This window comes from Exiguobacterium sp. s91 (assembly GCF_018618915.1).
Classification (GTDB): domain Bacteria; phylum Bacillota; class Bacilli; order Exiguobacteriales; family Exiguobacteriaceae; genus Exiguobacterium_A; species Exiguobacterium_A abrahamii.
This window is the reverse complement of sequence record NZ_JACSMZ010000004.1, coordinates 57,672-115,342: the sequence shown is the minus strand read 5'-3', so window position 1 is coordinate 115,342 and position 57,671 is coordinate 57,672. Positions and strand designations below refer to the sequence as shown.

Annotated in this window: 59 protein-coding genes, 1 tRNA gene and 1 other annotated feature (2 of these 61 cut by a window edge); of the genes, 40 read left to right on the top strand and 20 right to left on the bottom strand. The window is 46.2% G+C overall.

Features of this window, described 5'->3' with window-relative positions:
• Positions 1–469, top strand: partial view of a hypothetical protein gene (locus KNQ06_RS15045; protein ID WP_149426838.1) — the 3' portion only. 134 nt of this gene lie to the left of the window's left edge; the window shows 469 of its 603 coding nt (coding positions 135–603); the start codon falls outside the window, past its left edge; it ends in the stop codon at positions 467–469.
• 183 nt (positions 470–652) lie between these two features.
• Positions 653–1,489 (top strand): formate/nitrite transporter family protein, encoded by an 837-nt coding sequence (locus KNQ06_RS15040; RefSeq protein WP_023467197.1) that lies wholly within the window; start codon positions 653–655, stop codon positions 1,487–1,489.
• A 36-nt stretch (positions 1,490–1,525) separates the two neighbouring features.
• Here the strand turns inward: KNQ06_RS15040 and KNQ06_RS15035 are convergent, their stop codons facing one another.
• On the bottom strand, positions 1,526–1,945 hold the full coding sequence (locus KNQ06_RS15035) for a YkvA family protein (RefSeq protein WP_023467198.1): 420 nt from the start codon (positions 1,943–1,945) through the stop codon (positions 1,526–1,528).
• A 98-nt stretch (positions 1,946–2,043) separates the two neighbouring features.
• On the opposite strand from KNQ06_RS15035, the gene KNQ06_RS15030 reads away from it, so the two are divergent.
• Positions 2,044–3,267, top strand: a complete 1,224-nt coding sequence (locus KNQ06_RS15030; RefSeq protein WP_035398837.1) for an aminopeptidase — start codon at positions 2,044–2,046, stop codon at positions 3,265–3,267.
• Positions 3,268–3,322: 55 nt separating this feature from the next.
• Here KNQ06_RS15030 and murB read toward each other — a convergent pair whose 3' ends face one another.
• A complete protein-coding gene (gene murB / locus KNQ06_RS15025) occupies positions 3,323–4,234 on the bottom strand; it encodes a UDP-N-acetylmuramate dehydrogenase (RefSeq protein WP_035398835.1) in 912 nt (303 codons plus the stop codon).
• Between the two features lie 248 nt (positions 4,235–4,482).
• Here murB and KNQ06_RS15020 point away from each other — a divergent pair, with 248 nt between their 5' ends.
• The 4 genes from KNQ06_RS15020 (at position 4,483) to KNQ06_RS15005 (ending at position 6,935) form a co-directional block, all read left to right on the top strand.
• A complete protein-coding gene (locus KNQ06_RS15020) occupies positions 4,483–4,998 on the top strand; it encodes a GNAT family N-acetyltransferase (protein ID WP_058703640.1) in 516 nt (171 codons plus the stop codon).
• 14 nt (positions 4,999–5,012) lie between these two features.
• On the top strand, positions 5,013–5,498 hold the full coding sequence (locus tag KNQ06_RS15015; RefSeq protein WP_214725314.1) for a GNAT family N-acetyltransferase: 486 nt from the start codon (positions 5,013–5,015) through the stop codon (positions 5,496–5,498).
• Positions 5,499–5,527: 29 nt separating this feature from the next.
• Positions 5,528–5,887, top strand: a complete 360-nt coding sequence (locus KNQ06_RS15010) for a hypothetical protein (RefSeq protein ID WP_064300833.1) — start codon at positions 5,528–5,530, stop codon at positions 5,885–5,887.
• Positions 5,888–5,999: 112 nt separating this feature from the next.
• Positions 6,000–6,935: a hypothetical protein gene (locus KNQ06_RS15005; protein WP_214725312.1), complete on the top strand. Its 936-nt coding sequence runs from the start codon at positions 6,000–6,002 to the stop codon at positions 6,933–6,935.
• On the opposite strand, the gene KNQ06_RS15000 is transcribed toward KNQ06_RS15005, so the two are convergent.
• Positions 6,924–7,754, bottom strand: a complete 831-nt coding sequence (locus KNQ06_RS15000) for a GNAT family N-acetyltransferase (protein WP_350468363.1) — start codon at positions 7,752–7,754, stop codon at positions 6,924–6,926. The genes KNQ06_RS15005 and KNQ06_RS15000 overlap by 12 nt on opposite strands.
• Positions 7,755–7,903: 149 nt before the next feature.
• Here KNQ06_RS15000 and KNQ06_RS14995 point away from each other — a divergent pair, with 149 nt between their 5' ends.
• A complete protein-coding gene (locus KNQ06_RS14995) occupies positions 7,904–8,167 on the top strand; it encodes a hypothetical protein (protein ID WP_149426844.1) in 264 nt (87 codons plus the stop codon).
• An 88-nt stretch (positions 8,168–8,255) separates the two neighbouring features.
• Here KNQ06_RS14995 and KNQ06_RS14990 read toward each other — a convergent pair whose 3' ends face one another.
• Complete coding sequence (locus KNQ06_RS14990) at positions 8,256–9,167, bottom strand: hypothetical protein (protein ID WP_029340830.1); 912 nt, start codon at positions 9,165–9,167, stop codon at positions 8,256–8,258.
• A gap of 144 nt (positions 9,168–9,311) precedes the next feature.
• Between KNQ06_RS14990 and nfsA the strand changes: the two genes are divergently transcribed.
• From nfsA to KNQ06_RS14965, 5 genes are all read left to right on the top strand, one after another.
• Complete coding sequence (nfsA, locus tag KNQ06_RS14985; RefSeq protein WP_064300829.1) at positions 9,312–10,058, top strand: oxygen-insensitive NADPH nitroreductase; 747 nt, start codon at positions 9,312–9,314, stop codon at positions 10,056–10,058.
• Between the two features lie 15 nt (positions 10,059–10,073).
• Positions 10,074–11,315, top strand: a complete 1,242-nt coding sequence (locus KNQ06_RS14980) for an LCP family protein (protein WP_251133579.1) — start codon at positions 10,074–10,076, stop codon at positions 11,313–11,315.
• A gap of 156 nt (positions 11,316–11,471) precedes the next feature.
• A complete protein-coding gene (locus tag KNQ06_RS14975; protein ID WP_058703648.1) occupies positions 11,472–12,182 on the top strand; it encodes an NAD(P)H-binding protein in 711 nt (236 codons plus the stop codon).
• A 148-nt stretch (positions 12,183–12,330) separates the two neighbouring features.
• Positions 12,331–12,876: a TlpA family protein disulfide reductase gene (locus tag KNQ06_RS14970; protein ID WP_064300827.1), complete on the top strand. Its 546-nt coding sequence runs from the start codon at positions 12,331–12,333 to the stop codon at positions 12,874–12,876.
• 2 nt (positions 12,877–12,878) lie between these two features.
• Positions 12,879–13,331, top strand: a complete 453-nt coding sequence (locus tag KNQ06_RS14965; RefSeq protein WP_149426847.1) for a hypothetical protein — start codon at positions 12,879–12,881, stop codon at positions 13,329–13,331.
• A 91-nt stretch (positions 13,332–13,422) separates the two neighbouring features.
• Here the strand turns inward: KNQ06_RS14965 and KNQ06_RS14960 are convergent, their stop codons facing one another.
• The gene (locus KNQ06_RS14960) at positions 13,423–13,632 is read right to left on the bottom strand and encodes a DUF3006 domain-containing protein (protein WP_215148691.1); all 210 of its coding nucleotides are present in this window, start codon (positions 13,630–13,632) and stop codon (positions 13,423–13,425) included.
• A 258-nt stretch (positions 13,633–13,890) separates the two neighbouring features.
• Positions 13,891–15,267 (bottom strand): Na+/H+ antiporter NhaC, encoded by a 1,377-nt coding sequence (gene nhaC / locus KNQ06_RS14955; RefSeq protein ID WP_064300825.1) that lies wholly within the window; start codon positions 15,265–15,267, stop codon positions 13,891–13,893.
• Positions 15,268–15,774: 507 nt separating this feature from the next.
• Between nhaC and argC the strand changes: the two genes are divergently transcribed.
• The 7 genes from argC to argF are packed head-to-tail and all read left to right on the top strand — an operon-like array spanning position 15,775 to position 24,935.
• Positions 15,775–16,806, top strand: a complete 1,032-nt coding sequence (gene argC, locus KNQ06_RS14950; RefSeq protein WP_215148689.1) for an N-acetyl-gamma-glutamyl-phosphate reductase — start codon at positions 15,775–15,777, stop codon at positions 16,804–16,806.
• Positions 16,807–16,833: 27 nt separating this feature from the next.
• On the top strand, positions 16,834–18,051 hold the full coding sequence (argJ, locus tag KNQ06_RS14945) for a bifunctional glutamate N-acetyltransferase/amino-acid acetyltransferase ArgJ (RefSeq protein WP_215148686.1): 1,218 nt from the start codon (positions 16,834–16,836) through the stop codon (positions 18,049–18,051).
• Positions 18,048–18,821, top strand: a complete 774-nt coding sequence (argB, locus tag KNQ06_RS14940; RefSeq protein WP_058265752.1) for an acetylglutamate kinase — start codon at positions 18,048–18,050, stop codon at positions 18,819–18,821. The genes argJ and argB overlap by 4 nt, the downstream gene beginning before the upstream one ends.
• A complete protein-coding gene (locus tag KNQ06_RS14935; protein WP_214725302.1) occupies positions 18,787–19,932 on the top strand; it encodes an acetylornithine transaminase in 1,146 nt (381 codons plus the stop codon). The genes argB and KNQ06_RS14935 overlap by 35 nt, the downstream gene beginning before the upstream one ends.
• On the top strand, positions 19,929–20,987 hold the full coding sequence (locus KNQ06_RS14930) for a carbamoyl phosphate synthase small subunit (protein WP_214725300.1): 1,059 nt from the start codon (positions 19,929–19,931) through the stop codon (positions 20,985–20,987). Before KNQ06_RS14935 ends, KNQ06_RS14930 begins: the two co-directional genes overlap by 4 nt.
• A complete protein-coding gene (carB, locus tag KNQ06_RS14925) occupies positions 20,977–24,009 on the top strand; it encodes a carbamoyl-phosphate synthase (glutamine-hydrolyzing) large subunit (RefSeq protein WP_215148684.1) in 3,033 nt (1,010 codons plus the stop codon). Before KNQ06_RS14930 ends, carB begins: the two co-directional genes overlap by 11 nt.
• On the top strand, positions 24,006–24,935 hold the full coding sequence (argF, locus tag KNQ06_RS14920) for an ornithine carbamoyltransferase (RefSeq protein ID WP_214772533.1): 930 nt from the start codon (positions 24,006–24,008) through the stop codon (positions 24,933–24,935). Before carB ends, argF begins: the two co-directional genes overlap by 4 nt.
• 53 nt (positions 24,936–24,988) lie before the next feature.
• Here argF and KNQ06_RS14915 read toward each other — a convergent pair whose 3' ends face one another.
• Together KNQ06_RS14915 and KNQ06_RS14910 are read right to left on the bottom strand one after the other, a co-directional pair.
• On the bottom strand, positions 24,989–25,798 hold the full coding sequence (locus KNQ06_RS14915) for an MBL fold metallo-hydrolase (RefSeq protein ID WP_058265756.1): 810 nt from the start codon (positions 25,796–25,798) through the stop codon (positions 24,989–24,991).
• A gap of 153 nt (positions 25,799–25,951) precedes the next feature.
• A tRNA-Gly gene (locus KNQ06_RS14910) sits at positions 25,952–26,025 on the bottom strand.
• A gap of 169 nt (positions 26,026–26,194) precedes the next feature.
• On the opposite strand from KNQ06_RS14910, the gene KNQ06_RS14905 reads away from it, so the two are divergent.
• Positions 26,195–26,740 carry an imm11 family protein gene (locus tag KNQ06_RS14905; RefSeq protein WP_244290094.1) on the top strand — a complete coding sequence of 182 codons (546 nt, stop codon included), beginning with the start codon at positions 26,195–26,197 and terminating at the stop codon, positions 26,738–26,740.
• Positions 26,737–27,156, top strand: coding sequence for a hypothetical protein (locus KNQ06_RS14900; RefSeq protein WP_023467229.1), 420 nt, complete (start codon positions 26,737–26,739; stop codon positions 27,154–27,156). The genes KNQ06_RS14905 and KNQ06_RS14900 overlap by 4 nt, the downstream gene beginning before the upstream one ends.
• A 70-nt stretch (positions 27,157–27,226) precedes the next feature.
• Here KNQ06_RS14900 and KNQ06_RS14895 read toward each other — a convergent pair whose 3' ends face one another.
• Together KNQ06_RS14895 and KNQ06_RS14890 are read right to left on the bottom strand one after the other, a co-directional pair.
• Positions 27,227–28,183: an alpha/beta fold hydrolase gene (locus KNQ06_RS14895; RefSeq protein ID WP_082202576.1), complete on the bottom strand. Its 957-nt coding sequence runs from the start codon at positions 28,181–28,183 to the stop codon at positions 27,227–27,229.
• 16 nt (positions 28,184–28,199) lie between these two features.
• Positions 28,200–29,879: a formate--tetrahydrofolate ligase gene (locus KNQ06_RS14890; protein WP_215148682.1), complete on the bottom strand. Its 1,680-nt coding sequence runs from the start codon at positions 29,877–29,879 to the stop codon at positions 28,200–28,202.
• 166 nt (positions 29,880–30,045) lie between these two features.
• On the opposite strand from KNQ06_RS14890, the gene KNQ06_RS14885 reads away from it, so the two are divergent.
• The 5 genes from KNQ06_RS14885 to KNQ06_RS14865 all read left to right on the top strand — a co-directional run bounded on the left by KNQ06_RS14885 (position 30,046) and on the right by KNQ06_RS14865 (position 34,291).
• Entirely contained in the window at positions 30,046–30,933 is an 888-nt protein-coding gene (locus KNQ06_RS14885) for a carbohydrate ABC transporter permease (RefSeq protein ID WP_023467232.1), read from the top strand.
• A complete protein-coding gene (locus tag KNQ06_RS14880) occupies positions 30,930–31,817 on the top strand; it encodes a carbohydrate ABC transporter permease (RefSeq protein WP_058703664.1) in 888 nt (295 codons plus the stop codon). Before KNQ06_RS14885 ends, KNQ06_RS14880 begins: the two co-directional genes overlap by 4 nt.
• Positions 31,818–31,961: 144 nt before the next feature.
• Positions 31,962–32,209: a binding site (T-box leader), on the top strand.
• A gap of 66 nt (positions 32,210–32,275) precedes the next feature.
• Positions 32,276–33,250 carry an aspartate--ammonia ligase gene (asnA, locus tag KNQ06_RS14875; protein ID WP_215148680.1) on the top strand — a complete coding sequence of 325 codons (975 nt, stop codon included), beginning with the start codon at positions 32,276–32,278 and terminating at the stop codon, positions 33,248–33,250.
• A 167-nt stretch (positions 33,251–33,417) separates the two neighbouring features.
• Positions 33,418–33,639 (top strand): hypothetical protein, encoded by a 222-nt coding sequence (locus KNQ06_RS14870; protein ID WP_058703665.1) that lies wholly within the window; start codon positions 33,418–33,420, stop codon positions 33,637–33,639.
• A 16-nt stretch (positions 33,640–33,655) separates the two neighbouring features.
• Complete coding sequence (locus tag KNQ06_RS14865; protein ID WP_149426856.1) at positions 33,656–34,291, top strand: DedA family protein; 636 nt, start codon at positions 33,656–33,658, stop codon at positions 34,289–34,291.
• A 59-nt stretch (positions 34,292–34,350) separates the two neighbouring features.
• Here KNQ06_RS14865 and KNQ06_RS14860 read toward each other — a convergent pair whose 3' ends face one another.
• Positions 34,351–35,811: a potassium/proton antiporter gene (locus KNQ06_RS14860; protein ID WP_058703667.1), complete on the bottom strand. Its 1,461-nt coding sequence runs from the start codon at positions 35,809–35,811 to the stop codon at positions 34,351–34,353.
• Between the two features lie 188 nt (positions 35,812–35,999).
• Between KNQ06_RS14860 and KNQ06_RS14855 the strand changes: the two genes are divergently transcribed.
• A complete protein-coding gene (locus KNQ06_RS14855; RefSeq protein ID WP_149426857.1) occupies positions 36,000–37,280 on the top strand; it encodes an ABC transporter substrate-binding protein in 1,281 nt (426 codons plus the stop codon).
• A 57-nt stretch (positions 37,281–37,337) separates the two neighbouring features.
• On the opposite strand, the gene KNQ06_RS14850 is transcribed toward KNQ06_RS14855, so the two are convergent.
• Entirely contained in the window at positions 37,338–38,630 is a 1,293-nt protein-coding gene (locus KNQ06_RS14850; protein WP_149426858.1) for an NCS2 family permease, read from the bottom strand.
• Positions 38,631–38,827: 197 nt separating this feature from the next.
• Here KNQ06_RS14850 and KNQ06_RS14845 point away from each other — a divergent pair, with 197 nt between their 5' ends.
• The 11 genes from KNQ06_RS14845 to KNQ06_RS14795 all read left to right on the top strand — a co-directional run bounded on the left by KNQ06_RS14845 (position 38,828) and on the right by KNQ06_RS14795 (position 49,737).
• Positions 38,828–40,591, top strand: a complete 1,764-nt coding sequence (locus KNQ06_RS14845) for a sensor histidine kinase (RefSeq protein ID WP_214772537.1) — start codon at positions 38,828–38,830, stop codon at positions 40,589–40,591.
• Entirely contained in the window at positions 40,588–41,292 is a 705-nt protein-coding gene (locus tag KNQ06_RS14840) for a response regulator transcription factor (RefSeq protein ID WP_149426860.1), read from the top strand. Before KNQ06_RS14845 ends, KNQ06_RS14840 begins: the two co-directional genes overlap by 4 nt.
• A 24-nt stretch (positions 41,293–41,316) precedes the next feature.
• Positions 41,317–42,024, top strand: a complete 708-nt coding sequence (gene deoD, locus KNQ06_RS14835) for a purine-nucleoside phosphorylase (RefSeq protein ID WP_023467244.1) — start codon at positions 41,317–41,319, stop codon at positions 42,022–42,024.
• 100 nt (positions 42,025–42,124) lie between these two features.
• The gene (locus tag KNQ06_RS14830) at positions 42,125–43,507 is read left to right on the top strand and encodes an aldehyde dehydrogenase (protein WP_149426861.1); all 1,383 of its coding nucleotides are present in this window, start codon (positions 42,125–42,127) and stop codon (positions 43,505–43,507) included.
• Positions 43,508–43,569: 62 nt separating this feature from the next.
• Positions 43,570–44,739 carry a CDP-glycerol glycerophosphotransferase family protein gene (locus tag KNQ06_RS14825; RefSeq protein WP_215148744.1) on the top strand — a complete coding sequence of 390 codons (1,170 nt, stop codon included), beginning with the start codon at positions 43,570–43,572 and terminating at the stop codon, positions 44,737–44,739.
• 16 nt (positions 44,740–44,755) lie between these two features.
• Complete coding sequence (gene tagD / locus KNQ06_RS14820) at positions 44,756–45,145, top strand: glycerol-3-phosphate cytidylyltransferase (protein ID WP_050678243.1); 390 nt, start codon at positions 44,756–44,758, stop codon at positions 45,143–45,145.
• Positions 45,146–45,198: 53 nt separating this feature from the next.
• Positions 45,199–46,353, top strand: coding sequence for a CDP-glycerol glycerophosphotransferase family protein (locus tag KNQ06_RS14815; RefSeq protein ID WP_149426862.1), 1,155 nt, complete (start codon positions 45,199–45,201; stop codon positions 46,351–46,353).
• Between the two features lie 159 nt (positions 46,354–46,512).
• Positions 46,513–47,226 carry a Crp/Fnr family transcriptional regulator gene (locus KNQ06_RS14810; protein ID WP_231884726.1) on the top strand — a complete coding sequence of 238 codons (714 nt, stop codon included), beginning with the start codon at positions 46,513–46,515 and terminating at the stop codon, positions 47,224–47,226.
• 221 nt (positions 47,227–47,447) lie between these two features.
• The gene (locus KNQ06_RS14805; protein ID WP_023467253.1) at positions 47,448–47,561 is read left to right on the top strand and encodes a hypothetical protein; all 114 of its coding nucleotides are present in this window, start codon (positions 47,448–47,450) and stop codon (positions 47,559–47,561) included.
• A gap of 12 nt (positions 47,562–47,573) precedes the next feature.
• Positions 47,574–48,044, top strand: a complete 471-nt coding sequence (locus tag KNQ06_RS14800; RefSeq protein ID WP_050678241.1) for a cytochrome c oxidase subunit II — start codon at positions 47,574–47,576, stop codon at positions 48,042–48,044.
• A gap of 1 nt (position 48,045) precedes the next feature.
• On the top strand, positions 48,046–49,737 hold the full coding sequence (locus tag KNQ06_RS14795) for a b(o/a)3-type cytochrome-c oxidase subunit 1 (RefSeq protein ID WP_023467255.1): 1,692 nt from the start codon (positions 48,046–48,048) through the stop codon (positions 49,735–49,737).
• Positions 49,738–50,028: 291 nt separating this feature from the next.
• On the opposite strand, the gene KNQ06_RS14790 is transcribed toward KNQ06_RS14795, so the two are convergent.
• The 5 genes from KNQ06_RS14790 to KNQ06_RS14770 are packed head-to-tail and all read right to left on the bottom strand — an operon-like array spanning position 50,029 to position 53,502.
• On the bottom strand, positions 50,029–50,658 hold the full coding sequence (locus KNQ06_RS14790; protein WP_023467256.1) for a response regulator: 630 nt from the start codon (positions 50,656–50,658) through the stop codon (positions 50,029–50,031).
• On the bottom strand, positions 50,655–51,680 hold the full coding sequence (locus KNQ06_RS14785) for a sensor histidine kinase (RefSeq protein ID WP_034785901.1): 1,026 nt from the start codon (positions 51,678–51,680) through the stop codon (positions 50,655–50,657). Before KNQ06_RS14785 ends, KNQ06_RS14790 begins: the two co-directional genes overlap by 4 nt.
• The gene (liaF, locus tag KNQ06_RS14780; protein ID WP_029340864.1) at positions 51,677–52,396 is read right to left on the bottom strand and encodes a cell wall-active antibiotics response protein LiaF; all 720 of its coding nucleotides are present in this window, start codon (positions 52,394–52,396) and stop codon (positions 51,677–51,679) included. The genes KNQ06_RS14785 and liaF overlap by 4 nt, the downstream gene beginning before the upstream one ends.
• Before the next feature lie 59 nt (positions 52,397–52,455).
• Positions 52,456–53,073, bottom strand: a complete 618-nt coding sequence (locus tag KNQ06_RS14775) for a PspA/IM30 family protein (RefSeq protein ID WP_029340865.1) — start codon at positions 53,071–53,073, stop codon at positions 52,456–52,458.
• 51 nt (positions 53,074–53,124) lie between these two features.
• Complete coding sequence (locus KNQ06_RS14770) at positions 53,125–53,502, bottom strand: lmo0954 family membrane protein (protein ID WP_023467260.1); 378 nt, start codon at positions 53,500–53,502, stop codon at positions 53,125–53,127.
• Between the two features lie 306 nt (positions 53,503–53,808).
• On the opposite strand from KNQ06_RS14770, the gene rsgA reads away from it, so the two are divergent.
• On the top strand, positions 53,809–54,825 hold the full coding sequence (gene rsgA, locus KNQ06_RS14765; protein WP_167507601.1) for a ribosome small subunit-dependent GTPase A: 1,017 nt from the start codon (positions 53,809–53,811) through the stop codon (positions 54,823–54,825).
• A gap of 72 nt (positions 54,826–54,897) precedes the next feature.
• Here rsgA and abc-f read toward each other — a convergent pair whose 3' ends face one another.
• From abc-f to pflB, 3 genes are all read right to left on the bottom strand, one after another.
• The gene (gene abc-f, locus KNQ06_RS14760) at positions 54,898–56,598 is read right to left on the bottom strand and encodes a ribosomal protection-like ABC-F family protein (protein ID WP_149426864.1); all 1,701 of its coding nucleotides are present in this window, start codon (positions 56,596–56,598) and stop codon (positions 54,898–54,900) included.
• Between the two features lie 274 nt (positions 56,599–56,872).
• Positions 56,873–57,592 (bottom strand): pyruvate formate-lyase-activating protein, encoded by a 720-nt coding sequence (pflA, locus tag KNQ06_RS14755; RefSeq protein ID WP_149426865.1) that lies wholly within the window; start codon positions 57,590–57,592, stop codon positions 56,873–56,875.
• 34 nt (positions 57,593–57,626) lie between these two features.
• On the bottom strand, positions 57,627–57,671 hold the end of the coding sequence (gene pflB, locus KNQ06_RS14750; protein WP_149426866.1) for a formate C-acetyltransferase. It continues 2,205 nt past the right edge of the window; only the last 45 of its 2,250 coding nucleotides appear in the window; its start codon lies off the right edge, out of view — the gene reads right to left on this strand; its stop codon occupies positions 57,627–57,629.

Below are 57,671 nucleotides of genomic sequence, written 5' to 3'. Positions count from 1 at the left end.
TGCCTCGATGATGAATACGGTAGCGGTTCGTCAATTAGCCGAACAACTTCCGTTCTCATCAGAATTAAAACAGGTAGATGTCGAAGGAGAATCGTTACGTCTTGCCTATGAAGTGACAGGAAAAGAGCGACAAGCTTGGATTGGTACCGATACCGGAACACTACAAGTGAATCAGGATTTTTTGAAGGCTCGGTTATCTAAAGTTCTGATGCATCATACGCTTGTTTTATTTTCAACGATTCCTGATTTAACCGATCTTGAAATTCACTACACGGATCCGTATTCAGGTGCAGATTTTACGATGGACCGGAAAACATTCGACGCCTACACTCCGACCGATATCGAACGAGCTACTTCATCTTCTAGACGCTTTAATCGGGTTGTCATTGATGGTTATGTGCTCGATGCATCAAGGCGAAACACGTTCTTTGAACGCTTCGCATCACGACTACGAATTCAAACTAATTAGTTGTATAAAGCAAGAAAAGGCATTTTTCACAATCTCGACACAATGATATCGTTTACATCTCGTTCTTTTATAAAAACGATAAAACAGGTCTATTCAATACTTGAACATCTTTTAAGATGGAAGTATGATAATAAATGAACAAACATTGTGAAGTGTTGAACAAAAGAAAGAGAGGTTTCTACGATGAACGAGGTAGAAGCATTAGAAGGATTACGGAATAAAGCAATCAAGTCGACGCGCATGCTACAAATGCGTCCTCTCGAGTACTTAGTTCGTGCCATGCTAGCAGGAATTTTCATTGGATTTGCAATTATTTTTACCTTAAAAGCAATTAACGGTCTATATATGGCGGAGTCACCTGTTGCGACACTTGTCGGTGGACTGACCTTCGGAGTGGCACTCGTCCTGATCGTTTACGGTGGGGCAGAGCTGTTCACAGGAAATACGATGTATTTCACGACGGCGACGATGCGCGGCTATACGACGAAGATGGATACGATGAAGGTCTGGTTGATCTGTCTGATTGGAAATGGACTTGGAGGATTAGCGTTTGCGCTACTCTTTTCTCAAACAGGAATCATCCAAGAGCTTGGTATGAACAACTGGTTATTTTCTGTCTCAGAAACGAAGATCCACCATACGACGTGGGAAATCTTCACACGAGCTATCTTCTGTAACTGGATGGTCTGTTTAGCGATTTTCATTCCAAAGAACATGAAGAATGAGTTGGCGCAGATCATGATGATGATGGTACTCGTCGCAGTATTCTTTGCTTCTGGATTTGATCACGTCATCGCCAATATGGCATTGTTCTCCATTGCGTTAGTCGTACCACATCCGGATACGATCACATTTGCCGGAGCGATGCATAACCTGTTGCCAGCTTTAGCTGGGAACATCATTGGTGGAGCAGTCTTCATGGGAATGATCTATACGTGGCTGAATAAAGAAAAATTAGAAGTAGATGAATCACGTCAATCCACGACACCTGTTCATATTGCTTCGAAACAAAATGCATAATCAAAAAGCAGCTGTCGCGACAGCTGCTTTTTTCATTCATTCCATATGTTGAAAGCGATCGACGTCTGCAGCCAGTTCTTCGTAAATCGTCTCGACGATTTGTGCATCATCGAAGAGCCCGAGGACGTTATCGTCCGGTAAGGCGTCAACAGGAGACGTGAAGTACAGAACGGCCGTCAATAACAATTGTTCCTGCTCCGCATGCATTTCGAATTTTTTCTGATAGAGAGCACGAAGCATTTCAAGCAGTTGTTTTAATTGAAAATAAAGGACGAGTTCTGCCTCGCGTTCGATGTCCGAGCTTTCTGTAGACGCGATATCTTGCGTCAAGTGCGCAAGTCCGATTTCTGCTCGAACTAACAATTCTTGCTGTGCTTTTTCATCACCAACGAGGTCGAGTGCCTGTCGGTGAAAATACGTATAAGCCGATTTAAAATCGCCGGGTGTGAATTCCATGGTGATGCCTCCTTCTCTTCTCTTTCTAGTTTCGCCTTATTTCTTGCAAAATTGCAACTATTTCGTGAAAATAAAGATACAAGAAAGGGGATTACATAATGCCGACACAAGCAGAATTACAACAATACGCGTCTTTAGCCGTGCGTACGGGAATTAATCTACAACCAGGACAACAACTCGAGGTGCGTGCAGGAATCGAAAATTTGCCGCTCGTTCGTGAAATCACGCGTGTCGCCTACGAAGTAGGAGCTACGCAAGTATATGTACAGTGGTCAGATGATGAGATGACGAAAATCCGTTATTTCGATGCACCGGAAGAGTCGTTTGATACGTTCCCGGATTGGTTAAAAGCACGTTACGACCAACTGGCAGAAGAAAAGACAGCGTTCTTATCGGTCGTCAGTGAAGATCCAGATTTATTGAATGGCGTGGACTCGAGCCGAATCGCACGTGCGAATAAAGCAGCCGGTGTCGCTCTTGCTAATTGGCGGAAGTTCGTCATGAGTGACAATGTCAGCTGGTGTGTCGTAGCAGCACCTTCTGAAAGCTGGGCGAAGAAAGTGTTCCCTGATTCAGAGAATGCTGTTGAAGAGCTCTGGTCAGCTATTTTAAAGGCTACACGTGCCGATCAAGCGGATCCGGTCGCTGCATGGGCGGATCATGATCATAATCTGCGTTCAAAAGCAAAATTCCTGACAGAGAAGAAATACAAAACATTGCACTACACAGCTCCAGGAACAGAATTATCAATCGAATTACCAGAACGTCATGTTTGGTTAGGTGGCGGTGGTCCGAATGCAGATGGTGTTGATTTCATCGCGAATCTGCCGACAGAAGAAGTGTTCACGTTACCGAAAAAGACAGGTGTCAACGGACACGTCTCGAGCACAAAACCGCTTAGCTATAGTGGGAACTTGATTGATGAGTTCACACTCTGGTTCGAGAACGGAAAAATCGTTAAAGCGGAAGCGAAACAGGGTCAAGAAGCATTAGATGACTTGATTTCACTTGATGAAGGTGCACGTTATCTCGGAGAAGTTGCGCTCGTGCCGCACCGTTCGCCGATTTCTGACTCGGGTATCCTATTCTATAATACATTGTTTGATGAAAATGCTTCGTGCCACTTAGCGATTGGTCGTGCGTACTCGACGTGTCTCGAAAATGGTCCAAGCCTTTCAGCAGAAGAATTAGAAGCACAAGGCGCGAACGACTCGATGACGCATGTCGACTTCATGATTGGATCAGCGGATCTGTCGATTGAAGGAGAACTTGCAGACGGAACGCGTGAATCAGTCATGCGTGACGGAAACTGGTCAATCTAAACGAACAAAAAGGTGAGTCCGAATACGGAACTCACCTTTTCTTGTAAGATTCTTGTTATGCTTCTTCACCGATAATTTTCACTTCTGTCTCAAGTAAGATACCGAATTTTTCTTGAACCGTTTCTTGGACATGACGAATAAGCGCGATATAGTCGGATGCTGACGCATTCTCGACGTTGACGATGAAACCAGCGTGTTTCTTGGACACTTCAGCGCCACCGATGCGTGTTCCCTGTAAGTTGCTATCTTGAATCAGCTTCCCTGCAAAATAGCCTTCTGGACGTTTAAAGACGCTACCACAAGAAGGGTACTCGAGTGGTTGTTTCGTTTCTCGCTTATGCGTCAAATCATCCATGACTTCCTTGATCAATGCTGGGTCACCCTCTGTTAACGCAAATCGACCTTCGAGGATGATGTATTCTTTCTTTGAGAAGCAACTCGTCCGGTATCCCAGTTCGAGCTCATCATGTGAAATGTTCAACAGTTCTCCTTGTCGTGTCAATACAGTAGCGCTATGGAGACAATCCTTGACTTCACCACCGTATGCTCCCGCATTCATGATCAATGCGCCACCAATCGTTCCTGGAATCCCACAAGCGAATTCAAGACCGCTGAGCTGATGCGCGTAAGCTACACGAGACGCTTCGATGATTGCTGCGCCACTTTGAGCGACGAGCTCATGTCCTTCGACCGAGATATCGGTTAACTTCTCAAAGGAGAGGACAATGCCGCGAATGCCGCCATCACGTACGACAAGATTCGATCCGTTTCCAAGCAACGTCAAGGGAATACCTTGTTCGTAAGCATATCGGACGACAAAAGCTGTTTCTTCATAAGAAGTTGGGATGATGAATAAATCCGCGATTCCTCCCATTTTTGTATACGTATGATATTTTAAAGGTTCATTGATTAGTACGGACTCTTTTGAAATGCCTTCATACAGTCCCGTCATTACTTGTTCAGTCATTATGGTCTCAGTCCTTTTCGTGAATTCCTACCCAGCGCTCATGCGCTCAAAATATATTTTAACATTAATCGTGCGGTCGTTGTTCAACATACTGTTCCCAAAATACCGACTTATGCCGGGAATTGCAAGCACTAGGGAGTGAATGTCATCGATTAGTAATGAAAAATGTCACAGGAAAAGCAGGATCAGGAAGAGGAATGAAGCGAAAAGAACTCGGGAAAAGAGAAGTATAGAAGGAGGCGATGACGATGGAAAGTGAACGTTTATGGATGCGACCGTTCGAAGAAGAGGATTTTAGTTTTTATAAGTCACTTGTCCAAAATGAGCAAGTCATGCGTTATATCAATGGAGGCACTGCCTTAAGTGAAGATGAGGCACGAGAGTGGTTCGAACGGCAGTTGGAGCGATATTCGGATGAGCGACAAACTGGTTTTTTACTGTTGTTCATAAAAGAAACGAATGAACCGATTGGCTTTGCCGGATTATTGATGCAGGAAGTGGATGGGAAAGAAGAGTTAGAAGTCGGTTATTGGCTCGAACCAAAGCACTGGAAAGTCGGTTATGGTCGCGAAGCAGCAAAACGATTAATGATGGAGGCGTTCAATCGAGGGCATGATCGAATCATCTCGATCATTCATCCCGATAATCGTGCTTCGCAAAATGTCGCTCGTGCCAACGGGCTGAACTGGGAAAAAGATACGGTGTTTAGAGATGTTCCCGTCACGATTTACGCTGGACAACTATCACGACTTTGTCGTAACTAAAGAGGAGAGTTTTTATGTACGAATTTAACTTTGCGTCTTTTCATTCCATGACACCTGATACCTTATATGCACTTTTGAAATTACGAACGGATATCTTCGTCGTCGAGCAGGAGTGCGCGTATCCGGAGCTAGATGATCAAGATCAACAAGCGACACACCTAATCGTACGGAGTGAGAGCGGTCAAATCGTCGGATGCCTTCGGATGTATAATCATCCTACAAAAGGAGTAGCGATTGGACGGGTAGCTGTTCATCGTGATCACCGATCGGTTGGGTTAGCGAGACAAATGATGGAGAGAGCGATGGTACATTTGCAGAAAGAAGCTGCGATCTACTTACAGGCACAAGCACACCTAGAAGGGTTTTACGGATCGTTTGGTTTCGAAACCGTATCTGACCCTTATTTAGAAGATGATATTCCACATGTGGACATGCAGTTTCACGTAAAGGATTCGAAAAAAGACTTCACGTCAACGATGGATGAACCGATGAATAAGTAGAATGAACTTTTTTCGGAGGTGGATCAGTCATGAAGAAAGTGCTGGTCATTTTCGCTCTTAGTCTAATTGGCATCCTATCTTTAGGAGTCGGTATTTCGTATGCTCAATTGCAGGGGAACTATCGTGACTCGGAAAAAGAGTTGATGACGATCTTAGAGCGGCAACATGATTTATCAGCTTCCTCCTTTCTTGAAGTGCGCGCATCATTCTCTTTACGACATCGACAAATCATACACGTTCGACTTCGGGGCGAACCTGCCATCACATACGAGTTCATTCAACCAAAGGATGAACTCGAATACCTGGGGTCTGTCGGAACAAGTGTTGAAAAGACAGGAAAACAAGATGCTGTCTTTCGAAACGCTCATTTAAAAGTCGGTAAAAAATAAAAAATGGAGGATCTTCCTGAAACGACGGAAGATTCTCCATTTTTTGCTTTCAAGACGATAGGATATTGCGTACACTACGAAGAGATACTGGAATGAGGAGGTCGAGGGAATCATGTGGAAACCCTTTATAAAAAATCAATCAATTGCACCGGCGTTGCAAGCCTTCCGGGAACTTGACATCGAAATGTTTCGGACACATGTTACCCAACTGAACGATGCGGAACAACAGGCCTTACAATTCATTAAGCGTGCGCTAGAGCAGGATTCACCTGCTCATTTGAAAATAGCGCTTGAAATGAAACAACCACTCGTCGAGGTTGATCGTCTGTTTCAAACACTCGTCACGTGTCAAAATCGTCAGCAGTTACTCGAAATGCTGCTAGCAGACGGTCTGGACGTCAATCAAGTCTATACACTTGAAGGGCATCGCTCGATCGTCCGCCAACCCCTTCACTTTCCGGTAGGTCTATATGCGGCGCGCCATTCCGAGTTGTGGGCACTTGTTGCTGAAAAGCTGGACTTTACTTATACGATGCATCTTCAACGCAGTGATCAATTCATGGAGACGCATGAATTGAATCTGCTGGATCTCGTCTTATTGCTCGATATCGAAGAAGAGTTGACGGTTCGAGTGCTTGATCAGCTGTGCGAATGCAAGGCGACCGTTGGACTTGCAGAACGATTACAACGTCCCGCTTCACCATTGTTACTAAAGACGATTGAGGCGGATGCCTATTTGCCGACGTTTGTTTATGCTAAACATTATTTCCCGTTTTATGCGCTGATCGGACGACAAACCGTACTGTTCCAATCTTTATTGAACCGTGTGATGCAAGCATCCATTGCTTCTGAAATGATTGAAGATGCCTTGCTTGCTTTTCATAATCACCAACCCGGACTTGCCTTGACATGGGGAGATGCCTATATCGAACAGTTATACGAGATGGGGCTAGTGCTTCGTAAAACGGGTCATGTTGATTTTCGGGAAATGGATGAGGAGTATGTGTTGCCTGAATACAAGGGAATCGTCAATCGCCTAAATGATTAACGGAGGTTGATCCGTACTGAATGTATGCCAATGAGAGGTTAACTGGATATCGCAAAACATCGAGGGATGATACAGGCGTAATACATCTTGTTGTGTTGAGAGAAAAAAGACTTCAAACGTTTGGATGTTTGCACGTCGTAACTTTTCTTGAAATGCATGGAGGATGCGGCTACCGTATCCTTGACGTCTCAGCTCTGGTAGGCACGTGATTTCAAGAAGACGGATATTCTGTCCCTGCTTTTGAAATAATAGTGTACCGACGATCAATTGCTTATCATAGACTAAGTAAGGAATCGCTTTTCGTTGAATCAACTTGTCTAAATCAGATACCTGATAAGGAAAAAAGTGATGTGTTCCTTGAAGGGCATCGTTACGAAGTGCGAGATAAGTATCTTGATTCTGTGCATGAACAGCTTTCAAACGTAGCGTAGCAGGCTGTCCTTCTGAGAGTCCAATTAAACGAAACTGTTCGGCATATAAACTATAACCAAGCTCTTTCCAAATCGAAGTTAAAGAAAGATCATGCGGCGGAGAGACTTGTACATGTATCTGCCGGCATCCTTGTCGAACGGCATGTAAGTGTAGCAAAATAGCCAGACGACGAAAGGCTTTGATGTCATGAAAGGCGCTGTTCATAAAGTGAACGACGTCATGCACGACATGATATCCGAGCGTCGCTTTCACCTGACCGGATTCGAGGTAGACCCATTGGTAATCTTCAAGCGGCTGAAAAAATGAAAAATCATATGCCTTTTGATGGTACTGTAGAAGTTGATGGACGTGTCGCCTTTGAACATGAGACAATTGATTGTAATACACAATAGGCAAATTAAGTTCCTCCTTTAGCAAAGTGAAGTTAAAAATATCTTGCTTTTATATTACAGGAAATAAAAGGTATTTATATCTTCTGTTTCAAACAAAAAGTAGATGGATTCCTGAAGATAAGAAAGAATCGAGGCAAAATTATCATGAAGTATCTCTGGATCGTCATCGGTTTATCGGGCTGGTTATTCAGCGCGGATACATTGGTAGCCGAAGCACGTGATTACGATGAACCGGGTGTAAGCAGTTCGACGACATATGGGAATTATGGCGCGGAGGATCATATCATCGTTGATCGGAAGGAACCGATCTATGAAGGATTCGATTCACCGAACGACATGGCATTCCTATTCGCTTGTATTGCATTACTCGCAACAGTCGGACTTGGCATCGTCAATGCCTCCGATTGAAATGAATCTGACTAATAAAAGGCAAGTGACGAATCCATCGTCACTTGCCTTTTAATGTCTACTACGTGTGAACAAGAAGAATCTACTCTTAGAAATGAATTCGTTTTTTTCGACCAACGCGTGCCATTCGTTCGTGTTCTTGTTCGAGTCCGGCTCGTTCGAGGAGATCGAGATAATAGCGAAACGGAGTCGAGCGATGCGAAAAATATGGGATGTATTCAGTGAACAGCATCGTCTCCGCTCGTTCTAACGCGCGTAAGGAAATGAGAGCATGTAGCTCTGCGAAACGAATTTCTTGATAGGTGGATAAAGCGTCTGCATCAATCCGAACATGCGACTGTAGTTTTTTAGCATGCGCATTCAAGCAATGGATATATGCTTCTTGATGTTCGGGTTTCTCGCAATGGGCAAGTACGGCAAGCAAAAGGTCACTGCGCTCGGTATCGACGTCCATCGGAACCTTCAACGCTGTATAGAGGGCGCGTTCCATCCACTCGACACCATGACTATCATTTTTATAATAGCCGACTAATTCTTGAAAAAAATCGACTTGCGAGACTTTCAATAATCGAAACGGATCATTACTTAAAAATAAAGGTTCTTCCCCGGCAGCCGACGAAAGAAGAAAGAAAAATTCCTCAAAGGCAATCCGGGTTCCGTTTTTACGATGAGCGTAATGGCGTAAATGCTTCAACAGGCGTTTTGCGGTGATATACCAATTCTTTTGTTCGCGAAGCGGTACGATCGGATTCGGCTCAAGGTACTGGAGATCGTATGCTAATTGAATAAACCGTTCCGTCTGAGCGATCGTCTGTTCGACGGTCGGTTGTTCCTGTTCTTTTTGCAAATCCTTATACTTCATGAACTGTGTCAACATGGCGTCAAACTCTTTCTCTTCGATGACTTGTCTCGGGAGTTGACGATAGATTTCGACGATGATATCGCGAAGGGTCGTATCGCCATATTGTTCTAGTAAGAGTCGCAGTTTCCGTATTCTCATGATCGCCCTCCTTCGCAAGAAAAGCACAGTACAACATTATTCAATTCCCGCTTTTTTCATAAACCGAACCTCTTCATTTGCGCTTTTTAGTCAGAGACGACTATCTTAAATAAGAAGACTCATTACAGAAGGGGACGATTACACATGAATGAAACCATTCAACATTTACTCAACCACCGGTCCATCCGGAAATTCAAACAACATCAATTAGACGAAGAGACGATTGAAACACTTATAAAAGCCGCACAAGCTGCCTCGACATCCTCTTATCAGCAAGCCTATGCGATCATCGGTGTCGAAGACGAAGGATTGAAACGACAATTAGTCGACGTTGCAAGTGGTCAACAATATGTGGCAGAAAACAGTTACTTCTTCGTCTTTTGTATGGATTACCACAAACATACGTTAGCGGCAGAACTAGCAGGAGGCGACGTGAGCCGGACGATCGAGACGACGGAAGCGCTTGTCGTAGGGGCTGTCGATGCGGGACTTGCCGCTCAAAATTTAGTCGTAGCTGCCGAGTCGCTTGGCTACGGAACGGTCTACATCGGTTCCCTACGAAATGATGCTCGTCGTGTCAGCGAACTCTTACAACTTCCAGATCACGTCGTACCATTATTCGGAGTCGCGGTCGGTCTTCCGGATCAACAACCGGGTAAAAAACCCCGCCTTCCGATGGATGCGGTCTTCCACCGGAATACGTATACTGATGACGATACGATGCGTGAGTTACTGACAGGATACGAAGAGTCAACGTCATCGTATTACGGAGAACGGACCGGTGGTCAACGGACAGAAGGGTGGGTCAAACAGATGGCTGCCTCGATGCACGAACCGAAACGGACGTATCTCCGCGAGTTCTTGAAAGAGAAACAGATCGCAAAAGATTGATACGGAGGTATCTGAATGGCAGAACATCAACCACACCGCTCTCGCTTAGAGCGACGACGTATGCAGTTAGAAGAGCAAGCTAGACAAGAAGAAGAGCAGGCTAGGCAAGAAGAAGCTTTTTCGAAAACGTACGCGCCGGACGAATCATTTTCTCAAGACTCCTTTGAGAAGCAGCAAGAACCGGCTACGTATCATCGATATGTCGAAGAGCAACCGCGAGATCGAAAAAGTACATCGCGTCGTTCCGGGAGCGGCATGCTTAAACAGGTCGCACAGATGATCGGGGATGCCGGGTCACGGTTGTTTGCTAATCGGGAACGCTCGAGACGCTCGAGGAAGGCGGGTCGATCAGAGCAATCGGTACAGAAGAATCCTGACGTCTCTTCACGCGAAGCTCATCCTAAAAAAATCAAGAAAAAACGTCGTTTTAAACGAAAGCTTCTTGGACTATTTTTATTGTTGCTCATCGCATTCGTTCTTTTTGCTTCACAACCATTCACGTTCTTATTGATTGGTAGTGATGCACGACCTGGAGAGTCGTTGCGTGGATCACGTTCAGACTCCCTGTCGGTCATGCAATTCATTCCACTTTCTCGAACGATTCAGTTGACGTCGATTCCTCGAGACACGTATACACCGATTTCCTGTGAGAATGGAAAGAAGGATAAAATCACACATGCCTTTGCCTTCGGTGGAGAAGAATGTACGCAAGATGCTGTTTCGGGTCTACTTGATGAAGAAATCGATGGAAAGATCGTCATCTCCTTCGATAGTTTCATCGGATTAGTGGATCAAATCGGCGGAATCGACCTTGTCTCGACAGGAACGTTCTCCGAGCAGGATGCGAGTGGGAAAGCAAATCAGTATTCATTCCAAAAGGGGAAGGAATATCATATGGATGGTGCGATGGCACTTGCCTATTCGAGACATCGAAAAACGGATAATGACGGAGCGCGCGCGAATCGTCAGTCGGAAGTCATCCAAGCCGTCGCGACACACTTGATGAAGCCGACTGGATGGTCGAAAATTCCAGCAGCGCACACGTATATGAAAGAAGAGATGAACCTTGATTTAAGTGTCCGCGAGATGGCAACGGCAGGGTTATCGATTGCCTTGATGTCAGAACGAAAACATTATGAAATCGAAGCCGTCAGCCAACGACTGAACGGGATTTTCTATGACTTACCGAATGAGAAGGCACTGCAAGAACTACGTGATCAGCTCGATACGACGTTTTATGGCACATTGAAGAACTAAAGGGGAGGGGTTTCCTTCCGGTCATTGCGGGTATAAATTGATGTACGTTGCTCCTTTGGTGGATTGTTTTAGGTTATCTCTGAAATCGACGATTTTTGGACATGACATCATGACATTCCACGAAGGTGACTAACTTATCGAGGAGGGACCCCCCATATGAAAGTACTAGTCGTAGGTGCATCCGGTACGATTGGAGCGCGCGTCGTCAAATCGCTTGCCAAGGGTCATCAGGTCACGGTCATCGTTCGTCATGAACATCTGGTGGAACGATTCGAAAAACTCGGTGTCAAGGCGCATTACGTCGATATCGAAACAGAACTCGAAAAAGTCATTGAGCACGGAGTCGCAGGGCAGGATGCAGTCATTTGTGCGGCGACCGCAGGAGTAGACGGCGAAGCAACTGAAATCGAACTGCTGGATCGAACAGTCGCTTTGAAAACAATTGATGCAGCTAAAAAAGCGCGAGTACGTCATTTCGTGCTACTGAGCGCTTATGGTGCAGATCGACCTGAGCAATTCAAGAAAGATGTCTATCCGTTCTATGCTGCTAAGAATGCAGCAGAGGAACAGATTGAACATAGTGGTTTGACGTATACGATCATTTGTCCAGTTTCTATCACAACAGGTGAAGGGCGTGGCTTGATTGAAGCCGATGAAGATTTGAAGGACACGAAGGACGCGACGATTTCGGAAACGGATGTCGCATCGATCCTCGTTGCTTCTGTCGATAATCGATCGGTATTCAATCGACGTCTAGAAGTCAAGGAAGGAAAGACATCCTTGAATGAGGCCTTAGGGGGAGCGGAAGCTGTAGGTAGCGTTAAAGATAACCGTCAAGTCAAAAAACAATTACCACGTTTTAACTAACCGTTTGTCTCGTTAAAACGTGAATTCTCTAAAATAAAGCGAACTCATTTCCGCGTATAAGACGGAAGAGTTCGCTTTTTTGTTGATAAAAGTAGATAGTCGAAAAGAGGAAGTCTGCTACACTGAACAAAGAAGGAGGGGGTTAGATGTGAAAAAACCGTTGATCTATCTGATCCTAGCGATTGCTATTATCGGCATTGCCTATCAAAGTTATCAAACATATGATGCAAAACAAAAAAAAGTGGAGCAACAACAAAAACAAGCATCACAAGGTGGTCTCGAAGTCGGGATGAAAGCCCCGAATCTATCCTTGCGTCAAGAAGGAAAAACTGTCGATCTAGACGAAATCAATCATGATGTCTTTGTCATTAATTTTTGGGCAACGTGGTGTCCACCGTGTAAACAAGAGATTCCAGAACTAAATGCCTTTGCACGACATACAGATATACCCGTCTACGGAATCAATGTCACGACATCAGAACGACGTGTTTCGGATGTTGCTGATTTTCTGAAGCAGACACCTGTTGAATACCCTGTGTTATATGACCGAAAGGGAACGTCAGAAGATGCTTATCGTCTCGTAGCAATGCCAGCAACATATGTATTAGACCGGAAAGGAACGATTCTTTCGAAACACATCGGTCCTGTAACGGAACAGATGTTAAAAGAGATGGTGAAACGAACAGGAGGATGACAATGGAACTCCTATGCCGCAACTGCTCCTTTCAACAAACATTCCAACTCGGTCAACTAGAGGGTTGGCCGACATTTCCTGCTGTCTTGACGCAAGGGGTCGAAGCGTTCATGACAGGTCTCCCGCTTTGGTTCGTTCCGTCGATGCATGAACCGATTTTACAGCGGACGTATGTAGACGACTGGAATCGATTTCGATTAATTCAGCACTATCAACTCCATCAGGAGGAATTAGCGGATGGTTGGGTACCGTATCAATTGGATTTATACCACTGTCCGACTTGTCACCGATTTTCGAATCGATTTTGGTGTGCCCTATTTTTGCAACTAGATGTCGTTCAACCACTTTACGAATGCCCACATGATCAGACGGAACTGGAACGAATCGAAATATCCGATATTGATCACTTTCCTTGTCCATCGTGTGATGGTCACTCCCTATATGTGCGTAGATAAAGCGAAAAAGCCATTCATTTCATGAAAGACTGATGAGAGAAATTCCTTCTCCATAGTCAATGCATGATACGGAATGGCTTTTTATCGATCATCAACCCATTTGCCGAAACGAAAATGTTTGAAAGGAAGAGGGTGATGAATTACTGAAATCTAACGTATAGGTTGTACCGTCAAAAATAATCGTATCGCCTAACCTTGCTTCAGGTGGTAAATAACGTCGTGGAATGAAACTTGAACCATTTTCCCATAGTAGGACAGCATACTTGCCGTCAAGTCGCTCCAGCGTACCACGTTTGATCATATTAACTCCTCCCACAATTACATCGAAGTCATCCCTCGGTCGATCAGGAACGTACTCTCTCTCTATCATTCTCTGTAATTTTTAATCTTATGTTTGGTATATTCCCAGTTCATTTCATCTTTACACATGATTCTTTAAAAAAACGTGATTCCAAGCCGTTTTCGTCTTAAATCTGACGTATTTAACAGGAAATAAAGGAGATATTGGAAAGAAAAAAAGACCCGATAGGACATATCGGATCTTTAAAATGAAATAGGCTCAAGAAGCGAGAGATTGTTTTGTTTCGATTTTCGTTGGACGAAGAAATGCGAGTAAAAACGTAAACAATGGTGAAAGGAGTAAAAAGAATGCGAACGGAACGTATGCTGTTACTGGGACACCGAGTGTCGAAGCGAAGAACGCCCCAGAAACACCCCACGGAATAAGCGGATTGACGAGTGTTCCTCCATCCTCGAGTGAACGAGAGAGGAAGCGCGGATCAATCTGACGCTCTTCAAAGATTTTCTTGAATGCTTGACCCGGAAGCAAGATGGACAAGTATTGTTCCCCAGCCATCAAGTTTACACCGATAGACGATAAGGCGACGGATGAAATGATGCTACCATCACGTTTTAGTTTAGAAACGGTCCGTTCAATGACCACGTCAATGACACCGATGCCACGTAAGACACCACCGAACGCAAGGGCGAGCATGACGAGCGACACCGACCACATCATCGATTGCAATCCACCTTTACTAATGATGGATGTGACCGTCTCACTAGAAGATTCTAGTTTTAACCCGTTCTGAATGACGGCCATCCAGTTCGAGATATTCCAGTTTCCTTGTACAAGACCTGTTAACAACAATCCACTTAAAACGCCAGCAACAAGTGTTGGGACGACCGGCATCTTACGTAATGCTAATACCATGACGAGCAACGGTGAAAGCAATGTCCAAGGTGACAAGTCGAACAAACGAGCTAACTCTTGTTGTGTCGTTTGAACAGCAGACGAATCGACATTTCCGCTACTACGTCCGAAAATGAAGAATAAGATGAATGTGATCGTGATAGCAGGAATCGTCGTTCCCATCATGAAACGAATATGATCGAACACAGACACATTGACAATTCCGGGCGCGAAATTCGTCGTATCTGATAAAGGTGACATCTTATCTCCGAAACAAGCTCCACTGATGATGGCACCTGCTGCAAGTGCCGGGTTGACGCCCAGTGCGATCGCAATGCCCATCAAGGCAACACCAACCGTACCAATCGTTGTAAACGAACTACCTGTAAAGGTCGAGACGACCATCGCGATCAGAAGAGCGCTCGGTGCGAACCAAGTCGCTGAAAGGGTAGATAACCCAAAATGAAGAAGGGTCGGCACTGCGCCACTCATCATCCAGACCGCGATTGTCATACCAACGAGCAACATGATCAAGATCGGTTTAATCGCTTCACGAATACCTTGAATCATATGGTGTTCGACGTCCTCGAACTTAAAACCGCGGTAAACGGCATATCCTGAGACGAAAATAAGACTAGACAAGATGGCAAGATGCGGTTCGGCTTTAGCACCGAATAACGCGGACAATAAGATGATGATACTGATTCCTAGGATAGCTGCGGATTCACGGAATGACATGCGCATGCTTCCACCTCCTTATATGAATATGAAAGTATGATAACGCTCTGTTACTAACACGCTTTTATGCACAAAAGCATTGAACAAACGTAATACTAACGAATATTATGGAGGACGTCAACCATAAGAGTGTCGATAAAAAATATAAAAAAATAGAAATGTGACGATTTTTTGTCGTAAACGCTTTCTTTTTTAGCTCAAATCTTGCACAATAAGAAGTATCAAATGACATTTTTGTGAACGATGAGGAGGATACATATGTTTACATTGATTTTTGTAGTAGTCGTCGCGATCATGGGTGCAGGCGTATTTGGGATTGATCATCTCGTAGCGCAACGTGCGGAAAAGCGTTAAGTAGATGCGTATAAAAGAAGCGTTGAAGGGACTGTCTTATAGAAGACAATCGCTTCAACGCTTCTTTTTTTGTATAAAAACTAATAAAAATTCAATTGACAGTATAAATATACATGTGTTTAAATCGGTATAACATTCTTTGAAGGGGAGCGTACAGATATGAAATGTACCATCATCGGAGCAACAGGATACACGGGAATTGAACTGATTCGCCTACTAGAATCACATCCTTCATTTGAGATCATCTGTTTGATGAGTGACTCGATGGCGGGGGAATCCATGCATGACGTATTCCCATTTATGAATAAAAAAACATATTCCTCGTTATCGTTCTTTTCGGTGGAGCATTTGATGGAAACCGAGACGGACATGGTGTTCTTAGCGACACCGAGTGGGATTTCGAAGCATTACTTAGAACAACTTCAAAACTGGTCCGGTTACGTCATTGATTTAAGTGGCGATTTGAGACTTCCATCTGAAGCATATGCAACGTGGTATGACAAGGAACCCATTGATGCCCAGTTACAACAAAGAGCAACTTATGGATTACCAGAATGGAATCGTCAAGCTGTTACAGCGAGCAAATGGATTGCGAATCCAGGCTGTTACGCGACAGCAGTTTTGCTTGGACTAACACCATTCTTAAAAGAGAAAAAAATCGATCCATCTCAAATCATCATTCAAGCTTCTTCTGGTCTGACGGGAGCAGGGAAAACGTTGACGGCACAAACACATCATGTCCATTCAAGCGAAAACGTTCGCTTGTATAAAGTGAATCAGCATCAGCACATCCCGGAAATTGAGCAGGCGCTTTTCGAATGGACCGGATCATCGCATCCGATTACGTTCTCGACTCAACTACTACCGATCAATCGAGGCATCATGGCGATTATGACGGTTCAGCCGTTGATCGATTTATCGGAAACGGAGTGGCGATCCTGGTTGACGGACCAGTATGCAACGGAACCATTCGTCCGAATCCAACAGGCTGATCCGGAAATCAAATCCGTCGTCGGGAGTAATCACTGTGATTTGACCGTTTATAAGGATGATCGGACAGGGCGAATGACCATCGTTTCAGTCATCGATAACATGCAAAAAGGAGCTGCCGGACAAGCCGTTCAAAATGCCAACATTCTAGCTGGTTTTGATGAGACATCCGGTTTAACGCAACAGCCGATCTACATTTAATCAAGAGAAAAAAGAGGAGGAACGCCTGTGTGGCAAGTACAAGTAGAGACCCCATTGACGATCACGACACCGAAGGGATTTCAAGCATCGGGAATACATGTGGGTCTGAAACGAAAGCGAAAGGATTTAGGTCTGATCTGGTGTGAAGCAGGAGCAAGCGCTGCAGCTGTCTATACGACGAATCAGGTGCAAGCAGCACCAATCACTGTGACGAAACAAGCGATTCAGGTGTCACAAGGACGTATTCATGCCGTCCTCGTCAACAGCGGGAACGCGAATGCGTGTACAGGCGAACTAGGGTTATCCCATGCGTATATGTCGCAACAAGCGATGGCGAAAAGTTTAAATGTTGCTCCAGAACAAGTCGCGATTGCTTCAACAGGGATCATCGGTCAACCGTTAGCCATTGATACGTTACTGGCAGGTATTCCACAGCTGATGCCTACAAATGACAAGGAAGCCGCGGATGATTTTGCTCATGCGATCCTGACGACCGATACTGGTACGAAAACAGCTGGTCAACAATACATGCAAGGGGATATCCAAATTTCAGTCTGTGGTGTGGCAAAAGGGTCAGGGATGATTCATCCGAACATGGCGACGATGCTTGGTTTCTTGACGACCGATACAACGATTGAACCGGATGTCTTACAGACACTGTTGCGTCGGACGATTCATCGTACGTTCAACTGCATTACCGTAGATGGAGACAGTTCGACAAATGACATGGTCATGATTTTAGCGAGCGGAGCTGCAGGGGGCGCAACGATCGTTGAAGGCACGGACGAAGCGTTAGCATTCGAACAGGCGATCGAAACGGTCTGTCAAGATTTAGCGAAACAGATTGCGCGGGACGGCGAAGGCGCGACGAAGTTGATCGAGGTGACGGTAGCGGGAACACAAACCGATGAAGTAGCACGAATGATCGCCAAACAAGTCGTCGGATCGTCTCTCGTCAAAACAGCCATCTTTGGGGAAGATGCGAACTGGGGGCGAATCATCGCTGCTGTCGGAAGTATCAAGGAGCCACTCGATGTATCAAACGTTGACATCAAAATTGGTTCGCAGTGGGTGTTGCAACAGAACATGCCTGTCTTATTCGATGAAGCAGTTGCATCGCAGGAACTGGCACAGCAGGATGTACAGATTCACATTGATTTGCATGATGGAGTAGGACAAGGACACGCTTACGGCTGTGACCTGACGTACGATTACGTCAAAATCAATGCGAGTTACCGGACATGACGAAACGAAAAGTCATCAAACTAGGTGGTAGTGTGTGGGAGCAATTGGATGCGCAGTATTTCGAGGAATGGAAAGCGTGGGTCGAAACCGGTAACGAATTATTGATCGTCCATGGAGGTGGTCCTCTTCTATCGAGTTACTGTGAACAAGAGGGAATCAAACCCGTGTTTCGAAACGGTGTCCGTGTAACGACGGATGGGGTCTTACTCGGGGCGCGACGGATCTTAGCAGGGGAAGTCCAATCCGGGATCGTTCAGCAGTTGAATCAAGCGGGGATTCCTGCCGTCGGGATGAGCGGGTTAGACGGAGCAAGCGTCCATGGTAAAAAAGTCAAAGGACTCGGGGCAGTCGGTCAGATCACGCACATTCATCCACGATTATTCACGGTGTTGAGTACGAATGGTTATGTGCCTGTCGTCACATCCCTTGTCACAGGAGAACAAGGTGTATTGAACAGTAACGGGGACGCGTGCGCCATTGCTGTCGCGAAGGCTTGGTCTGTCGACCGATTTGAATTGTTGACGGATGTTGAGGGTGTAAAAGTAAACGGTGACTATCAATCAGAAATCACGTCTGCAGCCATCGAAGCTGCGATAGCGTCGGGAGAAATCTACGGGGGAATGATTCCGAAGGTCGAAGCGATGATGCAGGCCACTCAGCATGGTATTCCAGAGGTCGTCATTCGGTCTGGGAAAAATGCGTTAGCTGCAGGGACACGAATCAAGGAGGAATTACATGAGTGCACTACTACCCACTTATCAACGTACTGATGTGGAATTGGTCAAAGGACAAGGGTCGATTGTAGAAGATGCGACAGGAAAGACGTATCTGGATTTCATCATGGGAATCGCTGTATGCAACACAGGACACCGTCATCCTTATATTCAGCAACGGCTAGAGGAACAATTGAATCAAATTTGGCATACGTCGAATCTGTTTCAAATCGCGGCACAAGAGCGGGTCGCCGAGCGACTGACGGAAGACAGTCATCTCAGTCATGCCTTCTTTTGTAACAGTGGTGCGGAAGCAAACGAGGCGGCGTACAAACTCGTTCGAAAATGGACAGGGAAAACGGAAGTCGTCACATTTAAACAATCTTTCCACGGGCGGACATTTGCGATGATGGGCGCAACAGGACAGGAGAAAATCAAAGCGGGATACGGTGAGATGGTGAATGGCTTCAAACATCTATCGTTTAACGAGATGGAGAGCCTATCAGCGATTACGGAGCAAACTGCTGCCGTATGGCTCGAAATCATTCAAGGAGAGGGCGGAGTCGTCGTCGCCGACGATGCGTGGCTAGAAGCGTTGATGAAGAAGGCGCAACAATACGATGTCAAAATCATCGTCGACGAAGTACAGACCGGCATTGGTCGGACGGGATCTCGTTTTGCATTTGAGCAGACACCCCTCGTACCGGATATCATCACTCTTGCGAAAGGACTTGGAAGTGGACTCGCGGTTGGTGCGTTACTCGCGACGGAGGAGGCGGCGGAAGTATTCACACCTGGATCGCATGGTTCGACCTTTGGTGGAAATCCACTCGCGATGACAGCTGCGGAAGCAACACTTGACCTCTTGTTAAATGACACTGTCATGGCAGACGTTCAAGGAAAAGGCGAATATTTACGTCAACAACTAGAAAATAAATTACCCAAGTCGATCGTGAGTTCTATTCGTGGACGTGGCTTGATGATTGGTATCGAGTGCACGATGCCTGTTGCACCGCTGATTGACGCTTTGCGTGAGAATGGTCTTCTCGTCGTCTCGGCTGGGCCTCATGTCATTCGCTTATTGCCATCATTGTTCGTAACGGAACAGGAACTCATGCACGCCATCGAAAAAATACAACTCGTTTGTCAACAGGAGGTCATCGTATGAAACAATCCGGAAAACTAACGCTTGCGAACGGAACGACGTTTACCGGTTCGTGGCAAGGAACAGCTCCAGTCAAAGGAGAGGTCGTCTTTTTTACAGGAATGACAGGATATCAGGAAGTCTTGACGGATCCATCTTATCAAGGACAAATTCTTGTCTTCACATACCCGTTGATCGGTCAATACGGTATTCAAGTGGAAGCGTCAGAAAGCAACCAGATTCAAGTCGCTGGTGTCATCGTTCAAACTTTGGCTGAGGACGGGGAAGGAACATCGCTCGCGAGTTGGTTGGGTGAAGCAAATGTGCCGATTTTGTCGGGAGTCGATACGCGTTCTCTTGTGCATCTATTACGGACGGAAGGCGATCAATTCGGTGACATGACGCAAGTAGATATGACTGTCACTGCCTCAATCGACACAGCATACATCGCTTCCGTATCAACGACTTCAAACATCGAATACGTACCGGAAGTCGAACAGGGGCACATCGTCTGTATCGATTACGGTGTGAAACAATCGATGATCGATGCTTTGCTTGAACGCCATATGCGTGTAACGGTCGTGCCATATAATACGACACCGGAACGGATTCAAGCGCTGGCTCCAGATGGTCTGCTGTTTTCCAATGGACCTGGTGATCCAACACAATTAGACCCGTTCCTTTCAGGAATCCGTGAACTGGCGACGAGCTATCCGACACTTGGTATTTGTATGGGACATCAGGTTCTCGCTCATGCCTTCGGCTGTACCTTATTAAAACAACATCACGGACACCGAGGAGCGAATCATCCTGTACGTCATCTAGCATCCGGACAAGTGTTCATGACGTCTCAAAATCATGGTTATGCCGTTGATGTAAAAAGTATCGAAGCGTCTGAGATGGAACTTGCGTACGAACACATCAATGATGGATCCGTTGAAGGATTGATTCATCCGGTACTACCGATCATGACAGTCCAATTTCACCCAGAAGCGAGTCCAGGACCGACAGAGGCGATGGTCGTCTTCGATCAATTCGTAAATAGCGTATTACATCAGGAGGTAGCATATGTGGGATAAACAGAAAGTACTCGTCATCGGTTCGGGTCCGATCGTCATCGGGCAAGCAGCAGAATTTGATTATTCCGGCACACAAGCCTGTCAGGCGCTTCGAGAAGCGGGATGCGAGGTCATCTTAATGAATTCGAATCCGGCTACTATCATGACGGATCCGAGCACGGCAGATCATGTCTATATTGAGGCGATGACTCTTGAAAAAGCAACGGCCATCATCGAACAAGATCGACCATCCCATCTCCTAGCGACGGTCGGTGGTCAAACGGCACTCAATCTTGCGATGTCACTCGAAGAAGCAGGCGTACTTGAACAATACGGTGTCGAACTTCTAGGAACTTCGCTTGAGACGATCCGAGACGGAGAAGATCGTGAACGATTCAAGCAAAAGATGATCGAACTCGCGCAACCGCTCCCGGAAAGTCAAACGATCGAGTCGTTAGCAGAGCTTGAGGAATTCATGGCAGTACACGGGGTACCACTCGTCATCCGACCAGCCTTTACGCTCGGTGGAACGGGCGGCGGAATCGCAGTGACGAAGGACGAGGCACGTCTGTTAGCGCAGAACGGCTTACAAGCGAGTCCGATTTCACAGTGTTTGGTTGAAGTGAGTATCGCTGGCTATAAAGAAGTCGAATACGAAGTCATGCGTGACAGCGCAGATACGACGATCATCGTCTGCAACATGGAAAACATCGATCCTGTCGGTGTCCATACCGGGGACTCGGTCGTCTTTGCACCGATTCAGTCGATTTCGGATCGAATGAATCAACAATTGCGGACGGAAGCGCGTAAAATCGTATCGCATCTCGGTGTCATCGGTGGATGCAACATTCAATTCGCAATCCATCCGACGGAAGAACGTTATTTCGTCATTGAAGTCAATCCGCGTGTCAGTCGTTCTTCGGCACTTGCTTCCAAGGCGACGGGATATCCGATCGCAAAATTAGCGACACGTCTTGCGCTCGGTGAGCGACTCGACGATTGCATCAATCCTGTCACGAAGGAAACGATGGCGAGCTTTGAACCAACGATGGATTATATCACGGCAAAAGTGCCGTGTTTCCCATTCGATCTATTTACCGGCAGTAACCGGACGCTTGGAACACAAATGAAGGCGACGGGTGAGAGCATGGCGATGGGGAAGACGTTAGAAGAAGCGTTACAAAAGGCGTGGCGCGGTGCAGGAGTCGAGCAATCGCCTCTTTATCCGACATGGATGAAAACAGCGGAGGCTGACGTATTGTGGAAAGAAATAAAGGCGCCGACGGACCGTCGCTTGCTTGCGATGCTCGCGCTACTCGATCGCAAGGAGACGACCGTCGAAGAACTCGTTGAACAGACGAAAGTACAAGCTTTATTCGTCAAAGTGCTTCAACGCCTCGTCGAGCAGCAACAAAACATCGATGTATCGAATGAAAGTTCTCTGAAACAGACAAAAATGATGGGCTTTACGGACGAACAAATTGCCCTTCTGACGGGCGTTAGTGCTGTAGACATCGAGCACTCACGTAAAGAAAAAGGCATCCTTCCTGTCTATCACATGATTGATACATGTGCGGGAGAGTTCAAGAGTGCGACTCCTTATTTCTACGGAAACTGGAGTGGTCAAACAGAAGTCACAGCATCGACGAAAAAGAAAGTCGCTGTCATCGGTGCGGGACCCATTCGGATCGGTCAAGGAATCGAATTTGATTATTGTTCCGTTCACGCGGTACGTGCATTACAAGCATCCGGTTACGAAACAATCATGATCAACAATAACCCGGAGACCGTCTCGACCGACTTCGAAGTCGCAGATCGCCTGTATGTCGAGCCGTTGACACTTGAAGACGTCATGCATGTGCTAGAAGCAGAGGATTGCCAAGACGTCTTAGTCCAGTTCGGAGGACAAACGGGGATTGCGCTTGCGTCTGGTTTGGAGAATGCCGGTTATCATCTTCTCGGAACGACGGCAGATGTCATCGATCAAATGGAAGACCGTGAGCGGTTCTATCAATTTTTAGATGACATTGGTATCGATCGTATTCCAGGACAAGAAGTGGCGACGCACGAACAAATGATAGAAGTCGCAACAACGATCGGTTACCCGGTCATGATTCGTCCTTCCTATGTCATCGGAGGTAAGGGAATGCATATCATCCACGATCAAGAGCAATTAGAGACGATCGTTTCCGAATTAGCATTCCCGGTCCTCGTGGATGCCTACCTCCAAGGAAAGGAAATCGAAGTCGACTGCATTACGGACGGAACAACGACGTACGTTCCGATTTTGATGGAGCAATTGGAACAGGCAGGAGTTCACTCTGGAGATTCGACGATGATTCTGCCACCTGTATCGCTCAGCGCTACCGTTCAGCGCGAAATCGAGCGAATCGCACAGATGATCGGGCAACGAATGGATTATAAAGGAGCGTACAATATCCAATTCGTCTTGCATGACGATCAAGTCTACGTGCTGGAAATCAATCCGCGTGCCTCCCGAACGTTACCGATCGTCGCCAAAGTAACAGGTCAACCGATCTTGCAGTGGGCAGTTCAAGCTGCGGTCGGTCAAGCGGTCGCACTACCAACGGAACAGACGAAACTTGATTTCCATGCCGTCAAGACTCCTGTTTTTTCAACGTTGAAACTACAGGGCGTCGATCCGAAAACAGGTCCTGTCATGCGTTCGACAGGTGAAACGCTGCAATGGACGACAGACGGACTGGCGCTGGAACGTTTTATCTTTGACGAAACGACGAAACGACATTTGACGACAAGAGACGTCATCGTTGCTGGAGCAGACACAGAGGCTTTCGGAACGGGTGTAGCATTAGATGAAACGATTGACTGGGCACAATGTGCGATTTTCTATTCGCACGTGACAGAAGAAAAAGCGAGTCGCGAAGCAGCGCTTGTTGCCGGGGTACAAGTTCTGACAGAACCTGAACTAGCACATTATCATCTACAAGCGACAGAAAAGTCCCCTTATGCTGTGAAGCCACTTCATACATGGACAGAGCCAATCAAGGAGGAAGTAAAATGAAGACGATGCAACAACTAAAGCATTTCTTGACGATGGCGGAACTGACGCCGGAAGCACTGACGGAGCTGTTGGCACTCGCGAAAGACATCAAGCATCAGCCGAGTGTCTACCAAAACGCATTAAGCCATAAAAAAGTGGCCTTATTGTTTGAAAAGGCATCGACGCGAACACGTCTATCGTTTGAGGTGGGTGTCGTCGAACTCGGTGGACATCCGATCGTGCTAAGTGGAGCAGATATGCAAATCGGGCGGGGGGAGCCGCTCTCAGATACGATTCAAGTTATGAGCCGTTACGTCGATGCCCTGATGATTCGGACGTTCGGTCATGAGATCGTCGACACGCTTGCGGCACATGGTACGATTCCAATCATCAATGGATTGACGGATCTACACCATCCGTGCCAAGTCCTTGCTGACTTGCTGACAATCGAAGAGACATTTGGAACACGATCCGGAAAGATTTTGACATATATCGGGGACGGAAATAACATGGCACATTCGCTGATGATTGGTGGAGCGCTCAGTGGAATGGAAGTTCGCATCTGTGCGCCGGAGGCGTATGCTCCTGATCCACAAATCGTTCATGAGGCACAAGTCATTGCGAAGGAAACGGGTGGAAACATCATCGTCATGACGGATCCTGAGGAAGCAGCGAGTGGTGCAGACGTCGTGTATACGGATGTCTTCGCGAGTATGGGACAAGAAGAAGAAGCGACGATGCGTCTGCAAGCATTTGAAGGATATCAGGTTAATGCCAATATTATGAATCAAGCAAATGATGAAGCTATTTTCTTGCATTGCCTTCCGGCGCATCGCGGGGAGGAAGTCACGGAGGACGTCATCGATGGCAAGCAATCGGTCATCTTCGATCAAGCTGAGAATCGCCTCCACGCACAAAAAGCGTTGCTCGTCACATTACTTGGATAACCATAAAAGACTCGGTCGCCAATTTGGCGACCGAGTCTTTTGGTTGAGCGAAGTTAATCATAATGGCGTCGGGCTAATCGTTCTTCTTGTTCTTTTTTGACTTGTCGCTTATTTTTTTCATGCAGACGTTTCATAAAAGGGGTCGTTTGCCAAGACGGAGCCCAGTCGGATTCTTTTCCGGCACGGAGGGCAAGAATATAATCATAGCTCTGATGAAGTCGTTCGATCATCTCTGTTCGGACATCACAAATGTGACCGTGTCCGGGAATCAAGAGTTTGACTTCATATTCATAAATGAACGACTCGAGTAACTCGAGCGTCGTCAAATACTCAGAGGAATCGTGTTCGATCAAGGGGATTTCAACGTCTGAAGCGTAATCGCCGCAGACTAACAAGTGAAGTGGCATGACGATGAAGGAAAGATGAGTCGCTTCATGACCGGGCGTCAAAAAGAAGATTAACTTCGTTTGTCCGATCGTTAAAATCGTCTCAGACTCATGGATGACATGTGTCACGTCTGGGAAAAGGACGGGAGAATCAATATAGAATTCATCATTAAAATCTTGGACGGCTTTTAGCGCTTCTTGTCGATCGACATCGATGAACGGTTTCGAAGCAATGACGATGGCATCCGTAAAGGCATAGGCACCTAAAATATGATCGAAATGGGCATGCGTATAGACGACGTATAATGGTCGTTCGCGACGCACGATTTCGACGTCTCGACGAATCGTTGCAATCTCATCGGGAAGCCAGCCAGGGTCGACGACGATCAGACAATCAGGCGTCTCGATTAATGTCGAAGTCGTTTTCATGAGTGTACTTTGATAGATCGTCACGCCGGGCATTTTCATCTGAATCATATCGAATCCTCCTTTACGAATCTCTATCTATATCGTTGTATACCCATAAATTCGTTGGAATCATCAGCAGAATCAATAAAAAAGACGACTCGCACGTCGCGAGTCGCCTGCCCTCTAGAGGGAAATGGTCCTAGACCTATGTTATGTCATAATTGGAGCGGGTGAAGAGAATCGAACTCTCGTCATCAGCTTGGAAGGCTGAGGTTTTACCATTAAACTACACCCGCGTATTGGCTACATGAAATATAGTAGCATAGCAAAGAGTGCATTTCCATAACTTTTATGAAAAAAAGCAATTTCTTTTAAGATTCGGTGTACAATAATACTAGTTAATCGTTTCCAATGGTAATCTTGATTTGCAATATGGGTAAAGTTGGGTAGAGGAGAGAGTGTCTGGTGAATGAAGTGCGAGTTTGGAGCGAACAGTCGATGGGAAAAGGATGGAAGGCGATCTGTCACCATCAATTCGATCGTCATCGCTTATTGATAGGAGAGTGGTTCCATAACGTAGGTGTACTTGCTTTTTCCATCAATCAAGATGCGGATTTGCTACCGGATGTCCTTCCAAACACATTCGATCTGCCGCTCGTCTCGGAACGTGTGCAACGCGTCATTGCAGCATACGCGCCTTTTTCTGTACAATGTCTCAAGGTACATCTTGAGACGAAGGACGGAGTGGTTCCGTACTATCTTCTCAATCTCTTATCTGTCAGTCGGATCGAACATCTACATACGACGGATGTATTCCGTCCGGTCCCGAGACGACGCGTCTATTTTTTGACAGAGCGACGAATCAGCGATTCGATTTGTCCGCATCATCTTATGCGAGATGAGCGCACGCATCGCATGTTCGTCTCTGCTCAACTCGCTCGACAATTCGAGCGTATGGCTGTGACGGGTATCCGCTTTGAAGAGATACAACGAATGGAGGAATTCAAATGAAACAGTACACAGTCGATCATTGGATCACGCTAGAATATCCAAAGGTATTCGAATATCAAGAAGAAGAGACATATGTCAGTTTTTATTCGACGGATGAAAATGCAATGGGTACGCTCCAATTATCCATTTATGAGTCCGATTCAGAAGAATTGACACCGTATGAGGCGGCGGAACAAGAAATCAATCTGTTGGTGGAAGAGTTCGGCATCGAACTAACAGGAGCACTTGAAGTCCGTCGTAATTCAACAAAAGAAGCGTTGCTTGCAGTAGATGGGAAAGAAGAAGATATCTTCTTACGGATCTACGCGTATTCGGACGGGGAACGGTTAGTCTTATTGACGTACTCCGCAGAACGCGAGACGCTTGAAATCGAAGAAATCGAAGCAATGATTTCTTCACTGACTTGGATTCAATGAAGGATACGATATAAAAAAAGGCAACGGATCACAAGGATCCGCTGCCTTTTTTTATATCGATCGATGTGGCTTAAGAAGAACGGGAAGATGACTGTTTAGCTGCAGGATTGACTTGTTTATTCAACCAGCTCGCGATATCGGCAAAAACGCGGATGCGTTCGAACTCATGGAAGAGCTCATGACGTAACCCTCGATAAATCGTCAGCTGTACAGCATCGACACGGACACGATTATACATATCAAATAAATGATGGATACCTTTTCCGTCGAACGCGACCGCGTCATCCCCACCAGCAAGCAATAAGAGGGGTAAGTGACGTGGATGCTGATAGACGGAAGCAAGTGCGTTGACGAGCTTCGTTGCATGCAAGAGTTCGTGGAAGAACCCAAGCGTGACCGTTTGACCGGACAATGGATCTGCATCATAGCGCATGACGGATTGAGGATCCGAAGAGAGCCAAGCATTTTTAGAAAGTGCTGGGAAGAAGCGTAAGTTATACCGTCCGAACACGAGTTGTCCAAACCGTTCAGCAGGGTGTGTTGCTGACAGCTGATGGATTTGACGTTCGACGAGTTTTTGACTGACATCACCGAGTAAACCTGTACTCGTCGGGGGGCCACTCGCGATGATTCCGGCTACCGTATGACCGAGTGTTTGACCGATCCGGCGAGCGATCAACGAACCAAAACTATGACCAAAAATGAACACCGGTAACGTCGGATAACGCTCTTTGATGTCAGAGACGAGTTCTTCTGCGTCCTGCATCAATTGTTTAAACCCTTGATTCGGCTCGAGGTGTCCAAGTGTTCCAAGCTGTGCTGCTCGGGTTCCGAAACAGCGTAAGTCTGCGATGATCGTATGGTAATGATGCGCATAGAGGAATTCTGCGAATTCCTCATACCGTGCGCCATGCTCCATCATCCCGTGAAAGACGATCACGACTCCTTTAGGATCATGGGCTTCGAGGCTATGCAATGTCGTAGTATAGCCGTCAGAGGCTATCCAATGTGAATGATCAATCGTCATGTAACTCATCCTCTCATCAAGAAAGTCCGAATACCTGTCCGTCTTCCGAAACGCCCATATGGATGGCGGCAGGAACTGCGGGTAATCCTGGCATCGTTAATACATTCCCAGTCAATGCAACGATGAACCCTGCACCAACCGATGGTCGGATTTCGCGGACCGTGATTGTGAAGTCTTCGACACGACCATAACGAGCAGGGTCATCGGTTAAAGAAAATGGTGTCTTTGCCATACAAATCGGTAACTCATTCAATCCCATCTCCGTACACCGTTCGAGTTCGCGAAGCGCTTTGGCTTCAAAATGAACGTCGGCTGCACCGTAGACACGCTTTGCGATACGCTCGATCTTTTGACGAAGCGGTAAGACGTCAGGATACAGTGGGCGGAACTGGCTCGGTTCCTCAAGAGCTTGCATTACTTCCGTGACGAGTGCTTCGCCGCCAGCCCCCCCTTTACTGAAGACCTCACTTTCCGCGACACGAATATTACGATCCTGACACCATTCTAGGATCATGTTACGTTCTGCTTCCGTGTCAGTGAAGAAACGATTCAAGGCAACGACGGCAGGGACGCCGAACAGACTCATCGTCTCGACGTGTTTTTCAAGTAACGCAAGACCATCTGTTAAGGCAGCGAGATTTTCTTCGCTGAGTTGCGTTTTGTCGACACCACCATGCATTTTCAAGGCACGAACCGTAGCGACGATGACGACGGCATCCGGGTGGAGTCCGCCAATCCGTGATTTGATGTTGAAAAACTTTTCGGCACCTAAATCAGCTCCGAATCCTGCTTCTGTGACAACGTAATCGCTTAGCTTCAGTGCAGTTTGCGTTGCAATCAAAGAGTTACAGCCATGTGCGATGTTCGCGAACGGTCCACCGTGAATCAGTGCTGGTGTTCCTTCGACGGTTTGAACGAGGTTCGGACGAAACGCATCTTTTAGAAGTAACGTCGCAGCTCCTGACGCCTGAATATCTTTGACCGTAACCGGCTGTTGATCGTACGTATAGGCGACGACGATGCGACTCAAGCGTCGTTCGAGATCCGTGATCGAGTCTGCTAGACAGAGGACCGCCATGATCTCGGAAGCGACCGTGATATCGAACCCATCTTGACGCGGCACGCCATGAGCAGGACCACCAAGACCAATCGTGACTTGGCGCAAGGCACGGTCATTCAAATCAAGAACGCGTTTCCAGACGATACGACGCGGATCGATGCCAAGGATGTTACCTTGATGCAGGTGATTGTCGAGCAAGGCACTGATTGTATTATGAGCAGATGTGATCGCATGCATATCGCCTGTGAAATGAAGATTGATCTCTTCCATCGGTAGGACTTGGCTATAGCCACCACCACACGCGCCACCTTTTAAGCCCATCGTCGGACCGAGTGAGGGTTCCCGTAAACAAATCATCGTTTTATGGTTTGCCCGATGCAACGCCTGTCCGAGTCCGACAGTGACGGTTGATTTTCCTTCACCGGCGGCTGTCGGATTGATGGCAGTGACAAGGATCAATTTACCGTCAGATTTCGTTGCCAATCGGTTCAACAGTCCGTCTGTCAACTTCGCTTTATACTTTCCGTACGTATCAAAATCCTCTTCTTGCAAACCAATTCGGTTCGCAATTTCTCGAATCGGGCGTAAGACGGTTTGTTGTGCGATTTCTAAGTCTGAACGAATGGTCTTTTCCATGGTATCGACTCCCTCTTTGATTGGATCTCTCTTTTTTCTAATAGTAGCGTATCTAGTGCGAACGCGCCAAAAGAAAACGTTCAATATTTTCCACCCAATGGGTCAAATGGTGACGTGTTCAAGTGTTAGAGAAAGACGTACTGTAGAGTGGAGGAGGGATGAAACAATGACATCTGGACAAAAGAAGTGGAAACGCGGTCTTGATTTTTGGCTCTTCGTCGGACCGGTCTTTCTTGTATTCGCAGTGATCGTGCTTGTACCGTTTTTCAATGGCGTCATGTATTCGTTCACGGATTGGAACGGTGTAACCGGAGAATTAAATTGGATCGGCTTTGATAACTATGTCCGTCTCTTTACGAGTGACGAGCAGTTCCAGCAGTCATTTTGGTTGACGACGAAATATACGGTCGTTGCCGTCATCTTAACGAATGTCGTTGGTTTCATCTTGGCGTTCTTATTGACACAAAATATTCGCACGCGTAATTTCTTACGAACGATTTTCTTCATGCCGAACTTGATCGGTGGGTTGATCCTCGGGTTCGTTTGGCAGTTCATCTATGTCAAAGGCTTCGCATCGATTGGTGAATTGACAGGGTGGAGTATATTTGAACTTCCATGGTTAGGAGATGCCCGGACAGGATTCTGGGGTATCGTTATCGTTTCGATTTGGCAAGGTGGCGGTTACATCATGGTCATCTATATCGCAGCTCTACAAAATGTGCCACAAGAGCTGATTGAAGCAGCAAAAATCGATGGTGCTAATCGTCTCTCGACGTTACGGAACATTACGTTGCCACTGATCATGCCGTCGGTCACGATCTGTTTGTTCTTGACGATTTCATGGTCCTTCAAGTTATTCGATACGAACTTATCCCTAACGAATGGTGGACCATTCAAATCGACCGAAATGCTTGCTTTAAACATTTATAAAGAATCGTTTACGAACAATAATCTTGGACTCGGGTCAGCGAAAGCGATCATCTTCTTCGTTGTTGTCGCCGCGATTACAGTCACTCAAGTCTATCTGACGAAAAAACGGGAGGTGGAAGCATGAGTACGGCACAACCGTTACCCACTCCGCAAGAGGAGAAACCGAAGCGCTCTAAAAAGACGAGAGGTCGTTATTCATTCCGTCTTGGAACAGTCGAACTGGCAGCCTTATTGATGGGGCTTCTGTATATGATTCCGTTTTATTACGTCGTCTCGAATTCATTCAAGACGCAGGGAGATATCTTTACGAATACATCGGGTCTACCAAAAGAATGGATGACGTCCAACTATTCGGAAGCATGGGAAGCCATGAACTTCGGAAAAGTCTTTTTAAACTCCGTCATCATTACAGTCGGCGCTAACGCGGTCATCATCATCTTTTGTTCGATGGCGGCTTGGAAACTCGTCCGGACGAAAACACGCTTGTCGACGATCATCTTTTTCTTATTCGTTGCCGCGATGATCATTCCATTCCAATCGATCATGATTCCCTTATCGAAACTGTCTGGTGATCTCGGATTGCAGAACAGTTATTGGGGATTGATTCTGATGTATCTTGGTTTTGGATCTGGATTATCAATCTTCTTATACCATGGATTCATGAAGTCGATTCCTGAAGAAATCGAGGAGGCGGCCATCATTGATGGTTGTTCACAATGGGGTGTATTCTGGCGTATCGTGTTCCCATTACTCAAACCGATCACGGTCACGATTATCATCTTGAACACGCTTTGGATTTGGAATGATTTCCTACTGCCATCGCTGATGTTACGAGACGTCGATTTACGAACGATTCCACTCGCGACGTTCTATTTCTTCGGTCAGTATACGAAGCAGTGGGACTTAGCACTTGCCGGACTCGTCCTCGGGATCATTCCGTTATTGTTGTTCTTCTTTGCTTTGCAAAAACAGATCATTCAAGGAATTACGAGTGGGTCGATCAAATAATTTTTGTAAGCGCGTTCTCGCTTCTGCGAGAACGCTTTTTTCATGATTCACACGTCAGATTAATCTGACAACTTTTATTTTTTTTGAAAAAAAGTCTTTTCAAACACTTGCGACCTGTTGTACGATGTTCTCAATTCAATTGTAACAACGACGTTGAAGGGAAGAGTAACACCTTGTACGACCGTATAGCGAGCTGGGGATGGTGAGAGCCCAGTCGGAAGCAAGATGCGAAGAACCTCCCGGAGTCGCTACCCGAACCCGAATGTCAGTAGGCGTAGCCGGAGTTGCCTGTCCGTTATCATATGGCCGAAGATGAAGTGATTCGTCTTTTGAGTGAGCAACATCGTTGCTAACATGGGTGGTACCGCGGAACCGAGTCTTTCGTCCCATATTCTTGGGAAAGAAGGGCTCTTTTTTATGGCTTCTTTTTCAAAACACAATTGAGGAGGAACACCACCATGACAACACTCGTATCGATGAAACACACACAGGAAGCTATCACACTCGTAAAGAAACGCTTTGAAGAACGCTTTTCGACGACACTCGGATTGACACGTGTCGAAGCACCATTGTTCGTAGAAAGCACACTCGGTGTCAACGATCATCTAAACGGCGTAGAGCGCATCATTCGCTTCGATGCCTTGGACCACACAGCAGACCTTGAAATCGTACAATCTCTTGCAAAATGGAAGCGTCAAGCGCTTCATACGTATGGATTTGAAGCAGGAGAAGGCTTATACACGTTGATGCATGCGATTCGTCGCGATGAGATGCTGGATGCGACACACTCTATTCACGTCGATCAGTGGGATTGGGAACGTATCATTACGAAAGAACAACGGACGAGTGCTTATTTACAAGAAACGGTACAAGCGATCTATGCAACGATTCGTCAAGTTGAGCAAGAAGTGGAAGCGGAATACGGCATTTCAGCGATCTTACCGGAAACGATTCATTTCATGACGACGCAAGAGCTAGAGGATGCGTATCCGACACTTTCGACGAAAGAACGTGAAACAGAAGTCACGAAAGCATATGGCGCAGTTTTCCTCATGCAAATCGGTGGCGCACTGGCTTCAGGTGAGAAGCACGATGGTCGAGCGGCTGACTACGATGACTGGACACTCAACGGTGACATTTTAGTACACCACCCAGAAATCGGAGCATTCGAATTGTCTTCAATGGGAATTCGCGTTGATCGTGAAGCACTTTTAAAACAGACAGCGATTGCTCAAGAAGAGGATAAATTGGCGTTCCCGTTCCATCAAGGTGTGCTCGAAGAGCGTCTACCGTTAACGATGGGTGGAGGAATCGGTCAATCCCGTATGGCGATGTTCTTATTGAAAAAACGTCACATCGGTGAAGTCCAAGCTTCTGTCTGGTCAGAAGAGACGCGTAAAAGTCTCCAAGCGGAAGACATCCACTTGCTCTGACATATATATAGTAAGAAAGCGTCAAAACAGGATGCTTTATAAAGCAAAGGGCATGCTTCGATTCAGAAGCGTGTTCTTTTTTTAGGTTCGTAAGACCTCAGGCGGAGGAAAGACGTGTCGATTCCTGATAGAATGGGGATAACAATAAATAAGAAAGAGGTGAAGACATGTCTTCTTTATTGATCGTAGGATTACTCATCCCTGTATTATTCCTCGTATTCCTTTGGTTCAACATTAAAGGATTACGGACGATGTGGCGGGATTATAAACAGACAGGCTCAATCGTTGCACTCGGTTTCTTCATTGTCGGGATTATCGGAATCTTCACAGGCGTCTGGACGACGTTAGTCGTCATCATTTATTATCTCCTCCGTCCAGCGAGAGGATGAACGGAGGGTTACTCGTATGTTGGAATGGTTGTTTTCAGCCGGAGAATCCAATCTCTGGCTGTTTTTAGGAATTATGATCGTTGGTCTTGGAACAGAATTGATTCCGGCAGAAGTGGGCTTACCGTTGCTCGGTCTATATGTGTCGAACGGAACGGTCAGCTGGACAGCTGCTGTTCTGGTCGGTTTTTTAGGAAGTCTGATGGGCGCGACGGTCTTTTATCTTCTAGGTCGTTATGCAGGTCGTCCGATACTTATCCGGTACGGCAAATGGTTACTGATTAAAGAAAAAGAAATTGAGCAAGGGGAGCGCATCGTCGGGAAATACGGAACATGGTCTGCTTTGTTCGGCCGCTTTTTCCCCGTCGTGCGCTCGGTCGTCTCGATTCCGTGTGGTTTGTTTGGTCTTTCGTTCAAGCGCTATTTACTCGCTTCAAGTATTGGACTTTTTCCGGTTTCCTTCTTTTACATCTGGGTCGGTGAACGATTCGGAGTAGAACGTGCTGAATCCATGCTAAAAGGATTAGAACAGGAGTTATGGTGGATCTTAGGTGGAATCGTCGTGATTCTTGGTGGATACGTTCTCTACCGTCGTGCTAAAGCGAAGCGTAAAGAACAGAAGCAAGACACACAAACGAAACAACAAGATTCATGAATATGTAAAAAAACAACGCAGTGGATCTTCAGGATCCACTGCGTTGTTTCATGAACAGATCAAGCGGGAGGAAACAGGAATCGCTTCAGTGTCTTGATCCGATGTTTTGGGGTAAGGAGTAGTAGCTGATCATTGCCTTCTAGGGCAGTGTCTCCACGTGGTGTAATGATTTGATCATCACGGATGATGGCCGTGATCAAAAATTCCTGAGGCAAATCAATCTCTGAGATCGTCGTTCCAATGAATGGATGGGACATCGGTAACGTCAATTCAATGATTTCCGCATTCGGTTTACCGATTGACATGAATTCAATGACGGTATGGATAGCAGTAGTCTGTGTTTCGTTCAGTCGTAACCGCTCGGAAAGGAACGTCAACATACTTCCTTGAATTAGCGTTGATAATAAGACTGTGAAAAACACGATATTGAAGATCATCGATGCATTCTCGATATCCGCAACGAGAGGATATGTCGCGAGAATGATCGGTACCGCTCCTTTTAGACCAGCAAAAGAAATGAAAACCTTCTCTTGCCACGAATAACGAAACGGAAGAAGACTCACCCAGACTGACAAAGGACGAGCGATGAAAATTAAGATCAGCGCCAACGCAATGGAAGACAGGATGACCTGGACATCGAGCAATTGTTTCGGAAAGACGAGTAGACCGAGCACGATGAACATTCCGATTTGGGCAAGATGCGCCATACTCATCGTAAAACGGACGAGTGTCTGTCGGTAGACGAGTTCATGATTACTGATGTAGATCGCTGTGACATAAACGGCTAAAAATCCACTGGCATGGAACGTATCAGCTAAACCGAAAGACAGGAAAGCAAACGACATGAGCATGATCGGATAAAAGCTAGAAGAGGACAAATCGATCCGATTGATCAAGGTCGAAGCTGCCCATCCGATGAACAAACCAATCAGAAGTCCCATCGCCATTTCCCAAACGAGTGATCCAAGTCCCGATAAGAGCGATGCTTCTTCAGGGTTTGTCACGAACTCAAGGAACAAGACAGTCAAAAAGACGGCCATCGGGTCATTCGTACCGGACTCAACTTCGAGTGTTGATCCGACTTTCCGTCGAATCGGCTGACCACTCAAGACAGAAAAGATAGCAGCGGCATCCGTCGAACCAACGATTGCCCCGAGTAAAAAAGCATTCGCCCAACTGAAGCCCAGAATATAATGGGAAGCAACGGCAACGATGGATGTAGCGATGAAGACCCCGAACGTCGCAAGCGAGAGGGAAGGGGCTAATTCATGACGCACTTCCTTCCAAACCGTTTGCAGACCACCCTCGAATAAGATGATGATGAGGGCGACGGTTCCAAGAAGCTGAGCCAGTTCTGCATCGTCAAAACGAATGAACCCCGTAATGTCGCTTCCAGCAATCATACCAAGGGCGATAAAAATCAGTAGAGCAGGAATATTCAGACGACTTGATAACTTCGTCGTCCAGACGGCAGCAAACAGCAATATACCAATCAATAAAATCGTGAGTTGCAAGGACATGGCATCAAACTCCTATTCATAAAAGAATCTCTAGTTTCATGATACAACAATTCCGATGAAAAGACTCGGATAACGATTGTTCAATATTTTCCACCACACCGGACAACTTTCTCTCTCTTCATTGCAAGCGTTTTCATTTATTGTGAAGATGTAGCACGAAATGAAACGAAATCAGGGAGGGAATCCGAATGCGTAAAAGAAGATGGGCAGCATTACCTGTCGTCACGACGGCGATGGTCGTCGCTTTGGCAGCATGTGGTGGCGGTACATTGAATAGCGATGACTCGAAAGATAGTGGTTCAAAAGACGGTAAGACGCTCAACGTATTCCAATTCAAGGCTGAAATCGCAAAAGACATGGAAAAGATGGCAAAAGCGTATGAAAAAGAAACCGGAACGAAAGTCGTCGTGCAAACAGTCGGTGGTGGATCGGACTATGGCGCGGCTCTGAAATCACAGTTCGCTTCAGGTAATGAACCAGATGTCTTTAACAACGGTGGCTTTACGGAAGCAAAGACATGGCAGGATAAGTTAGAAGATTTGTCAGATGAAAAGTGGGTCGGCGATCTAACGGATCTATCAAAAGAGCCAATGACGATTGATGGTAAATTGTATGGTATGCCAATGAACCTTGAGGGGTATGGCTTTATCTACAATAAAGATATCTTCAAAAAAGCTGGTATCACGGAACTTCCGAAAACATTAACTGAATTGACGGAAGCTTCAAAGAAGCTAAAGGCAGACGGGGTGACGCCATTCTCGATTGGGTACGGGGAGTGGTGGATTCTCGGTAATCACCTGTTGAACATTCCGGTCGCACAGCAGGATGATCCAGATCAGTTCATCGCAGACTTGAATTCTGGAAAAGGAAAGTTCGAAGATAACAAACAGTTCAAGGATTTCATGAATCTATTTGATTTAACGATTGAGTACGGTAATAAAAATCCGTTAACGACGGATTACAACACACAAGTTTCCCAATTTGCTGAAGGTAAGACAGCGATGCTTCAACAAGGGAACTGGGCACAACAATTGATTACGGACGTCAATCCGGACATCAACATGGGCTTCATCCCGATGCCGATCAATGATGATAAAGAAAAAATGGACCGTCTTCCTGTTGGCGTACCAAACAACTGGGTCGTCAATAAGAACTCGAAGAACAAAGCAGAAGCGAAAAAATTCCTCGAGTGGATGGCGACGTCTGAGACAGGAAAAGACTACATGGTCAATAAATTTAAATTCATCCCTGCCTTCAAATCAATCGAAGCGAAGGATCTAGGACCGCTTGCAGATGATATTCAAGCGTACTCGAAAGACGGAAAAACGATCTCATGGAACTGGTTCAAGTATCCGGATGGTGCTGTAAACGAGTTCGGAGCGATCATGCAAGCATATGTTGGTAAGCAAAAAACAGCTGACGAGATGCTGCAGGACTTCACGAAAACATGGGATAAAATGAAAAAATAAGAAGTGATTCAAAAAAACATGCCTGTTCCGATTAACTGACGGAACAGGCATGTTTTTTTATGATAAGAAGAATAATTGGATGAAGAAGAGAAGCGCGAACACATAGATGAGTGGATGGACACGCTCTTTTTGGATAGCTTTCATGATTGGATAGACGATGAAACCGAATGCGATACCGGTTGCGATGCTACCGGATAATGGCATGATCAAGATGACGAGGAAAGCCGTGAAAGCTTCGCTGAAATCATCCCATGGAATCTGTTTGATATTTTGAATCATGAAGGCACCGACTAAAATCAATGCTGGCGCAGTAATCGCAGGGACGCTCGAAATCGATTGAACGAACGGTCCAAAGACGGCAGATAATGCGAATAGAATCCCGACCGTCACGGATGTGAGTCCAGTCCGTCCACCAGCAGCGACACCCGCTGCAGATTCTACGTAAGCGGTTGTGGGACTTGTTCCGAACAATGAACCAGCGACCATCGCAGTCGAATCAGATAATAGGGCACGTTCGCTGTTTTTCAATGATCCATCTTCTTCAATCAATCCAGCCTGTTCTCCGACAGCGACCATCGTACCTGTCGTATCAAACATCGTCACGAGAACGAAGGAGAGGACACCGCTGAACAGACCGTATTGGAACACGTCTTGAATGGCGTTGAACGGATTCGTGATGATCAATCCTTCTGGTAAAGTCGGTAACGCAACGAAGGAATCGGAAAACTTCAATTCACCTGTCAGGAATGCAATCAATCCAGAGAGAATCATGGCATATAAAATAGCACCTGGTACACGTTTGATCGTCAAGATGGCTGCAACTAATAGTCCGATGAGTGTGATCAATGCTTCTGGTGACGTCAATGCGCCAATCGTGACGAGTGTATCTTCACTAGCGATGAGAATTCCTGACATCTTGAGACCGAGTGAAGCAATGAAAAGACCGATTCCACCTGTGATCGCAAGCTTTAATGTCATCGGAATGATTTCAATCAGCTTCGTACGGATTGGTGAGAGTGATAACAATAAGAAAATGACACCAGCAACGAAAACAACTGAGAGTGCTGTCTGATATGGAATCTTCTCACCAACGACAAGTGTATAAGTAAAATACGCATTGAGTCCCATTCCGGGTGCGACTGCGATTGGTAGATTCGCATAAAGCCCCATCAGGAGCGTACCGATCAATGTCGCGATGATCGTCGCAGAAAATGCTTGGGCTTGGGGGATACCGGCATCTGCTAAAATCGTCGGATTGACTAGCAGAATATATGCCATCGTAATGAACGTCACGAATCCAGCTTGGATTTCACGTTTTACGGTTGTTTGATGTGCGGCAAGTTTAAACATGGGTAAAAGGACCACCTTCATAACAAATTGATTAAAAAACGAACATTGATGATATTATAGTAAAATTCATTCGGAATCAAGTCGAAACAAAAAAGAATTTTTTATAGGAATCATGAAAGAGAATATCAGGAAATGATGTAAGCGGATTCAAGGTTATGATACGATTGATTACAAGAAAAAGGATGGGGGCGCCTTTCATGAAAAGTATCCGGACACGTTTGATTCGTCTCGTCGTCCTAGCGATCTTGATTCCGACAGCCCTCGCGACATCGATCTCCTACTTGTATGTACGGCACCAAAACATTGAACAGGCAGAACGTTCTAGCCTGAACGTGTTGACGCGAGGAAATACACAGGTGACCCATTACATAGAGGATATCCGCCGTCTCTCGACAAGTCTGTATGCGAATCGTTCGTTGATGAACATCATGCGCGTCGGAGCAGATCAGGAATTAGACGAATCTGATGGAGTCGTTTCGCGGGCGATGTTAGGTCTGTTTTTATCACGTCAGGATATCGAGCAGTTACATTTCGTCATCTTAAATGGTTATTCGGAGTATTCGGTCTACAACATGAAAACGACGAGTCGGGGAACGTTTGATTGGATGCAAGAAACGGATTATTTTCGATTGATGAAACAAAAAAGTGGCTGGTTGATTGACGGAGCGCACACGATTGAACCATACAATGTGCACACGATGATTCTTGATGAGAAACAAGTCGTTAGTTTTCGTTATCGTATCGATCGTGTCGAAACAGATGAGCCACTCGGCTTCCTTTCAGTGGATATTCCAGTCCGTGTATTCGAACAACAATTGAAACTGTTCGAGAATGATCCGGAAGAGTCGTTATGGTTGATGACAGAACAGCGTGTATTGGCACAGACTGGAGCAGAGATGGAACTACCGGTCGATCGATTCACTGGGCAGAGTGGGAGTTTACGTGTCGGAAAATCGTTCATCGTCTACTCAAAGACGATGACGAATGGTGTTCCACTCATACTCGTCAAACGGATTCCGTATGCGTCAGTCATCCAAGGGGCGAATGAAACGGCATTGATTCTTGTTTTGATCGGTCTCGTCTCACTGTTCGTCATGATCATTGCCGCAAGTCTCGTTGCCATGCAGATCACGAAACCAATCAAACAGTTGACAGCAAACGTCTGGCGAGTCGAACAAGGGGATTTATCAGCACCATTCGTTGCGACGACGAATGACGAGATTGGATTACTCAACCGTCAGTTCCAACGCATGATTCAACGGATTGATCGTTTAATCAAACGGGAGTATCGACTGGCACTTGAAAACCGGACGAATGAGCTACGTGCATTACAATCTCAGCTCAATCCGCACTTCTTATTCAATGCCTTACAATCGATCGGAACGACGACGTTACAAGGAGACCGGAAGATCGCGTACCGCTCGATCACCGGATTATCACAAATGATGCGCTACTCGATGAATAATGAGCAGACGATCGTAACCCTAAAACAAGAAGTCGATCATCTTCAAGCGTATATTCGTTTGCAACAGCAACGTTTTCCGGAACGGTTCCGTTATATTGTTGACGTCCCGTGGCATCTCAATGACATTGAAGTGCCGAAGATGATCTTGCAACCGTTCGCTGAAAATTACTTCAAACACGGCTTTCGACAGCAATTAGCAGCGACGGAGAACTATCTTGCTTACAAAGTCCGGACGGATGGCGGACGCCTCATTATTCAAATCGAGAATAGCGGTGCCATTCTTGAAACAGGACGACTTGAAGCGATTGATCGAAAAATGCGCATGCATCGTAGCCCAGAAGACCTCGAGACGAGCGGCATTGGTCTCCATAATATTTATGAACGACTCTTGATTTTTTACGGGGAGCAAGCAAATATGACGCTCTCTTCTTCAGCGGTAGAGGGAGGATTCAAAATCGTGATTCGAATTCCATATGAGAAGGGGGACTTGGCATGAACGTGTTGATCGTAGACGATGAACGACATGTACGGGAAGCGGTCAAATTGCTCGGAGAATGGGACAGTTGGCAGGTCTCACATATTTACGAGGCGGAACATGGGGAAGAAGCGAAACGATTACTGGATACCGGAACGATCGATTTAATGCTGACAGATGTCGAAATGCCTGGACTCGACGGATTAACATTACTAGAATGGACAAAAAATCATCATCCAAAGGTCGTCACGATCGTGCTGACAGGGTATGATGATTATACGTATATGCGACGTGCCATTTTGCATCAATCCTTTGATTATTTATTGAAGCCGGTTGATCCAGATGTACTCAATGATGCCTTGTCCCGCGCGATGGAATGTATCCATCCGGTAGTGGAATCAGGAGAAGCGATTGATCAAATCGCCAAATACATCGAAACGCATTATGCGGAAGAATTGACACTGCAATTCATGAGCGAACGGTTTTACTTGAGCCGAGAGTATATATCACGACGCTTCAAACAGCGTTTTTCCGTTAACTTATCTGATTACATCCAAACGATTCGCTTGAATCGGGCGAAGGAATTATTGAGTGAGACGGACGCGCGCATTTACGAAATCGCACTTGAAGTCGGATATCAGGACGATAAGTATTTTCGGAAAGTGTTCAAAAAACAATTCGGTATGACACCGAATGAGTTTCGTGAATTGTTGTCGATTTAAACGACTATCGAGGAGGAATCGTACATGAGTGTACACATTAATGCAGCTGAAGGACAAATCGCCGAAACGGTCTTACTCCCAGGAGATCCGTTACGTGCTAAATACATCGCTGAGACGTTTTTAGAGGACGTCGTCCTTTATAACGAAGTTCGAGGCATGTATGGCTTCACAGGTACTTATAAAGGGAAAAAAGTTTCGGTTCAAGGAACAGGTATGGGTGTACCATCGATGTCGATCTATGCGAACGAACTCGTTCAGTCATACGGTGCGAAGAACTTGATCCGTGTCGGAACTGCCGGTGGGATCACGCCAGACGTTAAAGTTCGTGACGTCGTCATCGCGATGAGTGCTTCGCATGACATGGCACAGAACCGTGTCCGTTTTAATGGACTAGACTACGCACCGACAGCCTCTTTTGATCTGCTGCATAAAGCATATACAGCAGCTAAAGAACAAGGTATCGATGCAAAAGTCGGTCAAATCTTCACGACGGATCAGTTCTATCAAGATGATTTCCATCACTTCAAAAAATGGGCGGATTTCGGATGTCTCGCAATCGAGATGGAAGCGGCAGGTCTTTACACACTTGCAGCAAAACATAAAGTAAACGCACTGACGATCCTGACGATTTCAGATCATCTGTTGACAGGTGAAGAAACAACATCGGAAGAGCGCCAGACGACATTCAACGATATGATGAAAGTCGCGCTTGAAACAGCGATTCAATTATAAGAAGCAAGACGGAGAAGCCTCTCCGTCTTTTTTCATAGTCGAAAAGAGATATGGTAAGATAAAGGCAGTGTTATAGATCAGTTAAAGGGGAGATTCTCGGATGGAGACAACGATGACAGAGACAGTGCTTTCAGAGCGCCTTGAGACACAGCGTCACTTTTTCCAAACAGGTGCAACACGTAGTCTAGCTTTTCGCTTAAGCATGCTGACGTTCTTACGCCAAGCGATTGAAACGCATGAAGCAGCGATCTATGAGGCATTAAAACAAGATCTCAATAAAGGACAGCATGATGCTTTTACGACGGAAATCGGTTTCGTTTATGGAGAGATTCAACGGATGGAGCGACAACTCCGTCGACTAGCACGTCCAAAGCGTGTCGCAACACCGCTTCTGCATATCGGCTCAAAAAGTGAAATCCAGTACGAACCCTATGGCAACGTTCTTGTCATCGCGCCATGGAACTATCCTTTCCAGCTGGCACTTGCTCCGGTCATTGGTGCGATTGCAGCGGGGAATACGGTCGTCCTTAAACCATCCGAGCTGACACCGAACGTCTCTCGTGTATTACGAGAAGTTTTTGAAACGGCATTCCATGAACGATTCGGAATCGTCATAGAAGGAGATGCTGAAGTCAGTAGCGCTTTATTAAACGAACGTTTTGATTATATCTTCTTTACGGGTTCCACACGCGTCGGAAAAATCGTGCATCAAGCTGCAGCGAAGCATTTGACACCGGTCACACTTGAACTGGGTGGGAAATCACCGACAATCGTTCACAAGGATGCGGATCTTCGTCTAGCAGCGAAGCGGATCGCATGGGGAAAATGGCTGAATGCCGGACAGACATGTATCGCCCCGGATTACGTATTGATTCATGAGGACGTTAAAGAACGTTTCTTGCAGTTGATTGAAGAAGAAGCCTTCAAACAGTACGGGAATGGCGTCGGCGTCTCATCCTACGTCAAAATCGTATCGGACGATCATCTGAATCGCCTCAGCAGTTACTTGTCGCAAGGGACGATCGAATTCGGTGGACAAGTCGATCCGGAAACGCGTAAGATGGCGCCGACCGTCATGACGAATGTAGCGGTGGATGCTCCATTGATGCAAGACGAAATCTTCGGACCGATCCTGCCGGTGTTGACCTACCGTGAAATCGAAGAGGTCATCGCGTTCGTCAATGATCGTGACAAACCGCTTGCACTTTATCTGTTCACAGAGAACAAAGCCGTCGAACATCGTATCCTTGAACGGATTTCATTCGGTGGTGGATGTGTCAATGACACATTGATGCACGTCGCACAGCATCATCTACCATTTGGTGGAGTCGGGGCGAGTGGTATGGGTGGATATCATGGCAAGTATAGTTTCGAGACGTTCAGCCATCGTAAAGGAATCGTCAAAAACACGACGGCGTTCGATTTACCTTTCCGCTACATGCGAACAAATAGCAATTCCAAATGGATGCGCTTTTTGTTATGATGAGCTGTGATTAATTGACTTAAGAAGGAGCTCTTCACTTGAAAGATCAAGTAAAACAGTGGATGAAACGAACAGGCTTGATTGAACGCAGTCTGCGAACCATCATGAAAGTCTTTACGTGGTTGCCACAAAAATCAAATCGAGTCCTTTTCGAGAGTTTTCTCGGAAAGCAATATAGTGACAGTCCGCGTGCCATCTACGAATTGATGCGTACGATGCATCCGGAATGTGAGTTGATTTTTAGTAAACAACGAGGTGTTACGTTTCCACGAGACGTCAAGACGGTAGATCGGTTGACGTTTCGCTGGATTTATTTGCTCGCGACGTCACGGGTCTGGGTATCAAACAGTCGGTTACCGGGTTGGTTGATCAAACCGAAAAAAACGTATTATCTCCAGACATGGCACGGCACACCGCTCAAAAAGCTTGCGCTTGATATGGATGATGTCCAAATGGCGAATACGACGACGGAGCGGTACAAGCAAGGATTTAAGCAAGAGACTGCAAAATGGTCCGGCTTAATTTCCCCGAATGCCTACTCTAGTTCAATCTTTCGGCGGGCATTTGCTTTTGAAGGTGAGATGCTAGAAATTGGATACCCTCGAAATGATATATTTTATCAAGAGGCACGGCATGCTAAAATCAAAGAAACGGTTTATCGCCACTATGAGATTGATTCTTCGAAAAAAGTCTTGCTGTATGCACCTACTTGGCGAGATAATGCGTTCGAAGGTCAAGGGAAATATTCATTTGAGCTGCCCTTTTCGTTAGAGGAATTTGAAAAGCGATTCGGGGATGAATATGTCCTGCTTATTCGAATGCACTATTTAGTCGGAAGTCGTCTCGACGTCACTGCTTATCCATCCGTTCGAAATGCATCGGACTACCCGGATATCGCGGAGCTCTATATGGCGTCAGAAGCTTTGATCACGGATTATTCTTCTGTCATGTTTGATTTTGCGCATTTATCGCGTCCGATTTTATTCTATACGTATGACTTAGAACATTATCGCGATCAGTTGCGCGGATTTTACTTCGATTTTGAACAGGGGGCACCGGGACCATTATTATCCACTGAGACAGCACTATTTGAAGAATTGAATCAGTTGGATGATTGGCACACACGGTATGCGTCAGCATTCCGAGCGTTCCAAGAGACGTATTGTCAATGGGATGATGGGCAGGCTTCAGAACGGGCGATGAAGACGATCATAAAGAGAATTTACGGATAAAAGGGAGAGCAAAATCATGAAGAAGGTTATTACGTACGGAACATTTGATTTATTGCACTGGGGTCATATCAACATCTTAAAACGTGCCAAAGAGATGGGCGATTACCTCATCGTCGCGATTTCGACAGACGAATTCAATCGTTTAAAACATAAACAGTCTTACCATAACTTTGAGAATCGGAAGATGATCCTTGAAGCCATCCGTTATGTGGATGAAGTTATTCCAGAAAACAGCTGGGATCAAAAAGTAGAAGATGTGAAAAAACATGATGTTGATCTCTTCGTCATGGGTGACGACTGGAAAGGCGAGTTCGACTTCTTGAAGGAGCACTGTGAAGTCGTTTACCTCAGTCGGACTGAAGGCATCTCTACAAGCCAGATTAAAACGGAATTAGCTTCGAAGTGATTGAAGAGGAGACCACACGATCGACGTGCGGTCTTTCTTCGTAGAAGGGCAGGATGAAAGTGGTTAGAGAAGGTATCGTATGGGTCTATTTATTGTTGTTTCGTATTTGTTATGGTGTCTTTCGATGGCTACCGCTTCGACCAGTCACTTTGTTTTGGATGACGTATGGTGATAACGCAAAACCTGTTAATGATCGCTTAGCGCAGGAATTGCCAAGTGAGAAACGGTATCTGGTATATGATCATCATTTCATGAAGCAGCCGGATCTGTGGAAGTCAGATCGGACTCTTCGCTTTCGTCGTTTACGATTCGTCCGATTGGCGTATTTGCTTGCGACCTCCCGGACGGTCTTCGTCGATAATTATGTCGCAGAATTCAGTGTCGCAACAACGCGACGAGGAACACGACGTATCCAGCTATGGCATGCGGCAGGAACATTAAAGCAGTTTGGACTGACCTCTTCCAAAAGTCTGTTCGTATCAGAACGAGTAAGAAATCGTTTTCGACGAGTTTATCAAGAATATGGTGATTTCATCGTACCAGGGATGCGCTGTGCGACACAGTTCATGGCACCACACGACTTAAAACGGTCTCACTTTAAACCATTCGGCATGCCACGAACGGACTATTGGTTTGATGAGAAGCAACGAAAGCAGAAAACACTGGAATTAAGAAAACAATATGTAAAGACTGATCGTCGGATCTTATTGTATGCACCGACATACCGGGAATACAAAGGAACAGAAGATCATACGATTCAACAGTTCGAACAACTTGCTCAAGCGGGATGGACGATTCTCGTTAAATTACATCCAACGATTCGGTCTCTTTCTACCTATCGTTCTAGCCATATCCATCTTTTGGACGATACGTATCAGATCAATGATTACTTGCTAATCACAGATGTGCTCGTAACTGATTATTCTTCCATTCCATTTGAAAGCTGTCTCCTCAACATTCCGGCGTTCTTGTATACACCGGATATCGACACATACCGACAACTACCAGGGCTCGTGGATCAGTATCCGAAACCGCTACCTGTCCGCCAGACAGAACGGATGGAGCAGTTGATGGAGTGGATCACGTCTGATGTGATACTTGAAGAATGTCGTCAACACATGCAGAAGTTCCAACAGAACTGGTATGATCAGACGCCGGGTCAAGCAGTCAATCGAATTGTTCATCATTACTATGATATAAATCCATGACATCACTCCTGACGATTCCTTTTGTATTCTTAAAAGAGTCGTCAGGTCATTTTAAAAATAATAATGTGAAATGTTGAACAAAGTTTGACAATCTTTTGAAAATCCATTCTTTTCGACTGTGATGTTCTATACTAAAAGCAGAAGAAGAGGAGAGGAGAAATGGATATGCTAACTTGTGGAACGACTGAAGCCAATACGTTCGTCTTATCACCCGAAACGCGAACGTTGCTTGAGAGCTTCATGACAGAAACGACGTTCAAAAAGGATTCCATTGTCTGTTGGGAAGGGGAAATGAACGATAAGTTGTTTTATGTGAAACAAGGAGGCGTCAAACTATCGAAGTTGACGAAAAAAGGCAGTCCATTACTCATGTTTTTATATTTCAAAGGAGATTTGTTTGGCGAATTTGATGTAGGAGAAGCTTTTCCGAGTTCCTACAGTATTGAAACGATGGAAGATAGCATCATCGGATTCTTATCGAAAAACCAATTAGAAGAGCTTATGAAAAAAGACGGTGCCTTTGCGCTTGAGATCATGCGATGGCAAGCATTAATGCGGAAGCAAACGGAAACGAAATTACGTGACTTACTACTGTTTGGAAAACCAGGGGCATTAGCTTCGACGTTACTTCGCTTGATTGCGATGGAAGGGGAACAAGTGGGAGAAACGTATCGTCTTGCGAAGCGACCATCCGACGGTGAGTTTGGTCAATTGATTGGTGCACCACGTGAGACCGTTAATCGTATGTTTTCTCAGTGGAAAAAAGAAGGGGTCATTTCGATGACTGCAAAAGAAATCATCATTCACGATCCGCAATATCTACGGGATCTGTGTCATTGTGAAGGATGTCCAGCAGGTGTTTGTCGAATTTAATAAGATGTACGAATCATCCCGACGCGAAACAGGACTTTCCTGTCTCGCGTTATTTTTGTGTATAGAAGTTTTTTCTAAGCTCGCTTAGATGTGAATTTTCTGTGTGTTTTCGAAATGAAAAGTGCGGAATTTTCATATTTAAAGTGATATTTATCACAGTTTCCAGACTTGCTGAATTCTTACAATAAAGACAAGTTCAGAGTAGGAAAGGAGTAATCACGATGAGTCAAAAGACAGAATCGAACCTAAAAGGAACATTCGTTGCCGTCCTGATCGTAGCAGGTGTCATCATCGGGATGTGGAGTTCAATCTTTCTATTGTTCATATCACGTTAAGGGGGAATCACGATGCACATTCATCGTTTAGAAAAAATTTGGCTGATCTTCGGAGTAGCGATGCTAGCGGTCTTCTTGACCATCATCGGTGTATCCGCTTTTGCATCGGGCAATCAACCACCATCCGATGCGACATTGATTGATCCGACGAAAGTCGATCAGACGAAACCGTTTGATAAACCAGGACTAAAAAAGATTGATGATGACCGATACGAAGCGGTCATCGTTTCACAAGCTTTTCAGTTTACACCAAAAGATATGGTCATACCTAAAGGGGCGACAGTCGATTTTCTCGTGACATCGAAGGACGTCGTTCATGGATTTGAAATCGTTAAGACGAACGTCAACATGATGGTCGTTCCCGGACATATTAATTCGATTGAGTATACGTTCAAGGAAGCAGGCGAATATCTCGTCGTCTGTAATGAATATTGTGGTAATGCCCATCATATGATGGCAACGAAAATCAAGGTGGTGGAATAAGATGAATGCTATATCAAATAAACTAAGACAGTTCGAGATGGAGCGTGGTCTACCCGCTACCGTCATCGGAGTCAAGGAAGCGAAACTGGCCTTTGCACATGTTAGTTTTTCACTTGTCGCCTTATTGATCGGTGGTCTATGTGGATTACTACAAACGATGGTACGGACAGGTGCCATTCCAGAAATCGCTGGAATCGGATACTATGAGCTTCTGACTGCTCACGGATTGATGCTTGCAATCGTCTTTACGACGTTATTCATTTTCGGATTATTGTTCTCATTTTTAGGTCAATCGTTCGGACGCTTCGAAGAGTTTCCGCGACGTCTCGGATGGGTCGGGTTCTGGTTCATGATTCTTGGTGTCGTCCTCGTCACGTGGATGGTGCTTGCAGGTGAAGCTTCCGTCCTCTATACGTTCTATGCACCACTCAAGGCACATCCTGTATTTTATATCGGACTCGTCATCTTCGTCGTCGGAACGTGGATCGCGTCTGGTGCCATGTTCCGAATGTATGCTGATTATAAGCGGGAACACCCTGGTGTTCATCCACCGCTTCAAGCCTACATGAGCATTATGACTGCCTTGTTATGGGTAGTTGCGACACTCGGCGTAGCGGCAACGATTCTCTTTCAACTCCTTCCTTTATCTCTTGGTTGGACGGATAAGGTCGGGATCGAACTATCTCGGACGCTATTTTGGTACTTTGGTCATCCACTCGTCTATTTTTGGTTATTACCTGCTTATATCGTTTGGTATACGGTCATTCCGAAAATCGTTGGTGGGAAGATTTTTTCTGACGCGTTAGCACGCATGTCGTTCTTGTTATTCCTACTCTTTTCATTCCCTGTTGGTTTTCACCATCAATTGTTAGAGCCGGGGATTTCTGCATTTTGGAAGTATGTCCAAGTCGTCTTGACATTCCTCGTCATCATTCCATCATTGATGACTGCCTTCTCGATGTTTGCGACTTTTGAGCTAGCAGGTCGCCGGAAGGGAGCAACTGGCATATTTGGTTGGGTGAAGAAAATGCCATATCGCGACGTCCGTTTCCTTGCACCGTTCATCGGGATGTTATTCTTCATTCCAGCAGGTGCAGGTGGTGTCATTAATGCATCGCATCAGCTGAACATCATCGTTCACAACACATTGTGGGTCACGGGACACTTTCATATCACGGTCGGTGCCGCCGTCGCACTAACGTTCTTCGGAACAGCCTACTGGCTTGTCCCGCTCTTACGTGGTCGAACGTTAACAGCAGCAATGAATCGTCTTGGACTTATTCAAACGGCTGCCTGGACGATCGGAATGCTCTTCATGTCGACTGCGATGCACATCTCAGGATTACTCGGTAATCCACGACGGACGGGACCAGCCACCTACTTCAAGGATTCCATCGTCGCTGACTGGATTCCATATCATGTCGCAATGGCGATCGGCGGAACGATTTTATTCATCTCGATTCTGCTATTCCTCTATGCGATGTTCCAACTTGCATTCCGAGCGCCAAAAGGAACGGAAGAATTTCCGATTGCTGAAACGGAAGAAGAGGCGATGGCAACGCCACTCTTCTTTGAAAATTGGAAGCTATGGATTTTCGTGACGTTCGCTTTGATTGCGTTTGCATACACGGTGCCGATTTGGCATATGATTGAAAATGCCCCTCCAGGAGCTCCCGGATGGAGACTCTGGTAAGGCAATAAGGGGCTTCAAAAAAAGAATGACGCGTCTGTACACGCCCTTTCCTCAGGCGAGACACAAGCCAGTTTTCCTGCTTCATTTAAGCGGGAAAGCGGGTCTTGTTCGTCTCTGACAACGCATAAAAGCGTTTTTTCCTGTAGGAGTTGCGTGTGACGCGTCATTCTTTTTATTACGAGGTAAGGGAGGCAGATCATCAATCTACCTCCCTTATCTTTGTAGAGACTGACTTTTGAGTCAGCCCCTTATTTGCGTGAGCTTAAGGAATAAGTAATGAAGGGCTAAATCTTATTTGACGAGATTATGCTTGAAGGCATAGACGACAGCTTGTGTACGGTCTACGACATCGAGTTTCGATAAGATGTTCGAGACGTGTGTCTTAACGGTTTTTAAGGAAATGAATAATTCGTCTGCGATTTCTTGGTTCGCCATACCACGAGCCATCAATTGAAGAACTTCCTGCTCACGTTCCGTCAAATCATCATGTAAGTGTGTCGTAGGACGACGAAGACGTTCCATCATTTTACCAGTCACTTGTGCTGCCATGACGGATTGACCGTTTGCCGTCTTGCGAATCGCTTCTGCGATGTCAAAGGCGCTAGCCGTTTTTAAGACATAACTCATCGCACCAGCTTCAATGACAGGATAAACTTTCTCATCATCAAGAAAACTCGTCACGACGAGAATCTTTGCTTCCGGCCAGTCTTTGCGGATCAGTCGCGTTCCTTCGACACCATCGACTGGTTCCATTACTAAATCCATCAAGATGACATCCGGTCGGTGTTCAAGCGCAAGCAAGGCTCCTGCTTGACCATCCGACGCTTCGGCGACGACCTCGATGTCTGGTTGTGTGGAAAGGAAAGCAGACACACCGGCCCGGACCATCTCGTGATCATCTACTAATAATACGCGTATCATACTTGCACCATCCGATCTTTTCTAAGTTTGACTTCGATTTGGGTTCCTTGTCCCGGAACACTGACGAGACGAATCGTTCCGCCCATCTCAGCCGTTCGTTCCCGCATCGAATTAATGCCATAAGAGGCAAGTTTTTTTTCATCAACGACGAATCCAACACCATCATCATTCATGCTCAGAATGATTGTTTCGTTGAATTGTCGGAGTTCAATATCCATATGAGACGCTTTCGCGTGACGTAATGCATTCGTCAATCCTTCTTGGACGATTCGGAACAACTCGTTTTCGATTTGTCGTGGAAGTGACATCTCTTCTAACTTCCAACTCAATTGTGTGGACTGCTTTCTAGATAATTCTTCGAGCAGTTGCGAAAGTCCTTGTTGTAACGTCATCCCTTCGAGTTCGACAGGGCGAAGCTGAAGTAAGAGGGAGCGCATTTCAGACTGCGCCGTTTGCGCCATCGTCTCGACCATCTCGATCTGTTTGGCTGCAGCTTCAGGTTGAGACAGAATCGTCTGTTTAGCTGCTGTCGTCATCATGGAGATGGCATAGAGCTGTTGCGAAACGGAGTCGTGTAAATCACGTGCGAGTCGCTTTCGTTCCTCCGTGACGGCTTGAACTCTTACTTGTTCAACATGTTGCGGACGTGTACTGATTTTTTGGACGGTCTCGACTTGTTCGTCGATACGTTTTCCAATCCGCGACAAGCGCGTCAACGTATGAAAGTAGGGACCCGGAACGATCGTCACATCTTTTCCTTGCTCGAGTTCAATGATGGCAGTCGTGACACGTTTGAAGTCACGTCGCAAGAAAAAGTAATGCATGCTACCAATGGCAAGCGGTAGTAATAACGAGAGTCCGATGACGAGTAGAAGGACAGGGAAATCTTGTTGACGGACGAATAGGACATGCCAATCGACTTGTCGTGTACTTAAGAATAACAACGTCGTCATGACGGCAGTCAAAAAGCCCGTCATGACTTGGAGTGCAATGACACCAAGCGGGAATTGATCACGCTTCATATCGAAGACACCTCCACGTTGCCAATACCGAGCATGACATGAATGCGAACCTTCCGCGTCGCTTCACCGTATTCCGGTGCCCGGAATTGAATGCGTCGATTGAAGAAGGTCGGAATCCGGCGGATGTCCGTCTTGACGCTTCCGAAGCCGATTGACGTGTCGAGTGTATAGTCGTAGCCGGACGGTAAAAGAATTCGGACGTCCCCGACGACACCACTGACGACGATCAAGGTCTCGCCTTCTGGAACATAGGCGTGCGTCAAATCGATTTCTAAATCCTTGACGATGAACTGTTCGCTCAAATCCTGTAAGACGTACGGTGCATCGGCTTGAGTCGAGAAGGAGTAAGCGGGTTGAATCTTGATCCCTTCCTCTTCATATTGATGCGGAGCAATCCGTGAAAATAAAAATTCGCGGACAGAATGTCGTGTCACGAGAATGATCCCAAGATAGAGCAAGATACCAGCAATGACAAAACCGATGGCAGCCGAACTAAGGACGACGCCAGCAAGAATGATCGTACCGACGATGTAAAAGAGAATTGCTAATTTTTCATGATTACGTCGTCGGAAATGAATCCCGACATAATACAGCAGGAACGGAAATAAGACACCAAACAATACATTTCCTGCACCAGACAATAGGTCATAGAACAGACCGAGGGCGAACAGGATCGATACGTAACCGACCAGTTGTTTCGTACTTAATCGTCGCACGATCAATCTCCTTTCTAACATGACAAAGGGAGGCATACGCCTCCTTCATCATTAATTGCTTATTGGTGAATGCGGCGTTCGAGTTCAGCGATACGCGCATCGATATCATCTTCATCAACGGCTGGTTGTTTTGCTTCAGGCTCTTCCGCCGTGAACGGATGTGCTTCTTCTTTTATAGTAGCATTTGGTTCGCGATCTAGCACCTGGTTCATCTTGTTTTTTAAGTTCGAGACGTTTTCGCGCATCATCCATTCGTACCGTTTGTTTTGTAGATCTTCGAGCTTCAACTTCAACTCGAGGGCTTCACGTTCCAATTCATTCAGCTCGCGTTTCGTCTCAGCGACGAGTTCTTCGAAGAAGCGGTATTGCTCCCCATAATGCTTCGATTCGATGGCTGCGCGCTCAGCCAGTTGTTGTTCACCGGCTTCGTTTGCGATTTCGACTTGCTTGAAGCGTTTATCTGCTAAATCCTTCGCTTCTTCTTGTTTATGCGTTAATTCTTGCAGTAATGTCCGTTGACGCTCGAGAAGTCGATCAATCTCTTTTAGATCAGCTTCTGTAGATCGAATATGACGAACGAGCTTTTTAGCAGGTACTTCACCCTGTTCGGCTGCTTTTTTGACTTCTGTCATCATTTGTGTCGCAAAATCGTTGAGTTGATCAAATACGTTTTTCATGAAAAAATTCCTCCTTGGAAGTGGCGAATGATATCGGGTCACACATTTTGATTAGAAACGTTTTTCGTCTAGGTCTTTCCAGTCTGCTTCGAAATGTGTCGTTGATGTACGGCGACGGTTGAAGAGATCTTGAACATTGACACGTTGTAGTTTCATACGCATGTAACCGACGTACAATGCGATGGCTGCTGCGATTCCGATGACTGCCCAGATGTTCGAGAGGGCAAGTCCGATTCCGATGGCTGCTAGGAATCCGAAGCCGAGTTTCGCTGGCCATTTGTTCGACTGCATGAACTTACTGATCGAATAGAACGCGAGTAACGCCCCTAAACCAAGTCCGATCATATGCGGTAATGTTCCGATGACGACGGCAAGTAACGCCAGTCCGGCGAGAATCATCACCAGTTGTTTTCCTTTCGATTGCTTCATGAGGAAGCCTCCCTTGTGTTGATACCTTTATGATACGGGAGTCCTTCTATTCCTACGACACTCTTTGGACCGTATTTGCTCTCGGGCTTAAGGCGGAGAGAAGGTCTGACTTTAAGGGAAGCGCTATCAGCACCAATGATTCATGTGATACTCTATAAGGGAATCGAATCGAGAGGAGTGATGTTGATGAGTGCAACAATCAACGTAAACCAAGTAACATGTGTCGGAAACCAGGGAGGGGTTTCCCTCCCTTAAATCAGAGGAGGAAACCATTTGAACGAATGGGGTACACCACCTGTCTACGAAATGACAGGAACAGAACGATTAGGACGGATTACAGCCGTCTATCAAACACATTATCGCGTCATGACGGAAACAGGAGAATCGCTGAGCGAACTGTCTGGTAAATTGCGTTTTCAATCGGGAACGAAAGCTGAATTGCCAGCGGTTGGTGACTGGATCATCCAAACAGAGCGAGAGCCAGGCAAAGGACGAATCGAACGTGTCTTACCACGATCTTCTCAATTTTCCCGAAAAGCGGCAGGAACGGAGACTGAGGAACAAATCATCTGCGCGAATGTCGACGTTGCCTTGCTCGTCATGGCTTTTGGACATGACTTCAACGTCCGTCGACTGGAACGTTATTTAACGGTTGCTTGGGATGCAGGGGTGACACCAATCATCGTCCTGACGAAAAAAAGTCTGATGCCGTCGATTGAAACGGAACTGCAGGCTGTCGAAGCGATCGCGTTCGGAACACCAATCCTTGCCGTTGATTCTTTAACTGGTGACGGATTAGAGGAGTTGCGTGAACAGTTACAAATCAAGCAGACAATCGTGTTAGTTGGGTCGTCCGGCGTCGGGAAGTCGACGCTCGTCAATGCTTTAGCTGGAGAACAGTTAATGGAGACGGGTGGCGTACGAGAAGACGATGAACGCGGACGTCACACGACGACACATCGCGAACTGAAACGACTATCGAACGGTCTATTGCTTGTTGATACACCGGGGATGCGAGAATTGGCCTTATGGGATGGCAGTGACGGTTTATCGTCGACGTTTTCCGATATTGAGGAGCTTGCTGAAAACTGTCGTTTCCGAGACTGTGAACATGATAAGGAACCGGGATGTGCCGTTCGGATAGCTTTAGAAGATGGCACACTAACTGCTGAGCGCTGGAACAGCTTCGTCAAGCTAAAACGAGAAATCGCCTATGCGGAACGCAAGCAAAACGTGGCGTTGCAGGCGGCGGAGAAAGAAAAGTGGAAAAAAATCCACAAGCAGGCCCAAGCGCATACGAAAGTGAAGTATCAAAAGCGATAATACGATTGATATATGAAAAGCATCTGCAACGGAAAAAGGAGTCTCTTTTTCTATGCAGATGCTTTTTTCTCGTTATTCTTTTGAAAGTGATTCATTTGTTTCTGTATGGAACGGCACGTTACCCGTCAACGCATCAAGACGATGTAAGTCGGATTGAATCGCTTCAGGGTCACTTCGGCGCGCGTTTCGTACCGTGGCCGTTCCGACCGGATGATCGTTGAATCCAGTCGTTAAATCAAACGTCCGATTCGACAGCCGATCGGTAAAATAACGATCGTGAGAGACGAAGATGAGCTCACCAGGGAAAACATCGAGGGCGGCTTCGATTTGTTCACGAGTCGCAAGGTCCAAATAGTTCGTTGGTTCATCGAGAATAAGCAAGTGAGCACCAGAAAAATACAGACGTAAGAAAGCGATCCGACATTTCTCACCCATACTGGCGTCGGAAATCGACCGGTAAACATCATCGCGACGGAATAAAAAGCAGGCGAGCAACGTCCGGGCGTCCGTTTCACTCATCGTGCCGTACTCAAGTAACGCCTCTAACAACGTATCGGATGTCGGTAAGTGGGAAAGGGCTTGTGAAAAATAGCCGGTCTTCAATCGAGGATGACGGATTACGTTCCCTTGATGAGGAGCATATTCGCCCTCGATGAGACGCAGTAAGGTCGTTTTCCCGCTTCCATTCGGTCCGATGACAGCAATTCGGTCACCACGTTCTACCGTAAACGAAACGTCGTTTAGGATCGGTTTCGTCTCATGCACGAATGAGACACGTTCGAACGAAATCAGTCGTTTCGCACGAATCGCTTCATGTTCGAATGCGACGTGAACAGTCGGTGCAACCTGTGGTTTTTGTACACGATCCTCGAGTAGACGCTCGAGTTGCTGCTCTTTTGCCTTGACCTTCGTCGCATGTTTAGCAGCCTTCTTTTTCGCATACGGATCCCGTTCACTCGCTTGATTCGAGGCTTTTTGATGCCATTGCCGGTATCCTTGAATCATGCGTGTCAGCTCTTTACGGGTGCGTTCTTGTTTTTCGTACGCTCGTTGTTGCGACAGAGCTTGATGTTCCTTTTGTTCTTTATAGGAATGATAGTTTCCGCTGTATCGCGTTGCCCCTGATTCGGATAATTCAATGACGGCATCAGCCGTTGCGTCGATGAAGAATCGTTCGTGTGAGACATAGAGAATCGAGGTCCGTGACATGTTGACCCATTCCGTGAGCCACTCGAGTGTCTCTTGATCCAGATGATTCGTCGGTTCATCGAGAATGATGAAATCAGGTCGTGATAGAAGCAGACAGGCAAGTTGGAGGCGCGTCTGTTCACCACCGCTTAAACTGGATGCTTTGTGTGTCCAGAGTGCTTCCTCTAATTTGACTTCTTTTAAGACGCGTGCTGCATCTGCTTCCAGCGAGAAGGCGTCCTGATCGATTGCTTGTTGATAAATCGTCAAGTCACCATTCATGGCATTAGCGCGAAGTTGATAACGAACCGCATCCGCTCGTTCGACGACATCAAGAACGGTGTGATCGCCCGCCACAAAGTGTTGTGATAGTAGACCGAGTTTTTTGTAATGACGCTTGATCGAACCGTCAGTCGGTTGAAGTTGATCAGCGATCAAGTGTAACAGTGTCGTTTTTCCGATGCCGTTCGGACCGATTAAGGCGACATGTTCACCGGTATGAATATGAAAAGAAACGTCCGAGAAAAGGCGTCGTTCGTCGTAGTCCATCGATAGGTGTTGGATCGTAAGTGTTTCAGTAGGCATAAAAGCAGCTCCTTTAGTGTTCATTTCCGATAAGATGAAATGAAAAACACACCATCCGAAGCGAGCGGATGGTGTGCCGGAGTGTAACTCAAAGAAGGTGCTGGCCAGAGGTTGGTCACACCGAAAAAGAGCAGACTCGTAGCGTCAGACATCCGCAACTGCATTGCGAAAGAGATGATTTCATTCATCAAGCGACGTGTACGAGTGATTGCTTCATTTCGGTGTTGTACCTCCTGTTCATAGTCTATGCCGTCATTGTAACAAAATGGAAACGTTAACACAAGTACGATTCAAGTAAGGTTTGCGCAGTATCCGTTTCTTCTGATGAAGGGGGAAGCACATCAGTTAACGGATATGCATGACCGAGGTTTTCCCACTTATAGACACCGAGTTGATGATACGGGAGTACTTCGACGCGCTCGACGTTTCCGAGCGTCCGGATGAACTCGCCGGTCTGACGGAGGAAATGTTCTGACATCGTAATACCTGGAACGAGGACATGGCGAATCCAGACGGGAATGTTTCGCTCGGCTAGGCGTTTTGCGAAGGCGAGTGTATTGGCGTTACTCCGTCCAGTCAAGACGCGACAAGCGGCATCGTCGATATGTTTGATATCGAGTAGTACTAGATCTGTCGCATCGAGAATCGCATCGATGTTTTTCGGGACGACGGATCCCGCGGTATCGATGACCGTATGCAGTCCATGGCGTTTTGCTTCTGTTAAAGCAGCCTCCAAGAATTCAGGCTGAGCGAGCGGTTCACCTCCAGAGAAGGTGATTCCGCCACCCGTGGCCTCGAAAAAGGAGCGATAGCTGATCGCTTCTTTTACGACTTCGTCTGCTGAGACACGCCGTCCGCAACCGAACTCCCATGTATCCACGTTATGACAGTATTGACATCGTAGTGGACATCCTTGCGTAAAGACGATGAATCGAATGCCAGGACCATCGACTGTTCCACATGATTCAACGGAATGGATCATACCATAGGTCATCCTGCTCACTTCCTTTCACATACTACACATCATTTTAGAGAGAACCGTGGAACGTTCGATTGATGACATCGATCTGTTG

Excerpts from the sequence above, each read along its gene's own strand:
- KNQ06_RS15040 (WP_023467197.1), top strand. The coding sequence starts at position 653 with ATGAACGAGGTAGAAGCATTAGAAGGATTACGGAATAAAGCAATCAAG.
- KNQ06_RS15035 (WP_023467198.1), bottom strand. The coding sequence starts at position 1,945 with ATGGAATTCACACCCGGCGATTTTAAATCGGCTTATACGTATTTTCAC.
- KNQ06_RS15030 (WP_035398837.1), top strand. The coding sequence starts at position 2,044 with ATGCCGACACAAGCAGAATTACAACAATACGCGTCTTTAGCCGTGCGT.
- murB (WP_035398835.1), bottom strand. The coding sequence starts at position 4,234 with ATGACTGAACAAGTAATGACGGGACTGTATGAAGGCATTTCAAAAGAG.
- KNQ06_RS15020 (WP_058703640.1), top strand. The coding sequence starts at position 4,483 with ATGGAAAGTGAACGTTTATGGATGCGACCGTTCGAAGAAGAGGATTTT.
- KNQ06_RS15015 (WP_214725314.1), top strand. The coding sequence starts at position 5,013 with ATGTACGAATTTAACTTTGCGTCTTTTCATTCCATGACACCTGATACC.
- KNQ06_RS15010 (WP_064300833.1), top strand. The coding sequence starts at position 5,528 with ATGAAGAAAGTGCTGGTCATTTTCGCTCTTAGTCTAATTGGCATCCTA.
- KNQ06_RS15005 (WP_214725312.1), top strand. The coding sequence starts at position 6,000 with ATGTGGAAACCCTTTATAAAAAATCAATCAATTGCACCGGCGTTGCAA.
- KNQ06_RS14995 (WP_149426844.1), top strand. The coding sequence starts at position 7,904 with ATGAAGTATCTCTGGATCGTCATCGGTTTATCGGGCTGGTTATTCAGC.
- KNQ06_RS14990 (WP_029340830.1), bottom strand. The coding sequence starts at position 9,167 with ATGAGAATACGGAAACTGCGACTCTTACTAGAACAATATGGCGATACG.
- nfsA (WP_064300829.1), top strand. The coding sequence starts at position 9,312 with ATGAATGAAACCATTCAACATTTACTCAACCACCGGTCCATCCGGAAA.
- KNQ06_RS14980 (WP_251133579.1), top strand. The coding sequence starts at position 10,074 with ATGGCAGAACATCAACCACACCGCTCTCGCTTAGAGCGACGACGTATG.
- KNQ06_RS14975 (WP_058703648.1), top strand. The coding sequence starts at position 11,472 with ATGAAAGTACTAGTCGTAGGTGCATCCGGTACGATTGGAGCGCGCGTC.
- KNQ06_RS14965 (WP_149426847.1), top strand. The coding sequence starts at position 12,879 with ATGGAACTCCTATGCCGCAACTGCTCCTTTCAACAAACATTCCAACTC.
- KNQ06_RS14960 (WP_215148691.1), bottom strand. The coding sequence starts at position 13,632 with ATGATCAAACGTGGTACGCTGGAGCGACTTGACGGCAAGTATGCTGTC.
- nhaC (WP_064300825.1), bottom strand. The coding sequence starts at position 15,267 with ATGCGCATGTCATTCCGTGAATCCGCAGCTATCCTAGGAATCAGTATC.
- argC (WP_215148689.1), top strand. The coding sequence starts at position 15,775 with ATGAAATGTACCATCATCGGAGCAACAGGATACACGGGAATTGAACTG.
- argB (WP_058265752.1), top strand. The coding sequence starts at position 18,048 with ATGACGAAACGAAAAGTCATCAAACTAGGTGGTAGTGTGTGGGAGCAA.
- KNQ06_RS14935 (WP_214725302.1), top strand. The coding sequence starts at position 18,787 with ATGAGTGCACTACTACCCACTTATCAACGTACTGATGTGGAATTGGTC.
- KNQ06_RS14930 (WP_214725300.1), top strand. The coding sequence starts at position 19,929 with ATGAAACAATCCGGAAAACTAACGCTTGCGAACGGAACGACGTTTACC.
- carB (WP_215148684.1), top strand. The coding sequence starts at position 20,977 with ATGTGGGATAAACAGAAAGTACTCGTCATCGGTTCGGGTCCGATCGTC.
- argF (WP_214772533.1), top strand. The coding sequence starts at position 24,006 with ATGAAGACGATGCAACAACTAAAGCATTTCTTGACGATGGCGGAACTG.
- KNQ06_RS14915 (WP_058265756.1), bottom strand. The coding sequence starts at position 25,798 with ATGATTCAGATGAAAATGCCCGGCGTGACGATCTATCAAAGTACACTC.
- KNQ06_RS14900 (WP_023467229.1), top strand. The coding sequence starts at position 26,737 with ATGAAACAGTACACAGTCGATCATTGGATCACGCTAGAATATCCAAAG.
- KNQ06_RS14895 (WP_082202576.1), bottom strand. The coding sequence starts at position 28,183 with ATGACGATTGATCATTCACATTGGATAGCCTCTGACGGCTATACTACG.
- KNQ06_RS14890 (WP_215148682.1), bottom strand. The coding sequence starts at position 29,879 with ATGGAAAAGACCATTCGTTCAGACTTAGAAATCGCACAACAAACCGTC.
- KNQ06_RS14885 (WP_023467232.1), top strand. The coding sequence starts at position 30,046 with ATGACATCTGGACAAAAGAAGTGGAAACGCGGTCTTGATTTTTGGCTC.
- KNQ06_RS14880 (WP_058703664.1), top strand. The coding sequence starts at position 30,930 with ATGAGTACGGCACAACCGTTACCCACTCCGCAAGAGGAGAAACCGAAG.
- asnA (WP_215148680.1), top strand. The coding sequence starts at position 32,276 with ATGACAACACTCGTATCGATGAAACACACACAGGAAGCTATCACACTC.
- KNQ06_RS14870 (WP_058703665.1), top strand. The coding sequence starts at position 33,418 with ATGTCTTCTTTATTGATCGTAGGATTACTCATCCCTGTATTATTCCTC.
- KNQ06_RS14865 (WP_149426856.1), top strand. The coding sequence starts at position 33,656 with ATGTTGGAATGGTTGTTTTCAGCCGGAGAATCCAATCTCTGGCTGTTT.
- KNQ06_RS14860 (WP_058703667.1), bottom strand. The coding sequence starts at position 35,811 with ATGTCCTTGCAACTCACGATTTTATTGATTGGTATATTGCTGTTTGCT.
- KNQ06_RS14855 (WP_149426857.1), top strand. The coding sequence starts at position 36,000 with ATGCGTAAAAGAAGATGGGCAGCATTACCTGTCGTCACGACGGCGATG.
- KNQ06_RS14850 (WP_149426858.1), bottom strand. The coding sequence starts at position 38,630 with ATGTTTAAACTTGCCGCACATCAAACAACCGTAAAACGTGAAATCCAA.
- KNQ06_RS14845 (WP_214772537.1), top strand. The coding sequence starts at position 38,828 with ATGAAAAGTATCCGGACACGTTTGATTCGTCTCGTCGTCCTAGCGATC.
- KNQ06_RS14840 (WP_149426860.1), top strand. The coding sequence starts at position 40,588 with ATGAACGTGTTGATCGTAGACGATGAACGACATGTACGGGAAGCGGTC.
- deoD (WP_023467244.1), top strand. The coding sequence starts at position 41,317 with ATGAGTGTACACATTAATGCAGCTGAAGGACAAATCGCCGAAACGGTC.
- KNQ06_RS14830 (WP_149426861.1), top strand. The coding sequence starts at position 42,125 with ATGGAGACAACGATGACAGAGACAGTGCTTTCAGAGCGCCTTGAGACA.
- KNQ06_RS14825 (WP_215148744.1), top strand. The coding sequence starts at position 43,570 with ATGAAACGAACAGGCTTGATTGAACGCAGTCTGCGAACCATCATGAAA.
- tagD (WP_050678243.1), top strand. The coding sequence starts at position 44,756 with ATGAAGAAGGTTATTACGTACGGAACATTTGATTTATTGCACTGGGGT.
- KNQ06_RS14815 (WP_149426862.1), top strand. The coding sequence starts at position 45,199 with ATGAAAGTGGTTAGAGAAGGTATCGTATGGGTCTATTTATTGTTGTTT.
- KNQ06_RS14810 (WP_231884726.1), top strand. The coding sequence starts at position 46,513 with ATGGATATGCTAACTTGTGGAACGACTGAAGCCAATACGTTCGTCTTA.
- KNQ06_RS14805 (WP_023467253.1), top strand. The coding sequence starts at position 47,448 with ATGAGTCAAAAGACAGAATCGAACCTAAAAGGAACATTCGTTGCCGTC.
- KNQ06_RS14800 (WP_050678241.1), top strand. The coding sequence starts at position 47,574 with ATGCACATTCATCGTTTAGAAAAAATTTGGCTGATCTTCGGAGTAGCG.
- KNQ06_RS14795 (WP_023467255.1), top strand. The coding sequence starts at position 48,046 with ATGAATGCTATATCAAATAAACTAAGACAGTTCGAGATGGAGCGTGGT.
- KNQ06_RS14790 (WP_023467256.1), bottom strand. The coding sequence starts at position 50,658 with ATGATACGCGTATTATTAGTAGATGATCACGAGATGGTCCGGGCCGGT.
- KNQ06_RS14785 (WP_034785901.1), bottom strand. The coding sequence starts at position 51,680 with ATGAAGCGTGATCAATTCCCGCTTGGTGTCATTGCACTCCAAGTCATG.
- KNQ06_RS14775 (WP_029340865.1), bottom strand. The coding sequence starts at position 53,073 with ATGAAAAACGTATTTGATCAACTCAACGATTTTGCGACACAAATGATG.
- KNQ06_RS14770 (WP_023467260.1), bottom strand. The coding sequence starts at position 53,502 with ATGAAGCAATCGAAAGGAAAACAACTGGTGATGATTCTCGCCGGACTG.
- rsgA (WP_167507601.1), top strand. The coding sequence starts at position 53,809 with ATGACAGGAACAGAACGATTAGGACGGATTACAGCCGTCTATCAAACA.
- abc-f (WP_149426864.1), bottom strand. The coding sequence starts at position 56,598 with ATGCCTACTGAAACACTTACGATCCAACACCTATCGATGGACTACGAC.
- pflA (WP_149426865.1), bottom strand. The coding sequence starts at position 57,592 with ATGACCTATGGTATGATCCATTCCGTTGAATCATGTGGAACAGTCGAT.